43 protein-coding genes and 1 pseudogene are annotated in these 57,671 nt (G+C 65.3%); 22 read left to right on the top strand and 22 right to left on the bottom strand.

Going from position 1 to position 57,671, the window contains the following annotated elements; genetic code table 11:
• Positions 1-119: 119 nt before the first annotated feature.
• On the bottom strand, positions 120-1,160 hold the full coding sequence (locus HD883_RS06090; RefSeq protein WP_179587310.1) for a ChaN family lipoprotein: 1,041 nt from the start codon (positions 1,158-1,160) through the stop codon (positions 120-122).
• A 307-nt stretch (positions 1,161-1,467) separates the two neighbouring features.
• On the opposite strand from HD883_RS06090, the gene ilvD (HD883_RS06085) reads away from it, so the two are divergent.
• Positions 1,468-3,357 carry a dihydroxy-acid dehydratase gene (ilvD, locus tag HD883_RS06085; protein ID WP_179587312.1) on the top strand — a complete coding sequence of 630 codons (1,890 nt, stop codon included), beginning with the start codon at positions 1,468-1,470 and terminating at the stop codon, positions 3,355-3,357.
• Between the two features lie 87 nt (positions 3,358-3,444).
• On the opposite strand, the gene HD883_RS06080 is transcribed toward ilvD (HD883_RS06085), so the two are convergent.
• On the bottom strand, positions 3,445-3,915 hold the full coding sequence (locus HD883_RS06080) for a helix-turn-helix domain-containing protein (protein ID WP_179587314.1): 471 nt from the start codon (positions 3,913-3,915) through the stop codon (positions 3,445-3,447).
• A gap of 149 nt (positions 3,916-4,064) precedes the next feature.
• Here HD883_RS06080 and HD883_RS06075 point away from each other — a divergent pair, with 149 nt between their 5' ends.
• Positions 4,065-4,412, top strand: a complete 348-nt coding sequence (locus tag HD883_RS06075; protein WP_179587316.1) for a hypothetical protein — start codon at positions 4,065-4,067, stop codon at positions 4,410-4,412.
• Positions 4,413-4,476: 64 nt separating this feature from the next.
• On the opposite strand, the gene HD883_RS06070 is transcribed toward HD883_RS06075, so the two are convergent.
• The 4 genes and pseudogenes from HD883_RS06070 to HD883_RS06055 form a co-directional block, all read right to left on the bottom strand.
• Positions 4,477-6,549: a M3 family metallopeptidase gene (locus tag HD883_RS06070; protein WP_179587318.1), complete on the bottom strand. Its 2,073-nt coding sequence runs from the start codon at positions 6,547-6,549 to the stop codon at positions 4,477-4,479.
• A gap of 82 nt (positions 6,550-6,631) precedes the next feature.
• Positions 6,632-7,504: a bifunctional methylenetetrahydrofolate dehydrogenase/methenyltetrahydrofolate cyclohydrolase FolD gene (gene folD, locus HD883_RS06065; protein WP_179587320.1), complete on the bottom strand. Its 873-nt coding sequence runs from the start codon at positions 7,502-7,504 to the stop codon at positions 6,632-6,634.
• Between the two features lie 155 nt (positions 7,505-7,659).
• Entirely contained in the window at positions 7,660-8,283 is a 624-nt protein-coding gene (locus HD883_RS06060) for a response regulator transcription factor (protein ID WP_179587322.1), read from the bottom strand.
• A pseudogene (locus HD883_RS06055) lies at positions 8,280-9,866 on the bottom strand (PAS domain-containing sensor histidine kinase); the annotation flags it as partial. The gene HD883_RS06060 and the pseudogene HD883_RS06055, both read right to left, overlap by 4 nt.
• A gap of 1,069 nt (positions 9,867-10,935) precedes the next feature.
• On the opposite strand from HD883_RS06055, the gene aceE reads away from it, so the two are divergent.
• The 6 genes from aceE to HD883_RS06025 all read left to right on the top strand — a co-directional run bounded on the left by aceE (position 10,936) and on the right by HD883_RS06025 (position 20,663).
• A complete protein-coding gene (aceE, locus tag HD883_RS06050; protein WP_179587324.1) occupies positions 10,936-13,647 on the top strand; it encodes a pyruvate dehydrogenase (acetyl-transferring), homodimeric type in 2,712 nt (903 codons plus the stop codon).
• Positions 13,648-13,768: 121 nt separating this feature from the next.
• Positions 13,769-15,511, top strand: coding sequence for a dihydrolipoyllysine-residue acetyltransferase (gene aceF, locus HD883_RS06045; protein WP_179587326.1), 1,743 nt, complete (start codon positions 13,769-13,771; stop codon positions 15,509-15,511).
• A 9-nt stretch (positions 15,512-15,520) separates the two neighbouring features.
• The gene (gene lpdA, locus HD883_RS06040; RefSeq protein WP_179587328.1) at positions 15,521-17,461 is read left to right on the top strand and encodes a dihydrolipoyl dehydrogenase; all 1,941 of its coding nucleotides are present in this window, start codon (positions 15,521-15,523) and stop codon (positions 17,459-17,461) included.
• A 321-nt stretch (positions 17,462-17,782) separates the two neighbouring features.
• Positions 17,783-19,099, top strand: a complete 1,317-nt coding sequence (locus HD883_RS06035; RefSeq protein ID WP_179587330.1) for an Nramp family divalent metal transporter — start codon at positions 17,783-17,785, stop codon at positions 19,097-19,099.
• A 404-nt stretch (positions 19,100-19,503) separates the two neighbouring features.
• Positions 19,504-20,286 (top strand): metallophosphoesterase, encoded by a 783-nt coding sequence (locus HD883_RS06030; RefSeq protein WP_257022007.1) that lies wholly within the window; start codon positions 19,504-19,506, stop codon positions 20,284-20,286.
• 62 nt (positions 20,287-20,348) lie between these two features.
• Positions 20,349-20,663: a nucleotide pyrophosphohydrolase gene (locus tag HD883_RS06025; protein ID WP_257022426.1), complete on the top strand. Its 315-nt coding sequence runs from the start codon at positions 20,349-20,351 to the stop codon at positions 20,661-20,663.
• A gap of 245 nt (positions 20,664-20,908) precedes the next feature.
• On the opposite strand, the gene ilvD (HD883_RS06020) is transcribed toward HD883_RS06025, so the two are convergent.
• The 4 genes from ilvD (HD883_RS06020) to HD883_RS06005 all read right to left on the bottom strand — a co-directional run bounded on the left by ilvD (HD883_RS06020) (position 20,909) and on the right by HD883_RS06005 (position 26,177).
• Positions 20,909-22,606 carry a dihydroxy-acid dehydratase gene (gene ilvD / locus HD883_RS06020; RefSeq protein WP_179587332.1) on the bottom strand — a complete coding sequence of 566 codons (1,698 nt, stop codon included), beginning with the start codon at positions 22,604-22,606 and terminating at the stop codon, positions 20,909-20,911.
• Between the two features lie 20 nt (positions 22,607-22,626).
• A complete protein-coding gene (locus tag HD883_RS06015; RefSeq protein WP_179587334.1) occupies positions 22,627-24,156 on the bottom strand; it encodes an FAD-dependent oxidoreductase in 1,530 nt (509 codons plus the stop codon).
• 283 nt (positions 24,157-24,439) lie between these two features.
• The gene (locus HD883_RS06010) at positions 24,440-25,723 is read right to left on the bottom strand and encodes an extracellular catalytic domain type 1 short-chain-length polyhydroxyalkanoate depolymerase (RefSeq protein ID WP_179587336.1); all 1,284 of its coding nucleotides are present in this window, start codon (positions 25,721-25,723) and stop codon (positions 24,440-24,442) included.
• A 19-nt stretch (positions 25,724-25,742) separates the two neighbouring features.
• Positions 25,743-26,177 (bottom strand): CopG family transcriptional regulator, encoded by a 435-nt coding sequence (locus HD883_RS06005; RefSeq protein ID WP_179587338.1) that lies wholly within the window; start codon positions 26,175-26,177, stop codon positions 25,743-25,745.
• Between the two features lie 332 nt (positions 26,178-26,509).
• On the opposite strand from HD883_RS06005, the gene HD883_RS06000 reads away from it, so the two are divergent.
• Both HD883_RS06000 and HD883_RS05995 read left to right on the top strand, forming a co-directional pair.
• On the top strand, positions 26,510-28,075 hold the full coding sequence (locus HD883_RS06000) for a UbiD family decarboxylase (protein WP_257022006.1): 1,566 nt from the start codon (positions 26,510-26,512) through the stop codon (positions 28,073-28,075).
• Between the two features lie 101 nt (positions 28,076-28,176).
• Entirely contained in the window at positions 28,177-29,250 is a 1,074-nt protein-coding gene (locus HD883_RS05995; RefSeq protein ID WP_179587342.1) for a Bug family tripartite tricarboxylate transporter substrate binding protein, read from the top strand.
• A 21-nt stretch (positions 29,251-29,271) separates the two neighbouring features.
• On the opposite strand, the gene HD883_RS05990 is transcribed toward HD883_RS05995, so the two are convergent.
• Positions 29,272-31,560, bottom strand: a complete 2,289-nt coding sequence (locus tag HD883_RS05990) for an FdhF/YdeP family oxidoreductase (protein ID WP_179587344.1) — start codon at positions 31,558-31,560, stop codon at positions 29,272-29,274.
• A 254-nt stretch (positions 31,561-31,814) separates the two neighbouring features.
• Here HD883_RS05990 and HD883_RS05985 point away from each other — a divergent pair, with 254 nt between their 5' ends.
• On the top strand, positions 31,815-32,411 hold the full coding sequence (locus HD883_RS05985) for a DUF1294 domain-containing protein (RefSeq protein WP_179587346.1): 597 nt from the start codon (positions 31,815-31,817) through the stop codon (positions 32,409-32,411).
• Here the strand turns inward: HD883_RS05985 and HD883_RS05980 are convergent.
• Together HD883_RS05980 and HD883_RS05975 are read right to left on the bottom strand one after the other, a co-directional pair.
• Entirely contained in the window at positions 32,356-34,161 is a 1,806-nt protein-coding gene (locus HD883_RS05980) for a GGDEF and EAL domain-containing protein (protein ID WP_179587348.1), read from the bottom strand. The two genes, HD883_RS05985 and HD883_RS05980, sit on opposite strands and share 56 nt — an antisense overlap.
• Positions 34,158-34,937 (bottom strand): alpha/beta fold hydrolase, encoded by a 780-nt coding sequence (locus tag HD883_RS05975; protein WP_306455923.1) that lies wholly within the window; start codon positions 34,935-34,937, stop codon positions 34,158-34,160. Before HD883_RS05975 ends, HD883_RS05980 begins: the two co-directional genes overlap by 4 nt.
• A gap of 319 nt (positions 34,938-35,256) precedes the next feature.
• Between HD883_RS05975 and HD883_RS05970 the strand changes: the two genes are divergently transcribed.
• A complete protein-coding gene (locus tag HD883_RS05970) occupies positions 35,257-36,084 on the top strand; it encodes a cytochrome c oxidase assembly protein (RefSeq protein WP_179587352.1) in 828 nt (275 codons plus the stop codon).
• Positions 36,085-36,120: 36 nt separating this feature from the next.
• Here HD883_RS05970 and HD883_RS05965 read toward each other — a convergent pair whose 3' ends face one another.
• The 3 genes from HD883_RS05965 to coxB are packed head-to-tail and all read right to left on the bottom strand — an operon-like array spanning position 36,121 to position 39,718.
• Positions 36,121-36,492 (bottom strand): hypothetical protein, encoded by a 372-nt coding sequence (locus tag HD883_RS05965; RefSeq protein ID WP_179587354.1) that lies wholly within the window; start codon positions 36,490-36,492, stop codon positions 36,121-36,123.
• Between the two features lie 8 nt (positions 36,493-36,500).
• Positions 36,501-39,002: a cytochrome c oxidase subunit I gene (ctaD, locus tag HD883_RS05960; RefSeq protein WP_179587356.1), complete on the bottom strand. Its 2,502-nt coding sequence runs from the start codon at positions 39,000-39,002 to the stop codon at positions 36,501-36,503.
• Positions 38,999-39,718, bottom strand: coding sequence for a cytochrome c oxidase subunit II (gene coxB / locus HD883_RS05955; RefSeq protein WP_179587358.1), 720 nt, complete (start codon positions 39,716-39,718; stop codon positions 38,999-39,001). Before coxB ends, ctaD begins: the two co-directional genes overlap by 4 nt.
• A gap of 76 nt (positions 39,719-39,794) precedes the next feature.
• On the opposite strand from coxB, the gene HD883_RS05950 reads away from it, so the two are divergent.
• On the top strand, positions 39,795-40,277 hold the full coding sequence (locus HD883_RS05950; RefSeq protein ID WP_179587360.1) for a DUF2231 domain-containing protein: 483 nt from the start codon (positions 39,795-39,797) through the stop codon (positions 40,275-40,277).
• Between the two features lie 16 nt (positions 40,278-40,293).
• Here HD883_RS05950 and HD883_RS05945 read toward each other — a convergent pair whose 3' ends face one another.
• Positions 40,294-40,728 (bottom strand): CopD family protein, encoded by a 435-nt coding sequence (locus tag HD883_RS05945; RefSeq protein WP_179587362.1) that lies wholly within the window; start codon positions 40,726-40,728, stop codon positions 40,294-40,296.
• A gap of 205 nt (positions 40,729-40,933) precedes the next feature.
• Between HD883_RS05945 and gor the strand changes: the two genes are divergently transcribed.
• Positions 40,934-42,286 carry a glutathione-disulfide reductase gene (gene gor / locus HD883_RS05940; protein ID WP_179587365.1) on the top strand — a complete coding sequence of 451 codons (1,353 nt, stop codon included), beginning with the start codon at positions 40,934-40,936 and terminating at the stop codon, positions 42,284-42,286.
• Positions 42,287-42,355: 69 nt separating this feature from the next.
• Here the strand turns inward: gor and HD883_RS05935 are convergent, their stop codons facing one another.
• The 3 genes from HD883_RS05935 to mnmH all read right to left on the bottom strand — a co-directional run bounded on the left by HD883_RS05935 (position 42,356) and on the right by mnmH (position 44,948).
• Complete coding sequence (locus tag HD883_RS05935; RefSeq protein ID WP_179587367.1) at positions 42,356-43,486, bottom strand: FAD-dependent monooxygenase; 1,131 nt, start codon at positions 43,484-43,486, stop codon at positions 42,356-42,358.
• Positions 43,487-43,628: 142 nt separating this feature from the next.
• Positions 43,629-43,796 carry a hypothetical protein gene (locus HD883_RS05930; RefSeq protein WP_179587369.1) on the bottom strand — a complete coding sequence of 56 codons (168 nt, stop codon included), beginning with the start codon at positions 43,794-43,796 and terminating at the stop codon, positions 43,629-43,631.
• A 93-nt stretch (positions 43,797-43,889) separates the two neighbouring features.
• Complete coding sequence (gene mnmH, locus HD883_RS05925; RefSeq protein WP_179587371.1) at positions 43,890-44,948, bottom strand: tRNA 2-selenouridine(34) synthase MnmH; 1,059 nt, start codon at positions 44,946-44,948, stop codon at positions 43,890-43,892.
• Positions 44,949-45,032: 84 nt separating this feature from the next.
• On the opposite strand from mnmH, the gene selD reads away from it, so the two are divergent.
• From selD to HD883_RS05910, 3 genes are all read left to right on the top strand, one after another.
• Complete coding sequence (gene selD, locus HD883_RS05920; RefSeq protein WP_179587373.1) at positions 45,033-46,091, top strand: selenide, water dikinase SelD; 1,059 nt, start codon at positions 45,033-45,035, stop codon at positions 46,089-46,091.
• 244 nt (positions 46,092-46,335) lie between these two features.
• The gene (locus tag HD883_RS05915; protein WP_179587375.1) at positions 46,336-46,893 is read left to right on the top strand and encodes a LemA family protein; all 558 of its coding nucleotides are present in this window, start codon (positions 46,336-46,338) and stop codon (positions 46,891-46,893) included.
• A gap of 41 nt (positions 46,894-46,934) precedes the next feature.
• Entirely contained in the window at positions 46,935-48,944 is a 2,010-nt protein-coding gene (locus tag HD883_RS05910; protein ID WP_179587377.1) for a DUF2207 domain-containing protein, read from the top strand.
• A 2-nt stretch (positions 48,945-48,946) separates the two neighbouring features.
• Here HD883_RS05910 and HD883_RS05905 read toward each other — a convergent pair whose 3' ends face one another.
• Positions 48,947-50,167: an MFS transporter gene (locus tag HD883_RS05905; protein ID WP_179587379.1), complete on the bottom strand. Its 1,221-nt coding sequence runs from the start codon at positions 50,165-50,167 to the stop codon at positions 48,947-48,949.
• 204 nt (positions 50,168-50,371) lie between these two features.
• On the opposite strand from HD883_RS05905, the gene map reads away from it, so the two are divergent.
• Positions 50,372-51,142, top strand: a complete 771-nt coding sequence (gene map / locus HD883_RS05900) for a type I methionyl aminopeptidase (RefSeq protein WP_179587382.1) — start codon at positions 50,372-50,374, stop codon at positions 51,140-51,142.
• 100 nt (positions 51,143-51,242) lie between these two features.
• On the opposite strand, the gene HD883_RS05895 is transcribed toward map, so the two are convergent.
• Complete coding sequence (locus HD883_RS05895) at positions 51,243-53,057, bottom strand: tannase/feruloyl esterase family alpha/beta hydrolase (protein WP_179587384.1); 1,815 nt, start codon at positions 53,055-53,057, stop codon at positions 51,243-51,245.
• Between the two features lie 215 nt (positions 53,058-53,272).
• Between HD883_RS05895 and folC the strand changes: the two genes are divergently transcribed.
• From folC to purF, 4 genes are all read left to right on the top strand, one after another.
• Positions 53,273-54,595, top strand: a complete 1,323-nt coding sequence (folC, locus tag HD883_RS05890; protein ID WP_179587386.1) for a bifunctional tetrahydrofolate synthase/dihydrofolate synthase — start codon at positions 53,273-53,275, stop codon at positions 54,593-54,595.
• Between the two features lie 61 nt (positions 54,596-54,656).
• Positions 54,657-55,514, top strand: coding sequence for an SPOR domain-containing protein (locus HD883_RS05885; RefSeq protein WP_179587387.1), 858 nt, complete (start codon positions 54,657-54,659; stop codon positions 55,512-55,514).
• Entirely contained in the window at positions 55,511-55,999 is a 489-nt protein-coding gene (locus HD883_RS05880; RefSeq protein WP_179587389.1) for a CvpA family protein, read from the top strand. Before HD883_RS05885 ends, HD883_RS05880 begins: the two co-directional genes overlap by 4 nt.
• A gap of 26 nt (positions 56,000-56,025) precedes the next feature.
• Entirely contained in the window at positions 56,026-57,549 is a 1,524-nt protein-coding gene (gene purF, locus HD883_RS05875) for an amidophosphoribosyltransferase (RefSeq protein WP_179587390.1), read from the top strand.
• Positions 57,550-57,671 lie beyond the last annotated feature (122 nt).

The following is a 57,671-nucleotide window of genomic DNA, read 5'->3' as shown; positions in this document are numbered from 1 at the left end:
GCCGGATCCACGGTGCCCTGATTTGAAGGCTCTGGGTGCGGGCGCTTTTTTTTGCGCTGCCGGGTTGACCGGAGTTGCGCGCCATGAAAACGCGGACGGTGGTCCGCGTTTTTTTTTGTCTAGTGCATGGCGCGGTTGGCGCGGGTGAGGTCCAGGGGGAGGGTGGCGGGTGGGGGTGGGTCGTCGGCGTTGCGGACGATTTCGTTGCCTTGTTGGGCGGATGGCTGCAGCGTGCCGGGCGATGAGGTGCCGGGGGTGCTGGTGGCCAGGGATTTGACGGCTTCGCAGGGGTCGGGGCGGGCGATGGGCATCATGCCTTCGGCCTGGTCGTAGGCGCCGGTGGTGGCGCGGCCTTCGATGAAGCCGATGGACAGGGACGGGGCGCCCAGCCATTGCGGGACGCCGATGTCTTTGCGGACGTGGCCGTTGCCGGCAAGGAGCACCACGGGGCCGGCCGCGGTGCGCATGACGTCGGCCATGACGGCGTCGCGGGCAATCTGAGCGGTGGCCATGGGGCCGTGCATGGCGGCGGGCAGGACGCCGCAGTGGCCGTCGGCCACGGCCTGTTCCTGGGCCGCCATCAGTTCGGCGTGCGGCGGCACGGCCAGGCCCATGTCGCGCAGCTGGGCGCCTGAAAAGACGGCCGACAGGCCGCCGCGCACGACTTTCGATGCGTCGGCGCGGGACAGGTTGGCCGCCAGCAGCCGCAGCTTGTATTTCAGGGCCAGGTCGATGATCGGCTCGTAGTAGGTCCATTCCCACGCGCTTTTGCCGGGGACCGCGGCGGCGATCACGCAGGGCGCGTCGGTGCAGGTGGCCATGGCCAGGTCCAGCAGCGGCTGGAAGCGGGTGTCGAATTGCTCCATAGCGATGGCGGGACGCCAGCCGGCTTCGACCGCGCGCGTGAGCGCCTGCGTGCGCCACGCGTGGCCGAATGGGTTGTCGTGCACTTCGCCCATCAGCACGAAACGCTGCGTCATCATGGCGGCCGGCAGGGCGGCGCGGGTTTCGGCCGACAGGGGCACGATGGTGTCCATGTCACGCGGCGGCGCCGACGCGCAGGCGCTCAGGACCACTGCGAGCAGAGCGGTCAACGCAGCACGGCGGGCAGGACGGCCCGCGCATTGGTCAAGAAGGGAGGGCAGGGCAGGCAAAGGCATGGACAGACACCGCAAGGCGTGATGGGCAAGCAGACAGACCGTCAGGGCGCGCGCAAGCACCCACGCACGGGTCGAGCGCAAGCTTACCAAGTTACGAGCGGCGCTATATCGTGCGTCGGCGTTAGGGAAAGGTGAGTATTGGCAGGCACGGCAGGCCGGACAGGCAAGACAGGCCGGACCGGCCGCAAGGCGCGGCACGAAACCGCCATCGGGGAAACCCGCGAGGCGGGAGCGCCTGCCTGACAGCGCGTCTGGCCGAACAGGCCTATAATTATGGGTTCGCCAGACCCAAATTGTGAGAATTGCTATGCCGCAATACCGTTCACGCACATCGACCCACGGACGCAATATGGCCGGGGCTCGCGCACTATGGCGCGCGACCGGTATGAAGGACGGCGATTTTGGCAAGCCGATCGTGGCTGTCGTCAACTCGTTCACGCAGTTCGTGCCGGGTCACGTGCACCTGAAAGACCTCGGCCAGATGGTCGCCCGCGAAATCGAATCCGCAGGCGGCGTCGCCAAGGAATTCAATACGATCGCCGTGGATGACGGTATCGCCATGGGCCACGGCGGCATGCTGTATTCGCTGCCGTCGCGCGAACTGATCGCCGACTCGGTCGAATACATGGTGAATGCCCACTGCGCCGACGCCATGGTCTGCATCTCGAACTGCGACAAGATCACCCCCGGCATGCTGATGGCCGCGATGCGCCTGAACATCCCGGTCGTGTTCGTGTCGGGCGGTCCGATGGAAGCGGGCAAGGTGATCGAGGCCTACCATCCGTCGGCCGATACCACCATCAAGGGCCAGAAGATCATCAAGGTCGACCTGATCGACGCCATGATCAAGGCCGGCGACAGCTCGGTGTCCGACGAAGACGTCGAAAACTACGAACGCTCTGCCTGTCCCACGTGCGGATCGTGTTCGGGCATGTTCACTGCCAATTCCATGAACTGCCTGACCGAAGCGCTGGGCCTGGCCCTGCCGGGCAACGGTTCGTTGCTGGCCACGCACGCCGACCGCAAGCAGTTGTTCCTGCGCGCCGGCCGCCTGGTGGTCGATCTGTGCAAGCGCTACTACGAGCAAGACGACGAAACCGTCCTGCCGCGCAACATTGCGTCCAAGGCGGCGTTTGCCAACGCGATGGCGCTGGACGTGTCGATGGGCGGGTCCACCAACACCGTGCTGCATCTGCTGGCCGCGGCGCAGGAAGCCGGCGTCGACTTCACCATGAGCGACATCGACCGCATCTCGCGCAAGGTGCCGTGCCTGTGCAAGGTGGCGCCCGCGACCCAGGAATACCACATGGAAGACGTGCACCGCGCCGGCGGCATCATGTCCATCCTCGGTGAACTGTCGCGCGCCGATCTGCTGGACCTGACGACCTACACCGTCCATTCCAAGACATTGGGCGACGCGATCAAGAACTACGACGTCACGATCACGAAAGACGAGGCCGTGCATTCCATGTACAGCGCCGCGCCGGGCGGCGTGCCGACCCAGGTCGCGTTCAGCCAGGACAAGCGTTTTGCGAGCCTGGACGTGGACCGCTCGGGCGGCTGCATCCGCGACAAGGCGCACGCCTTTTCGCAAGACGGCGGCCTGGCTGTGCTGTACGGCAACCTGGCGCTGAACGGTTGCATCGTGAAGACCGCAGGCGTTGACGAAAGCATCCTGAAGTTCAGTGGCCGCGCCCGCGTGTTCCACAGCCAGGACGATGCCGTGGAAGCCATTCTGGGTGACCAGATCGTGGCCGGCGACGTGATCATCATCACCTACGAAGGTCCGAAGGGCGGCCCGGGCATGCAGGAAATGCTGTATCCCACGTCGTACATCAAGTCCAAGGGCCTGGGCAAGTCGTGCGCGCTGTTCACCGATGGCCGCTTTTCGGGCGGATCCTCGGGTCTCGTGATCGGGCATGCGTCGCCGGAAGCGGCCGAAGGCGGCAACATCGGCCTGGTGCAGGAAGGCGACATGATCGACATCGACATCCCGAACCGCACGATCCAGTTGCGCGTCAGCGATGCCGACCTGGCCCACCGCCGCGAAGCGATGGTGGCCCTGGGTGCCGATGCGTGGAAGCCGATAGGCCGCGAACGCGTCGTGTCGCAGGCCCTGCAGGCCTACGGCATGATGGCGACGTCCGCCGACCGTGGCGCCGTGCGCGACATCTCGCAACTGACGCGCAAAGCGTAAACCGCGACGCATCGGCGCTGCGCCGATGCAAAAAAATGGCCGCCCCGGCTTGATCAGCGGGGCGGCCATTTTTCATGGTCGGGGCGTCTAGGTGCGGGCTTTGGCGGGCCGGGCCGACCGGGCCTTTCGAGGTGACGGGGGCGTTGCGGCTGAAGCGGCCTTTTTCGCGCCCCGCCGGCCGGTGGCATTTTGCTGGGAGGCGGTCTTTTGCGCCTTCGTCAGCCCGCGGATCATTTGCACCGCGATACGGCGATGCTGTTTGTCCAGCCCGCTATAGGCACGGCGCAGGCTCTGCATTTCTTCGTCGTAACGATTGACCTCGCTGTCGCGCAGCTGGTTTTCGGCTTCGGTAGACGGCGCTTCGATCAACAGGAACAGGTCGGACACGCGCACCTGCAGGGCCCTGGCCACCTCGATCAGGCGGTCCACCGTGACCGCTTGCTGGCCACGCTCCATGCGCGACAGATTGCCGGCGTCAAAGCCAGCTTCCATCGCGACGGCTTCGAGAGTCAACCCGAGGCGCTCGCGGGTCGAACGAATCGCGTACCCGATATGCATGCCCGCATTGTCAAAGTCGCTTGCTCACCACGCAAAGCGCGTCACGCAATGTAATGCTTCATAATTTGCGCCGGATGCAAATCGGGCGCGGTGCATGCCAGAGGAACTGGCGATACGCATGACGCGGCCGCAGCTTGTGGGAGTTGCGCATGATGCAAATACGTACGACGGACACACCGGTGCTGGTGCTGACCGGACTGTCGCAGCGGGGATTGACGGAGTGGGTGTTCGTGCCCAAGGACTGGGACGTGGAGGCGGTGTTGCGGCAGTTCCGGTTTTCCGGGACGGCCCGGTCACGGACGCGCCAGTGCCTGGCGACGCCGTCGAGCGTGAAGGCGCTGATCGTTCAGTATGGCGAGGCAAGCATGGTGCCCGCCGCGCTGAACGCGACCCTGACCGAATTGCTGGACAAGGCGTTGATCGCCGTGGACCTGAAGATCATTGCGCCTGGACCCGCGGATGAAGCGGAGCGGGCTGCCGCAGGGGAGGAGCGCTGACCCGGTGGCAGCTTGACGGGCAGGAATGGCCGGACCGCTGCGGGCCCGCCCATCCCCGGCGCCGTCAGTTGGCCTCGGCCACCATGCCGCTGTGGCGCAGCAGGGCGTCGATGCTCGGCTCGCGGCCGCGGAATGCGCGGAACGAGTCGATGGCCGGGCGGCTGCCGCCGACCGCCAGGATCTCTTTCCGGAATCGTTCGCCCACCGCTGGCAGCAGCGTGTCGCCGCCAGCGCTTTCGATGGCCTTGGCCGCTTCTTCGAAGGCGGCATAGGCATCGGCGGACAACACCTCGGCCCACTTGTAGCTGTAGTACCCGGCGCCGTAGCCGCCCGCAAAGATGTGCGAGAAGGAATGCGACGAGCGGTGCCACGCCGGCGGGAAGAGCACGGCCACCTCATCCCGGACGGTCTGCTGCGCAGCCAGGACCTGCTCGATGCTGAGCCCGGTGGCCTGGTGATGCAGCGTCATGTCGAACAACGAGAATTCCAGCTGGCGCACCGTCTGCAGGCCGACCTGGAAGTTGCGGGCGGCCAGCATGCGGTCGAACAGTGCGCGGGGCAGCGGCTCGCCGGTGTCCACGTGCGCGCTCATGCGGGACACGACAGGCCATTCCCAGCAGAAGTTTTCCATGAACTGCGACGGCAATTCGATGGCATCCCATTCCACGCTCGAGAAGGGGGAGGCGCCAAGTTCGTCCACTTCGGACAGCACCAGATGCAGGGCATGACCCATTTCGTGGAACAGGGTGATGACGTCGTCGTGCGTGAGCAATGACGGACGGTTTTCCCCAGGTGCAGCAAAGTTGCAGGTCAGGAAGCCAACTGGCGTCTGCACCCGTTCGTTGCGCAGGCGGCGATTGCGGTCCAGATCGACCCACGCGCCACCTTGCTTGCCCGAGCGGGCATACAGGTCGAAGTACAGGTGGCCCACCAGCTTGCCGTCGCGCGAAATGCGCACGGGGCGTACCGTGGGATGCCACTTGGGTGCGTCCACGGTTTCGAGCTTGACCGAGAACAGCTTTTCCACCACTTCAAACAGGCCGGCGATCACGCGCGGCTCGGTAAAGTACTTCTTTACCTCTTGTTCGGAATAGTCGTAGCGGTCGGTCCGCAGCTTTTCGGACACGTAGGCCATGTCCCAGGGCTCCAGATCGTCCATGCCGAGCTTGGCCTTGGCGAATTCACGCAGTTCAGCCACGTCTTTGCGGGCGAACGGCTTGGCGCGGGCAGCCAGGTCGCGCAGGAAGGTGAACACGGCGTCGGGGTTGCCCGCCATGCGCGATTCCAGCTGCTTGTCGGCAAAGCTCTTGTAGCCCAGCAGGCCCGATTCTTCGGCGCGCAGTGCCAGCAATTCGGAAATCAGGGGCGAGTTGTCGAACGCCGGATCGCCGAGTTCGGACGCGCGGGTGCCGTAGGCGCGGTACAGCGCTTCGCGCAGGCTGCGGTCGTCGGCGTACTGCATGACAGGCATGTAGCTCGGGATCTGCAGGGTCAGCTTCCAGCCGGTTTTTTCGTCGGCCTTGGCCGCCGCCGCGGCGGCGTCAAGCACGTCGGACGGAATGCCTTTCAGGCGCGCTTCGTCATCGACATACAGGGCGAACGCATCCGTCGCGTCCAGCACGTTCTCGGAAAACTTGTTGGTGATCTCGGCTTCGCGCGACGAGATCTCGGCGTAGCGGGCGCGTTCCTGCTCGGGCAGTTCCACGCCGCTCAGGCGGAAGTCGCGCAGCGCCAGTTCGATGATGCGGCGGCGTGCCGGCGACAGCGACGCGAAATCCGGCGCGTCGTGCACGCGGCGGTACTGGCGGTACAGGCCTTCGTGCAGGCCCACCCAGGTCCAGAAGTCGGTCACGGACGGCAGCGAAGCGTTGTAGGCTTCGCGCAGTTCGGGCGTGTTGACCACCGAGTTGAGGTGGCCCGCGGCCGACCACGCGCGCGACAGCCGCTCGGCGGCATCGTCCAAGGGCTCGATCACGGCGTCCCAGGTGGGCGGCAACGCGGGGTCGGCAGCACGGTCGACGGCCTGGCGGGCCTGGTCGATCAGCTCGGTGATCGCCGGGCCGATGTGCTCGGGCTTGATGGCGTCGAACGCCTGCAGGTCTTGCGTGGCAAGAAGCGGATTGTCAGTGGCGGTCATAAACGTTTCCCGGCGTGGAGCGTGAACGGTGCGACCCGCGCGCGGCAAGGCCGCGGCAGGAACGGAAATCAGGACGGACGGCCTACCTGGCGGCGAGACCGGCGCTGCCGGCGCTGCGTTCGGCAGCTTCCATGGTGTTGACCAGCAGCATCGCGATCGTCATGGGGCCGACGCCCCCCGGTACCGGGGTGATCGCGCCGGCCACTTCCACGGCGGACGCAAAATCCACATCGCCAGCCAGCTTGCCGTTATCGAGGCGGTTCATGCCCACGTCGATCACGACCGCGCCCGGCTTGATCATGTCGCCGGTAATCATGTTGGCGCGGCCCACGGCCACCACCAGCACGTCGGCACGGCGGGTATGCGCCGCCAGGTCGACCGTCTTTGAATTGCAGATGGTGACGGTTGCCCCGGCTTGCAAGAGCAACATGGCCTGCGGCTTGCCGACAATATTGCTGGCGCCGACCACGACCGCTTCGGCGCCGCGCAGCGCCACGCCCTGGTTTTCCAGCATTTTCATGACACCGTAGGGCGTGCAGGGGCGGAACAGCGGCTGGCCGGTCATGAGCAGGCCGGCGTTCGAGATGTGGAAACCGTCCACGTCCTTCTCGGCGGCGATGGCTTCGATGACCTTGTGGCTGTCGATGTGCTTGGGCAGGGGCAGCTGCACCAGGATGCCGTGCACGTCGGGGTCGGTGTTCAGCGCGTCGATGCGCGCGAGCAGGTCCGCTTCGCCCAGGGTGGCGGGGTGGTGTTCCAGAATGGAGCGCAGGCCCGATTCTTCGCACGCCTTGACCTTGTTGCGCACGTAGACCTGCGACGCCGGATTTTCACCGACCAGGATCACGGCCAGGCACGGCTGCGTGCCCTGGGCGGTAAGGGCCGCGGCGCGGACGGCGACTTCCTGGCGGACGGATTTGGCAAGTTCAGTGCCGTTGATGATGCGAGCGGTCATGGGGGCTCCGGAGCGGATAGAAGCACGCGTGGCGTGGCGATGCGGGATTTTACCTGAGGGGTGCCCGGCACAAAAAGCATCGCCCCGCCGCGTGTCCAGGGACATGCTGCGGGGCGATGGACGCCGGAGACCGGCGCGGGCGGGCCGAAGCCGGCTTACGCGGAAGGGCGGTGGTGCAAGGCCACTTTCATGAGGTCGGCCACGGTGGTGACCTGCAGCTTTTCCATGATGTTGGCGCGATGCGCTTCGACCGTCTTGATGCTGATGCCAAGGTCGTCGGCGATCTGCTTGTTCAGGCGGCCGGCCACGATGCGTTCCAGCACCTGCTGCTCGCGAACGGTCAGGCGCGACAGCAGCGCTTCATGTCCGCGGCGCGTGGCTTCGTCCGCCGCCTTGGCGTGGGCCTGCTCCAGCATCGCGGCGATGCTCTGGCGCAGGTCGGCCTCGTTGAACGGCTTTTCAAGAAAGTCGACCGCGCCTTTCTTCATGGTCGCCACGGCCATCGGCACGTCGCCGTGGCCGGTGATGAACACGATCGGCAGGGTGGAATGGCGCGAGATCAACTGCTCCTGCAGTTCGAGCCCGGTCATGCCCGGCATGCGCACGTCGGCGATCAGCACGCCGACGGTAGCCGGATCGTAGTCGGCAAGAAAGCGCTCGGCGCTGTCGTACGCGCGGACCCGGTACCCGTTCGCCTCCAACAGCCAGCGTAGTGAATCACGCACTGCCTCGTCGTCATCGACGATGAAGACCGTGCTGGACTGGGGACTAATGCTCATTCGGTAAGCTCCTTGGGTGCGGATTCCTGTTCTTGGGCCGGTCCGGTGGCGACAAGCGGACGGACCCAGGGAAGCGTAAACCTGAAAATCGTGCCTCCGTCGGGATTGGGTTCAGCCCAGAGCCGTCCGTGATGGAACTCGATGATCGTCCGGCAGATGTTCAGGCCCATGCCCATGCCTTCCGGCTTGGTGCTGTAGAAGGGCTCAAACAGCCGTTCGGGATCGCCGAGGCCATGTCCGGTATCGGTCACTGCCACTTCAACCATATCTTCGCGCAGGTTCGCTTCCACCAGCAGTTCCCGCCCCGCCGTTTCCTGCATGGCTTCAAGGCCATTCTTGAGCAGGTTCAACAGCACCTGTTCGATCAGGATCGGGTCGGCAAGAACGTCTGGCAACTGTTCTGGTATTTTTTTGACGATATCAATCCGTTTCGGGCGGGAGTCGATCCCGGCAAAACCGACCGCATTATCCACGATCGTGAGCAGGTTGACGCGCTTGCGCTTCGGTTCGCTGCGTTTCACGAATTCGCGGATGCGCCGGATGATCATCCCGGCGCGTTCGGCCTGCGCCGTGGTCTTCTCCAGCGCCGGAAGCAGCTTGGTGGAGTCGGTCACCCCGGCACGCACCAGCGCCACGACGCCCATACTATAGTTGGCAATCGCCGTGAGCGGCTGATTCAGTTCGTGCGCCAATGACGACGCCATTTCGCCCATGGTGATCAGGCGGCTGGTGAGCTGGATCTTTTCCTGCTGGGCGCGCGACGCTTCTTCAGACGCGCGCCGTTCGGTAATGTCGCGGGCCACCTGCATGCGCACGCGGCGGCCATCCGACCACTGCAGCATGCGATGGCGCACTTCAAACCAGCGCTGGGTCGACGACGAATAGACCTCGATCGCCTCGTCGGTAAAACGGCCGCGGCGGCCTGCCGACAGCTCGTCATGGCCGGTCGCCTGCGAGCCCAGCACGCGGCGATACGTCTTGTTGGCGAACAGCAATTCCGAGCCCTTGGCCGATTCCGCCGTGACCGAGATCGCGTCGTCCAGGCCTTCCAGCACCGTCATGAAGCGTTCATGCGCGGCGGCCAGGGCCTCGCGAATGCGCTTGGGCTCGGTGATGTCGGTCATGGACGTCATCCAGCCGGTCTGCACGCCGCGCTGGTCCAGCAGCGGCGACACGTACATGCGGGTCCAGTAGATGGAGCCGTCCCGGCGCTGCGCTTCCATCTCGAAACCGCTGCTGGGCGCATTGCCGCTCAGAAGCATGTCGATGGCGCGCTGCTGCGCTTCGTGGTCGCCCTGGGGCCAGTAGGGGTAGGGCGGCGCACGGCCGATCAGGTCGGATTCGTTCCAGCCCATCATGCGGCAGAAGGCCGGGTTCACGTAGGTGATCCGTCCTTCCATGTCGATCACGCGCATGCCGGTCAGGATGGCGTTTTCCATCGCCCGCCGGAAACCTGTTTCGGCGATCAGGGCTTCTTCGGCCTGGGACCGGAAACGGGTATGGCGCCACAGGGCCAGCAGGCTCCAGATGATCACTGCCGACAGCGATACGACCACCCATACCAGCATGGTCTGCGACGTTTCGGTCGTGGTGCGGTAAGCGTGCGCGCGCAGCACCATCCCGTTGCCGGGCGGATCGAGGGGGACTTCGTAGGCGTTGACGGCCGCCTTGTCGGCGCGCGACGACGAGGACACCAGCGTGCGGTCCTCGCCATCCAATATCGACACTTTGTATTTGCGGCCCGTTTCCTGGGGAATCAACTGCTGCAGCATGCTGTCCACCGAATAGACAGCTGCCAGATTGCCCAGGAAGCGTTCGTTCTGGAAAACCGGAAGATAGAGGTCGACGTAGACCTCGTTGTATTGGCCCTGGTAGGGCCGCGAATAGGTGGGACGATGTTCGTTGCGCGCGATTTCGAAGGCCATGACGGCGCCCGGGTCCGATACGCCCGGGGTGCTCATGCGGAAGGACTGGCTGGCGCGCCGTTCGGGCGTGGAAATCCATTGCGCGCGGCGGTCGGCATCCAGCCAGGCCACGTGGATGATTTCGGGGTGTTCGGTCAGCAGTTCGCGGGCGTCGTCAAGAAACCGCCCTTCATTCATATTGGTGCGAACGAGGTCGCGGCCCAGGGCGCCGATGCGGTCCCGGGCGGCGAGCATGCGCAGCCGCATGGACTGTTGTGCCCAATCGACGTCACGCACCAGCGTGCCGTAACGTTGAGCGTCGTCGCGGGCATCGAGCCACCACAGGATCGAGCCCATGACGCAAACGAACAGGCCAAGCGCGATGGCAGGCGTGAGCCAATACCAGCTGCGGCGGCGCAGGCGAACATGCTCACGAAACGGAGCAGGAATATTGGGAGGCGTAGTGCTGGACATCCGCGTAGTTTACGCAGCCGCAGCGGGCTTGTTGGGCGATTCCGCCTATGTTTGGCACAAGGCCTTCACATTTTTTACGTGGGACATTTCACATTATGATATGACGCACCGCAGCATGAAATTTAGGTTGCCACGAGGTAAGGCCGCCTTCTAGAATCGCGGCCAAGTTGCTCCTTTTCGTGCGAAATACAGCTTGCGCGGACCAGGCATCGAGGGGCAAAAAGCCCGGCGGATTTACCCATTTGCCGGACGACCATAGACTCAGGAGACAGATATGTCCGCTCTTCCTCAGATCGGGGCCGGCGAAGGCGCCGCCAACGACGAAGATACGCTTGAAACCCAGGAATGGCTCGATGCACTCGAGGCGGTACTGGACCGCGAAGGGCCGGACCGTGCCCACTATCTGCTCGAACGTCTGATCGATCACGCTCGCCGCTCGGGCGCCTACATCCCGTTCTCTCCGAACACGGCGTATGTCAATACGATCCCGCCGCATATGGAGCCGCGCCATCCGGGCAAGCTGGACCTTGAAGAGCGCATCCGCTCGTACGTGCGCTGGAACGCCATGGCCATGGTCGTTCGCGCCAACCGCCTGCACCCGGCCGACGGCGGTGACCTGGGTGGTCACATCGCGTCGTTCGCGTCGCTCGCCACCATCATCGGCACGGGCCAGAACCATTTCTGGAACGCCGAGCATGAAGGCCACGGTGGCGACCTGGTGTACTTCCAGGGTCACTCGTCGCCCGGCATCTACGGCCGCGCCTTTCTTGAAGGCCGCCTGACCGAAGACCAACTGAACAATTTCCGCCAGGAAGTGGACGGCAAGGGTCTGTCGTCGTACCCGCATCCGAAGCTGATGCCCGAGTTCTGGCAGTTCCCGACCGTCTCGATGGGCCTTGGCCCCCTGATGGCGATCTACCAGGCCCGCTTCCTGAAGTACCTGCACGCCCGCGGCATTGCCGACACCAGCAACCGCAAGGTCTGGGTATTCTGCGGCGACGGCGAAATGGACGAACCCGAATCGCTGGGCGCCATCAGCCTGGCTTCGCGCGAAAACCTCGACAACCTGGTCTTCGTGATCAACTGCAACCTGCAGCGCCTGGACGGTCCGGTGCGCGGCAACGGCAAGATCATCCAGGAACTGGAAGGCGAATTCCGCGGCTCGGGCTGGAACGTCATCAAGCTGATCTGGGGCGGTTACTGGGATCCGCTGCTTGCGCGCGACAAGGAAGGCATCCTGCGCAAGGTCATGGAAGAAACCGTCGACGGCGAGTACCAGGCGTACAAGGCCAACGACGGCGCATTCGTGCGCGAAAAGTTCTTTGGCAAGCACCCGGCGCTGCTGGAAATGGTCAGCCGCATGAGCGACGAAGACGTCTGGCGCCTGAACCGTGGCGGCCATGACCCCCACAAGGTGTATGCCGCGTTCGACGCCGCCTCCAAGAGCGTGGGCCGTCCGTCGGTCATCCTGGCCAAGACCATCAAGGGCTATGGCATGGGCACCGCCGGCGAGTCGCGCAACCCGGCTCACCAGCAAAAGAAGCTGGACGCGGACATCATCCGTGCCTACCGCGACCGTTTCAACATCCCGATCGCCGACGACAAGCTGGAAGACGTTCCTTTCTACCAGCCGCCGGAAGATTCGCCAGAAATGCAGTACCTGCACGAGCGCCGCAAGGCCCTGGGCGGGTACCTGCCGAAACGCCGCCTGAACGCCGATGAGAAGCTGAACGTTCCTGCGCTCTCGACCTTCAAGGCCGTGCTCGATCCGACCGCCGAAGGCCGCGAGATCTCGACCACGCAAGCGTTCGTCCGGATCCTGACGCAGCTGCTGCGTGACAAGGAACTGGGTCCGCGCGTCGTGCCCATCGTGCCCGACGAGTCGCGCACCTTCGGCATGGAAGGCATGTTCCGCCAGATCGGCATCTACGCCCACGAAGGCCAGAAGTACATTCCGGTCGACAAGGCGCAGGTCATGTACTACCGCGAGTCGGAAGACGGCCAGATCCTGGAAGAAGGCATCAACGAAGCGGGCGCATTCAGCTCGTGGATCGCGGCTGCCACGTCGTACTCGACCAACAACCGCATCATGGTGCCGTTCTACATCTACTACTCGATGTTCGGCTTCCAGCGTATTGGCGACCTGGCCTGGGCCGCTGGCGACATGCAGGCTCGGGGCTTCCTGCTGGGCGGCACCGCCGGCCGCACGACGCTGAACGGCGAAGGCCTGCAGCACGAAGACGGTCACAGCCACCTGCTGGCCGCGACCATCCCGAACTGCGTAGCCTACGATCCGACGTTTGCGCATGAACTTGCTGTGATCATTCAGCACGGCATGAAGCGCATGATCGAAGACCAGGAAAACGTTTATTACTACATCACGGTAATGAACGAGAACTATGCGCAGCCGGGTCTGAAGGAAGGCGACGAGCAAGGCATCATCCGCGGCATGTACCCGCTGATCAAGAGCGAAGCCAAGGCCGACCTGAAGGTGCAGCTGCTGGGTTCGGGCACCATCCTGCGCGAAGTCATCGCCGCCAAGGACCTGCTGGAAGCCGACTGGGGCATTGCCGCCGACGTCTGGAGCGTGACCAGCTTTACCGAACTGCGCCGCAACGGCCTGGACGCGGAACGCGAAAACCTGCTGCACCCGACCGCCAAGCCGGTGGTGCCGTATGTCACGCAACTGCTGGAAGGCACCACGGGCCCGATCATCGCGTCGACCGACTACATGAAGGCCTTTGGCGACCAGATCCGTCAATTCGTGCCGCGTGGCCGCGAGTATCGCGTCCTGGGCACCGACGGTTTCGGCCGGTCGGACTTCCGCACGAAGCTGCGCGAGCACTTCGAAGTGGACCGTCATTTCGTCACGCTGTCGGCCCTGAAGGCGCTGGCGGACGAAGGCAAGATCCCGATGGCCAAGGTGGCCGAAGCGATCGCCAAGTACGGCATCAACCCCGAGAAAGCCAACCCCCACTACGCATGATGACGGCCGGGAGGGGCGGCGCGACCGGATCGCGCCGCCCACTTCCTGGCCGGCCCCAGCCCCGCGCACGTGTCGGCGGGGCTGTTGTACGGCCGGGGTCCGGCTTTCCTGGAGATAAGGTATGAGCAATGTGAACGAGCTGAAAGTCCCGGACATCGGTGACTTTGGCGAAGTGGAAGTCATCGAGATCCTGGTGGCGGTGGGCGACACGATCACCGCCGAGCAAAGCCTCGTGACGGTGGAATCCGACAAGTCGTCGATGGAAATCCCGGCCGAAGCCGCGGGTGTCATCAAGGCCATCAAGGTCAAGATCGGCGACAAGGTAAGCCAGGGCACGGTGCTGGTCGAAGTCGAAGCGGCGGGCGATGCGCCTGCGGCCAAGCCGGCGCCCGAACCTGCCAAGGCGGCGACGTCGGCCGGTGCGAAGCCGGAAGCCAAGGCGGAGTCCAAGCCTGCCGCCAAGCCCGAGAGCAAGGCCGACGACGCGCCTGCGGCCGATGCTGCGCCAGCGGGCGGAGCCGAAGAAATCGTGACCGTGCCGGATATTGGCGATTTCGATTCCGTCGAAGTCATCGAAGTGCTGGTTGCGGTGGGTGACAAGGTCAGCGCCGAGCAGAGCCTGGTGACGGTCGAATCCGACAAGTCGTCCATGGAAATCCCGACGGCGATCGCCGGGGAAGTCACCGAAGTGCTGGTCAAGATCGGCGACAAGGTGTCCAAGGGCAGCAACCTGGTCAAGCTGAAGTCGGGTGGCGCGTCCAAGGCTGCCGCGGCGCCCGCCGCCAAGCCTGCTGCCAGCGCACCTGCGCCTGCGGCCAAGGCGGATGCCCCGTCGGCCGCGTCGCAGCAGGCTGGCGCCCAGCCAAGCGAATCGCAAGCCGCCACGCCATCGCGTCCGGCGCCGGCTGCGGCCGTGGATACCCCGGTTGCCGGCGGTCCCAAGGCCCATGCATCGCCATCGGTGCGCAAGTTCGCCCGTGAGCTGGGCGTGGACCTGACCAAGGTGCCTGCGACCGGCCCCAAGAACCGTGTCACGCCCGACGACGTGCGCAATTACGTCAAGCAAGTCATGGCGCAGGGCGCAGTGGCGCCAGCGGCTGCGGCGGCTGCACCGGCCGGTGCCGGCGGTGGTCTGCAGGTGCTGGCATGGCCCAAGGTGGATTTCGCCAAGTTCGGCGAAGTCGAAGCCAAGCCGCTGTCGCGCATCAAGAAGATTTCGGGTGCGAACCTGCACCGCAACTGGGTCATGATCCCGCACGTCACGAACAACGACGAAGCGGATATCGGCGGCCTGGAAGCGTTCCGCGTATCGCTGAACAAGGAAAACGAGAAGTCGGGCGTCAAGGTCACGATGCTGGCCTTCCTGATCAAGGCCGTCGTGGCTGCGCTCAAGAAATTCCCCGAGTTCAACGCGTCGCTGGACGGCGACAACCTGGTGCTCAAGAAGTATTTCCACATCGGTTTTGCCGCTGACACGCCGAACGGGCTGGTCGTGCCGGTGATCCGCGATGCGGACAAGAAGGGCATCATGCAGATCGCCGTGGAAACGGGCGAACTGGCCAAGAAGGCACGCGACGGCAAGCTGGGCCCCGCCGAAATGCAGGGCGGCTGCTTCTCGATCTCGTCGCTGGGCGGCATTGGCGGCACGCACTTTACGCCGATCATCAATGCGCCCGAAGTCGCGATCCTGGGCGTGAGCAAGTCGGCGATGAAGCCGGTGTGGGACGGCAAGCAATTCGTGCCGCAACTCACGCTGCCGCTGTCGCTGTCGTATGACCATCGTGTCATCGACGGCGCGTCCGCCGCGCGTTTCAACGCCTATCTGGGCGCCGTGCTGGCGGACTTCCGCCGCGTGATCCTGTAAGGAGATGGCATGGCTATCCAACTGAAGGTACCTGATATCGGTGACTTCGACGCCGTCGAAGTGATCGAGATCCTGGTGGCCGTGGGTGACACGGTCAAGGCGGAACAGAGCCTGATCACGGTCGAATCCGACAAGTCGTCCATGGAAATCCCGGCCGACCAGGGCGGCGTGGTCAAGGCCATTTCGGTCAAGATCGGCGACAAGGTCAGCCAGGGTTCGGTGCTGGTCGAAATCGAGCCGGACGGCGCGGCGGGTTCGGCCGCGGGTTCCGGCAAGCCGGCGTCGGCGCCTCAGGCGTCGGCAACGGGCGGTACGGCCAAGGCCGAAACCGCGCCTGCCAAGACTGACGAACTGGGCGACCAGAGCAACGACAAGCCGGATCCCGATCCGGTGCCGGTACCTGCCGGTCCGGGGGCGGCGTCGAAGGCCGATGCGCCCCGGGCCGCGGCCGGATCGTCGTCCGGTGGCGCGCCTGCCGCGGCGTCGTCCAAGCCTGCTCGGGCCGACGACAGCAGTGTGCAGACCTACAAGGCCAAGGCCGACGGCGAGTACGACGTGGTCGTACTGGGCGCGGGCCCTGGCGGCTACTCGGCAGCGTTCCGCGCGGCCGACCTTGGCCTGAAGGTCGCCATGGTCGAACGCTACGCAACGCTGGGCGGTGTCTGCCTGAACGTGGGCTGCATTCCGTCGAAGGCATTGCTGCACACGGCAGCGATCATCGATGAAGCGGCTGCGCTGGCCGACCACGGCATCAGCTTCGGCAAGCCGACGATCGACCTCGACAAGCTGCGCGCGTTCAAGGACGGCGTGATCGGCAAGCTGACGGGCGGCCTGGCCGGGATGGCCAAGGCCCGCAAGGTCACGGTCATTCGCGGCGTGGGCACGTTTGTCGATGCCAACACGCTGTCGGTCAAGGCGGATGACGGTGAACAGACGGTCAAGTTCGCCAACGCGATCATTGCGGCGGGCAGCCAGTCCGTGAAGTTGCCGTTCGCCCCGGAAGACGATCGTATCGTCGACTCGACCGGCGCCTTGCTGCTGAAAGACGTGCCGAAGAAGATGCTGATCATCGGCGGCGGCATCATCGGCCTGGAAATGGGTACGGTGTACTCGACGCTGGGCGCGCGCCTGGACGTGGTCGAAATGATGGACGGCCTGATGCAGGGCGCCGACCGCGACCTGGTCAAGGTCTGGCAGAAGTTCAATGCCCATCGTTTCGACAACATCATGCTCAAGACCAAGACGGTCGGCATCGAAGCCAGGGAAGATGGCGTGTGGGTGAGCTTCGAGGGTGAAGGCGCCCCGAAGGAACCCCAGCGCTACGACCTGGTGCTGCAGGCCGTCGGCCGCAGCCCCAACGGCAAGAAGATTGGCGCCGACAAGGCGGGTGTCGAAGTGTCGGATCGCGGCTTCATTGCCGTGAACAGCCAGATGCGCACCAACGTGCCGAACATCTTCGCGATTGGCGACCTGGTTGGCCAGCCGATGCTGGCGCACAAGGCGGTGCATGAAGGCCACGTGGCGGCGGAAGCCGCTGCGGGCCAGAAGAGCCACTTTGACGCGTCGGTGATTCCGTCGGTGGCGTACACCGATCCGGAAGTGGCGTGGGTCGGCATGACCGAAGACGAAGCCAAGAAGCAAGGCCTGAAGATCACCAAGGGCATGTTCCCCTGGGCGGCATCGGGCCGGGCGATTGCGAATGGCCGCGACGAAGGCTTTACCAAGCTGATTTTCGATGAGGAAACCCATCGGATCATCGGCGGCGGCATCGTCGGCACGCACGCAGGCGACCTGATCAGCGAAGTGGCGCTGGCGATCGAAATGGGCGCGGACATGGTGGATATCGGCAAGACGATCCACCCGCACCCGACCCTGGGCGAATCCGTCGGCCTGGCCGCGGAAGTGGCCGAGGGCAGTTGCACGGACCTGCCCCCCGCGCGCAAGCGTTAAGGGCAGGCGGCAGAGGGCAGGGGAAGGAAGGCGGCGCGTGCCGCTTCCGGATGCGGGCCCGTGCTGCAGAACGGTCTGCGTCGTCATGGCGCAGGCCGTTTTTGTTTGGGCGGAAACCGCCGTCGCGCCGGGCCGACCGGGGCGCGGCCCGGTCATGTCATGGCACGGCGAGCCCGACCGGCTGTCGTCCCGCCCGCTGGCAGGCCTTGCGTTGTATATCTGCCAAGGCGGGGTCGGCCGCGATCGGATGCGTGCACGCGGGCAGCGCGCTTCGTTATCCTAGTTGGTTGGCGGCAAGGTGCCGCCAGTGACAGGATGTCCATGCGTTTTTTACCCGATACCGCCACTGCGCCGTTTTGCCCCTCGGAAGTCAAAGGCAGCGTCGTCGTTGTCGACGGCGCATCTCGTTTCAAGACCTGGTTGAAGTTTGCCGGCCCCGGCTTGCTGGTGTCGGTGGGCTATATGGACCCTGGCAACTGGGCCACCGACATCGAAGCCGGATCCAAGTACGGCTACAACCTGCTGTTCGTCGTGCTGCTGGCCAGCCTGGCGGCCATGCTGCTGCAGACCCTGTGCGTGCGGCTGGGCCTGGTCGCCCAGAAGGATTTGGCCGAGCTGTGCCGTGCCCGCTACCGGCCGGCGGTGAACCGTTTTTTGTGGATCGGCGCCGAACTGGCAATCATTGCGTGCGACCTGGCCGAAGTTCTGGGCGGCGCGCTGGCCCTGCACCTGCTGTTTGGCGTGTCGATCAGCACCGGCATTGCGATCACGGCTTTCGACACGATCCTGATACTTGGCCTGCAAGGCGCGGGGTTCCGGCGGGTAGAAGCCATCGTGCTGGGGATGGTCCTGACGATTGCCGGCTGCTTTGCGATCGAACTGTTCCTGGTCAAGCCGGATTGGTCGGCGGTGGCGATCGGGTTCGTGCCCACGCTGGAACGGCTGCGCAGCGCCGACGCGTTGTACCTGTCGATCGGCATTCTTGGCGCGACCGTCATGCCGCATAACCTGTATCTGCATTCGTCCATCGTGCAGACGCGATTGGCCGTCAAGACCGATGCCGGCCGGCGCGACGCGATCCGCTTCTGTACGTTCGACACGATCGTGTCGTTGTCGCTGGCCTTGCTGGTCAACGCCGCGATCCTGATCCTGGCGGCCAGCGCGTTCCACGGTACGGGCCACGATCAGGTGGCCGATATCGAAGATGCGTACCACTTGCTGGATCCGATTGTGGGGTCGACTGTGGCGGCGGTGCTGTTCGGAATCGCTTTGCTCGCCTCGGGTCAAAGCTCGACATTCACGGGCACCATCGCCGGTCAGATCGTGATGGAAGGCTTTCTGGACCTGAAGATCCCGTGCTGGCAGCGGCGCTTGATCACCCGGGGCCTGGCCCTGTTGCCGGCCTGGGCAGGCGTCTGGTACTTCGGCGATGGCGGCATTGGCAAGATGCTGGTGTTGAGTCAGGTGGTGCTGAGTTTCCAGTTGCCGTTTGCGATGTGGCCGCTGATCCGGATGTCGGGCGATCGGGCATTGATGGGTGGCTTTGCGAATGGCCCCGTGGTGCGCACGGTCGCTTGGGGCTTGTTCGGCGTGATCAGCGCGGCGAATGTCTGGCTGGTGGCAAGTGTCTTTTCGTGATGGCGCAGTGGCGTGATGGGGCGATCGGGCGACGGTGCGCTGGTGCATTGGTGCGATGGTGCGATGGTGCGATGGTGCGATGGTGCGATGGTGCGATGGCGCGATGGCGCGATAGCGCAGTGGGTACGGGTGCAATAGCGAACAGGCTGGCTGGCAAGCTGGCGTACTGACCCGGGGCACGACGCAGTGCTTCGACCTGAGCCTGGAGTCAGGCGGTGAGATGCCAGGCTGTCACAAGAGTGTGTTCCTGTGTCTGGGTGCTTGCAATATTCCGCTTTGAGCACAACCTGCTGCCTTGCACGATATTTGCTTGGGTAGCGGAGATCGTTGCTGCACGCGTGCGTCCGGCAGCGAGGTCCGTGGGTAGTGGAAGGCATGGAAAACGCAGAGTGAACGGATAAACGATGTCCCTGGTGCAACATTTTCAGCGTAATCAGCGGGGCCGCGACTTTGCGGTCGGGGATATTCACGGCCATTTTTCGAAGCTGCAGGCGGCGCTTGACACGATCGGATTCGACCCTGCCGTCGACCGCCTGTTCAGCGTGGGTGACCTGGTGGACCGCGGGCCGGAGTCGGAAGAGTCGCTGGCCTGGCTCGCGCGCCCGTGGTTCCACGCGGTTCGCGGCAACCATGAAGACATCGCGATCCGACACGTGGCCAACGGAAAAGTGGACGTCAATAACTACACCACCAACGGCGGCGCGTGGTTCCTGGCCATGGCAGAACCGCGGCAGGAAGAGTTTGCGGATGCCTTTTCGGCCATGCCCCTGGCCATGGACGTCGAGACGGAAGCCGGATTGGTCGGCCTGTTGCATGCCGATTGCCCGACCAGCAACTGGGCATCGCTGGAGTCCAAGCTGATCAAGCGGCGTTCGGCGCGCGACCGGGCGATGTGGTCGCGCGACCGTATTCATTCCGAGAACGCCGAAGGCGTGGCGGGCGTGTACGCGGTGATCGTCGGTCATACGCCGGTGCGCGAACCGCTGCGGTTGGGTAATGTTTTCCACATCGATACGCGCGGATGGAAGCCGAACGGCTATTTCACGTTGATGGAATTGGGCACGCTGGACGTGCCGTCGCCCGAGCGGATGCTGGAGCCGGCGCTGCCCATGGCGGATGATGCGTCGATCGAAACCGGCGTGGTCGGCTCGCTGCTGCGCTGGTGGCGCAGCCCGGACGGCTTGTGAGTACCCATTCGGGAAAAGGTCCGGGCACCGAGGGGGCCGACCCTGTTGCGCCCGGCGGGCCGTTGTTGGACGCGGGTGGATTGGAACGCCGGCTTGCGGCCTTTGCCGCCGCGCGCGACTGGGAACGTTTCCATTCGCCCAAGAATCTGGCCATGGCGCTGAGTGTGGAAGCAGCGGAACTGGTCGAGATCTTCCAGTGGTCGACCGAAGCCGAGTCGCGAGCGGTGATGCAGACGGATCAGGCTGAGCATGTCGGTCAGGAACTGGCCGATATTGCGATGTATCTGGTGCGGATCGCGTCGGTGCTGGGGGTGGATCTGAACGAGGCCATCGAGAAGAAGCTGGCCTTGAACGCGCAGAAGTATCCGGCGCCGTAATCGGATTGGACTGATGCTGGACCCGGCACCCGGACGCAGCACCCGGCACGCAGCACGCAGCCAGCACCCGGCACGCAGCACGCAGCACCCAGCACCCAGCACCCAGCACCCAGCACCCAGCACCCAGCACCTAGCACTCAGCAACCAGTACAGCACCCATCACCCGGTGCCCAACCCGCCGTGCGCCGATGCAGTCGCCTCAGTCACCGCGGTATGCCAATGCCTACCTGCGCCATCCGCCTGTGTCACGCCCCCGGTGCTTCGCCCGCATCCACCAGCACCGCACCCTGACTCAATGGCCGCACGTTTTCCCGATAGATCTGCAGCCAGCCGCCGTGCGCGCGCTGGGTCGGCTTTTGCCAGCGGGCCTGGCGCTGGGCCATCACTTCGGGCGAGACTTCCAGGTCCAGGCGGCGGGTGTCCAGGTCGATGGTGATGGCGTCCCCATCTTCTACCAAGGCCAGCGGGCCGCCCATTGCCGCTTCGGGCGATACCTCGGCCACCACCAATCCCTTGCAGACCAGTCCGGACAGGTGGCCGTCGGTCAAGATCGCCACCTTGTCGCCCAATCCCGCGCCATCGATTGCGAACACAACCCGGGACGCGCCTCCGCCCATGGCCGGTCCGCCGCATACGCCGGCGCCGCGCATCACCACCACACAGCCGGGCCGGATGCGGCCATCCTTGATGCCGGCGATGGCATCGTCGGTGGTCCAGAAGCAGATGGCCGGACCGGTGTAGCGGCGCTGTTTGCGTTCGACAATGCCGGTCTTGATCAGGCCGGATTCCGGCGCCAGGTTGCCGCGCAGCAGAATGATGGCGGGCAGGGGGGCCACCGGCCGGTCGATCGGGCGGATGACCTCGGGATCATGGACAACCGCGTCCGCCAGGTTGGCGGCCACCGTGCTTCCCGTGGCGGTCAGCACATCCGTCATCAGCAGGGGTTCCAGTTGCTTCATCAGCGCGCGGCAACCGCCGGCGGCTTCGAACGCTTCGATGGTCTGCTCGCCGATGGGCCGCACGCCGCTCAGCACCGGCGTACTGCCGCCCAGGCGTTCGAACAGGGCGTAGACATCGACACCGGTGCGGCCTTCGACGGCAACGGCCTGCATGTGCTTGACCGTGTTGAGCGACCCGCCGACCGACAGGATGACCCGCACCGCATTCAAAAAGGCCCCGTGGGTCAGGATGTCGCGTGGCTTGAGGTCGTCCAGCACCATCTGCACGATGCGGGCGCCGGCCGCGCGCACATCGGCCATCATCTTGTCGCTGTTGGCGGCCACCGGTGTGCTGCCCGGCAAGGCCATGCCCAGCGCTTCGCAGACCATGTGCATCGAATTGGCCGTGCCCAGACCGGAGCAGACGCCCGGACTGCGGATGGCCTGCCGGCTCATGCCGATCAGTTCTTCCACAGGCATCGATCCGGTCACGGCGTGCATGGCGCCGACGAACACGTCTTCAATGTCCACATGTTTGCCCCGGAACTCGCCGCTGGCCTGGTAGCCGCAGGGCACCATCAGGGTCGGAATGTTCAAGCGCGCGGCGGCCATGAGCTGGCCCGGCACGGTCTTGTCGCAGGAAGTCAGGCAGATCATGCCGTCCAGCTGCGCGCCTTCGACCGCGACTTCGATGTCATTGGTGATCAGGTCACGCGCGCCCAGCATGTAGGCGCCGCGCGCGCCGGCGCCCGTAATGAAGTCGCTGGGCGCGGCGGTGCGGATTTCGAACGGAATCGCGCCCGCCGCGCGGATGGCGGCCTTGAGCTGCACCGATACGGTGTCAAGGTGGCTGAAGCAAGACGCGAGTTCCGACGAGCTGTTGACCACGGCAATCTTGGGCTTTTCGCAGTCGGCTTCATCAAGGCCAAGCGCCTGCCATTGGGCATTGCGCACGGCCCACAGGTAAGAGCCGCGCGGAAAGTTGCTGCGCAGGGGGCGGGTCATGGGGTGTCTCCGGGGATGGCTCAGGCGGCCTGGCTCGCGCCAGTTCTGGCGGCGTGGGGGTGGGCATCGGACGGCGGCGCAGTGTCGTGCCCAGTGCCTTGGGCAGCGCCTTCATTGCCTTCACGACGCGGTCCGTTTGTCGTCGCACCGGGCCGTACCAGCACGTGCTGACGCAGCAAAGCGGCTTGCAGGCTGCCAATATCCACGGCGCGCGGCTCGACGTTCTGCGATACCGCCAGCGCGGCTGCCGTGCCCGCCGCCTGGCCGGTCACCCAGCATTGCGGGATCTCGCGCATGAAGCCATGGGAATTCGGGTCGCACGAAATGTGGCGGCCCGCGGCCAGCAGCCCATCCAGCTGCTTGGGCACCAGGGCGCCATAGGGAATGGAGATGTTGGGAAACTTGGGCGATACGGCAGGCGTGACACCGACTTCATCAGGCAGCGCGGTGCCCGATGACCACTGTTCGCGCACGATGCGGCCCGTGCCGACCAGGCGGCGCGTGTGGCGCACACCGATCTGCGGCGCGCTGATCATCAGGAAGGCGTTTTCGAAGCCCGGCGCGTGTTCCCGGAAGAAGTCGAGGTGGCCTGCCATCAGTCGGTGGGATCGCACCTCGACATCGGTCAGGTCTTCCACGACCAGTCCGGAAAAGCCCGACTGGCGCGGCCCCATGAACAGGGCGACGTCATTGCGCCAGGACACAAAAGGCCGTTCAAACAGGCCCACGGCCTTGCGGCCCTGCGCCATGAATTCCGTGTACTGGTCCGGCTGGCCCACGCGGAATTCGATCCAGCGCGCCATATCCACGCCGCCGAACATCCATGAGGTGTTCATGCAATGGTGGACGTCGTTGGCTTCGATATCGGTTTCAAATTCGGTGCCGGCACGCGCGAACATGTCGCCGTCGCCGGTGCAATCGATCACGACCTTGGCGCGGATGGCCATGCGGCCTTCCTTGCTTTCGAAGATCGCGCCGCGGGCCGCGCCGTCTTGCACGATGGGGGTCGCGCCCCAGGCGTGGAACACCAGGCGCACGCCATGTTCCAGCACCATTTCCTGCGACAACAGCTTCAGGCGTTCCGGGTCGATGGTGGGCGACCAGGTCACGACGCCGTGATAGGCCGCCGTACGCTGCGCCCAGTAGGCGGCGCGTTGCGGATCGCGCGATCCCCATTCGTCGGCGGCCGGACCGGCCACCGCGCCAGGGGGAAGCCGGTGCAGCAGTTCTTCGGCCAGGCCACGAATGGTGGGCTTGCCTTCCCAATCGGTCATCCGGTCGATCCAGATCACCAGCCCGCCCGTCGATAGCCCGCCCAGGTGGTTGTAGCGCTCGAGCAGGGTGACTTGCGCCCCTTCGCGCGCGGCCGCAATGGCGGCTGCGGTGCCGGCCGGCCCGCCTCCCACCACCAGGACGTCGCAGCGATGATGGATCGGAATGTCGCGGGCGGCTTCCTGGTAGAGGCCGGTGTCCCGCGGCCGATCCGTGCGTTGCCCCTCGAAAATGTCCGAGGACAAAATGCGTTCGTCACTGCGTTCGATGGTTTTCATGCGTCTCGCCCAGCCTGTTCTGCGCCCGGACGCGCAGGATGGCCCGCCCAGTTTTCATTATTATGGAACGTTGTTCCAAAAAAATAAAGGCGAAGCGAAAGCTGGGGTCAAACGGAGGGGGAGTGACGGGGCCGGGCGCGAGGTCCTGGATCGACCCGCGCCTCTACAGCAACGGTCGTCACAGCACCCTTGGGCAGCGGCAGAAGGCAGCCGTCACAGCGCCCTTGGGAAGCGGCAGAAGGCAGCCGTCACAGCGCCCTTGGGCAGCGCCATGAAGCAGCCGTCACGCTGCCTTCGGATGCGCCAGGAAGAACCGCAGCATTTCGCGGCTGGCGTCCGGGCCCATCGGGTCGGTGTAGCTGCCGGCGCGATCACCACCGGCCCAGGCGTGACCGGCGCCATGGATGGTCCAGTGCTCCACATCCGCTCGGCCGTCTTCTCCGGGAATCACCTTCTTGCTGTACGACCGGCCACCGGCCGCCTCGCCCCGGTCCGCTGCCGCCTTGGCCGATGCCGGACCGCTGATGCGCCGCACGATGTGTTCCGCGTGTTGCGGGTGGACGGTGGTGTCGGCATCACCCTGGAAGACGATGGTCGGCAGGGCAGGGCCTTTCGACTTTGCCGTGACGGTGTTTCGGCTGGGGGCCTGGCCGCTTTTCATGGCAGCCATGGCCGAAGGGATGTCACGCGCGGCGCCCACGTCCAGGCCCGAGTGCACGCCTACCGCGGCGTACAGATCGGGATAGGCGTGGCCCAGGATCGCGGCCATGGCGCCGCCGGCCGACAGGCCCGCAACGTACACCCGCCGGCGATCCACCTTGTAGTTGGCCAGGATGTCTTCGGTCAGACCCGCGAGCAGGGCGGCCTCGCCCCCGCCACGCACCTGGTCACCCGGGCGGAACCAGTTCCAGCACTTGGACATGTTGTCGCTCTGGCGCTGGATCGGGTAGGCGACCAGACAGACGCCGGGTTCGGCCAGGCGATTCATGCCGGTGCCGGCGGCAAAGTCGACGCCGTCTTGCGTGCAGCCGTGCAGCATGACGACCAGCGGCAGGGGCGTGTCGGCGTAGCCGCTGGGAATGTAGAGCAGGTAGTCGCGGGACCCGGCGGGGCCGGTGAAGGTGCGGCGCACGGTGTGGCCGGTGTCTTCAACGGTGGCGGCGTTCGCGGACGCCGGGCGTCCGGCCGCGCCGGCGAAGGGTGACGCCGCGGCACCGGCAAAGGGTGACGCCGCGGCACCGGCAAAGGGTGACGCCCCGGCCCCGGCAAAGGGTGACGTCCCTGCACCTGCCAGCGGAGATCCCCCGGCCGCTTGCGCAGCAAACCCGGCGGTGGCTGCCCGCGTGGCTTCCGCCACCTTGGCAGCGACTGCCGCGCCCAGCGCCGTGGCGCCAGCGCTTGCAGCCGACCCTTGCGCGAACGCGGCGGGGTCGAAACCGGCGCCAGTCTGGCCGGGCAGGGCGCCCAACGCGCGCTGGATGGCGGCGGTGGCTTCCTGCGGGCCGGCGGTCTGCAGCAGTCGGGCGGCGTCCTGCATGGACTTCAAGAAATCGTCATTCATATTCATGCGTGCTCCTGTGGCGGCCTCAGTGGGTCCGGGCGGCCAATGCGGTTTTGACGGCGGCGCTGGCGTGAAAGGCGCCCAGCACGGAAAGGGATTCGATGGTGGCCAGCGCCAGTTCGGGCGTGACGTCGTTCGCAATGCTTGCCAGGCCCAGCACCTGGATGCTCAGCGTTTCGCCTCGCGCCCGGACCGCTTCAAGGTCGGCCCGGGAAAAGTGCTGCATGCCCAGCACCAGCTCGCGCCGCACCACGGTGTCGTGGACGACTTTGGTATGCAGCGCCAGCTGATTGCGGATGGCCGTGCGGATCAGATCGGTGCGGTTGGCATAGAAGCCTTCCTGCACCAGCAGGTCGATCTGGCCCAGGTCTACCGGACCCAGGTTGATGGTGATCTTTTCGGTCTCGCCGCCTTTGGGGCGGCTGGCCGGCGGCAAGGCCGGAACAGGTGCGTCGTTCATGGACAACTCCAGGAAATGCGGCGGACGGTAGGGATCGGTGCCAGGGCAAGGTGCCCGGAGGACCGTCGCCGGGCCTCCGTTGCGCTTCTCAAGACATCCAAAGGACATCCGGAAAACATCCACTGACCATCCAATGGGATGGTTATAGCTCGCTTTGCTGCGCCGCGTCAAAGCGCAGTCGTGACACATTGTTCGTTTTCTGCGATCACCTCATCGAAAACTTTTGCTTATTTCCGGCGCGGGCTTGCTCTTTAATGGCTCACCACAAAAGAGACCGCGTCGGCGCCACCCCTAGCCCGCCAGACGCCGATCCGCCGATCCAGGAGACTCGTTTGACCGATGCCCACCACCCGGCTGCGCCTGCCGCTGCCTCCGCGCTCGACATGGAGCGTTTCCGCCTTAAAAATTTCCTGGAAAGCCTGGGCGACGACGAACTGGACCGCCGAACCGGCGCGACCCCATTGACCGAGATCGCGGCCATTCTGGAAGGCAATCCGCGTGCCGTCTGGTTCGACGCCCCCGGAGGCGAGTCGACCAGCCTGTGCGGCAGCGTGGTGGCCGGCCGCAATCGCATTGCGCAGGCCTTTGGCACGACACCTGACGGCCTGCTGCCGGAAATCATGGCAAGGCTGCGCCGCAAAGGGGAGGTCGTTGACGTTCCGCGCGACGCCGCGCCCGTGCAGCAGGTCGTGCTGACCGGCGACGACTGCGATCTGACTGCCTTGCCGGTCCACCTGCAGCACGGCATGGACGGCGCACCGTATATCTCGGCATCCATCGACTTTGTGCGGGATCCGGAAACCGGCTGGACCAACGTCGGCATCCGCCGCCTGATGCTGCGCGGCCGCCGCGTGGCTGGCGTGGACGTCGTGGCGCCGTCCGACCTGCGCGCCATTTACCTGGCCCATGCCGGGCGAGGCGAACGTCTGCCAATCGCTTTTGCAGTGGGGTCGCACCCGATCGACCACGTGGCCGCGACCATGCGTATTCCCACCGACGAACTGGCCCTGATCGCCAGCTTGCGGGACGCGCCGCTGCCCGTGGTCAAGTGCGTGACCAATGACCTGCGGGTGCCGGCCGACGCCGAATTCATCATCGAAGGCTATCTGCACGAACATGGCCATAGCGAGCCGGAAGGCCCGTACGGCGAATTCCTGGGCTACTACGGCGGGGTCAAGCGCAATCCGCTGTTCCATGTGACGGCGATCACGCACCGGCGCGACGCCGTCTTCCAGACCGCGACCATCAGCGGCCCGAGCATGGCGACCACCGACACGGCGCAACTGTCGGCCCTGCGCACCGAAGTCATGGTGTGGCGCGCCCTGGAAACCGCCGTCCGTCAGGTGGACAGTGTCTATGCCAACCCGGCCACCGGCGGCATGTTCAACGTGCGCGTCGCCATGCGCCAGCGCGTGCCGGGCGAGGCGCGCAATGCGATTACCGCCGTGTTCTCGTCGCTGGCCAATGTCAAACACGTGTTTGTCGTCGATCCGGACATCGACATCTTTTCGGACGCGCAAATGGACTGGGCGCTGGCCACGCGCTTCCAGGCCGATCGCGACCTGGTCGTGGTGACGGGCCTGCGCGCCATGCCGCTCGATCCGTCGCTGGCCGGCTCGCATCAGGGCGCCAAGGCCGGGTTCGATCTGACGCTGCCGATCCTGAAGCCGGGCGCCAAGCGGTCAATGGAGCATCGGGTGCCGGCGCCCCCGGTCTTCGACGGCGCGCGGTTCGACTCCTGGCTGGCGGCGCTGGAAGATGGTCCCAAAAGTTTTGGCGAGCTGATGTCGGCCACGGGCACCAAAGATGGCCGCGAAGTCGTACGTTGGCTGGAAGACATCGCGGCCACCCGGTCCATCACGCGCGACGACGAAGGCCGCTACCAGTTCGAGCAGTAAGCGTTTTCGTTCAGCAGACCGCAGTCACCACTACCCGCATTCGGACACAGAGCGCCGGACCACCGGCGCCGTCCATCGACACACTGGAGGAGACACCAGGCATGACCGCATTCGGCTATCGACAGAAGACGTTTTTCAAACGCACGACCCATGCGGCCGCCGCCGCGCCTGCGACGGCATCGGCCACGCGCCGCCACCTGATGCTGGGCACCGCGCTGGCCGTGGCCATCGCCTGTGCCGCCGCGCCGTTCCAGGCCAGCCGCGCGCAGGGCGCAGGCGACTATCCCAACCGGATGATGAAGATCATTTCGCCGCACACACCGGGCGGCCTGGGCGACACGTTCGCGCGCTATCTGGCGCTGGAACTGGGCAAACGGCTCAATCAGCCCGTCGTCGTGGAAAACCGGGCCGGCGCCAATCAGGCGATCGCCGCCGAAGCCGCCGCCCGCGCCGCACCCGACGGCTACACGCTGTTCATCGGCACGCAGACCGCGCTGGTCTTCAACCCGATCGCCAAAAAGAAGTTGCCGTATGACGCGGTCAAGGACTTTGCGCCTGTCACCATGCTGTTCAATACGCCGTTCTACCTGGTGGTAAACAGCAACGTCCCCGCCACGACCGTGCCCGAGCTGATCAGCCTGGCCAAGGCCAAGCCTGGCAAGCTGACGTTTGCATCGCTGGGGCAGGGCAGCTCGCAGCACCTGGTGGCCGAAATGTTCAAGGACCTGGCCAAGGTCGACATCCTGCACATTCCCTACAAGGGCAGCGCGCCGGCGTCGACCGACCTGATGGCCGGCCAGGTGGACATGATGTTCGAAGGCGGCAGCTCGTCGCTGCCCAATGTGGCGACCGGCAAGCTGCGGGCACTGGCATCGACCAGCCTGAAACGCACCGAAGCCATGCCCAATCTGCCGACGGTAGCCGAAACGCTGCCAGGCTTCGAATTGACCGTGTGGTTCGGCCTGGTGACCCCGGCAGGCGTGCCGCGCCCCATCATCGACAAGCTCAATCAGGAAGTCACCGCGATCCTGAAAGAGAAGGCCACGCACGACAAGTTCTACGCCGTGGGCGTGGAAGTGTCCCCCAGCACGCCTGAAGAACTGTCACAGCGCATCCAGGCTGAAATCCCCCAGTGGACGAAGGTCATGCGCGACGCGAATATCCAGCCGGAATAAGCCGGCCCGGTAACGGTCAGGTCACCGCTCCAGCCTGACCGGTATCGCCTTGGCAGCCGGCACGAAGCTTTCTTCGGCGTAGTGCCACAGCGGGATCAGCGGATTGCATTCCGGGTAGTAGCCGCCCACGCAACCTTGCGGGATGTCGTAAGCCACGATGCGCAAGCCGGCAACCTTGCGGGGCTTGTCGGGCTCGACTGCCGTCACGACGCTGACGGTCTCGCCGTCCGCATAGCCCAGCCGCGAGATGTCGGCCCGGTTCATGAACAGCACATGGCGGGTGCCGTCCACGCCGCGGAAACGGTCGTCGTACCCGTACACCGTGGTGTTGAACTGGTCGTTGCTGCGCAGGGTCATCAACTGCAAGACATCGGGCGCATGCACTTCCACATCGGCATCGGCCTTGAAGCTGGCGGGAACGGTAAAGTTGGCGCGGCCGGTCTTGGTGTTCCATTTGCGTTCGCGCGCGGTATTGGGCCGCGGAAAGCCGCCGGGCGTGCGCATGCGTGTTTCGTAGTCGTAGAACTGCTCGGGCAAGGTCTTTTCAATCGCGCCGCGCACCAGGCGGTAGTCGCCGGCCCAGTCGGCCCAGGGCACCGTGGTGTGGTCCAGGCTGGCAAGCGCAAGGCCGGCAATGATCGCCGGCTCGGACTTCAAGGTGGGGCTGGCCGGCGTGGCGCGCCCGTACGATGCATGAATGAAGGTGGTGCTGTCTTCGGTCGTGACGGCCTGGACGCCGCTCAATTGCACGTCCTCTTCGGTGCGGCCCAGGCAGGGCAGCACGTAGCTGATCCGGCCGTGCACCAGATGGCTGCGATTCAGTTTGGTGGCGACCTGCACCGTCAGACGCAGCTGGGTCCACGCTTCTTCCATGGCGACCGTTTCCGGCACGGCCCGGACAAAGTTGCCGCCCAGGCCCAGGAAGGCTTTGACGCTGCCATCCAGAACCCCTTCACAGGTCTCGATCGTATTCAGGCCTTTGTGGCGCGGGGGCTCGAAGTGATAGAGCTCGGCCAGCTTGTCCAAGGGGAATAATTCAGGCTTTTCGGTGATGCCGACAGTGCGTTGACCCTGCACGTTGGAATGGCCCCGCACCGGGCAGATGCCCGCGCCTTTTTTGCCGATATTGCCTCGCAACAGCAACAGGTTGACCAGCATCTTGACGTTGTCGACGCCGGCGCGGTGCTGGGTCAGTCCCATGCCGTAGATGCCCATGGCCGCCTTGGATTGGGCGTAGGTCGCGGCGACGGTTTCCAGGTCGGCGCGTTGGAGCCCGCTGTGGGCTTCAATGGTGTCCCACGACGCGGCGCGCGCGGAATCGGCAAATTCGTCGAATCCGTGGGTGTGGGTGGCGATGAAGTCGACGTCGATCAGGCGCGGCGAACCGGTGGCGACCGCGCCATCGTCGGCCTCGATCAATGCCTTGCACACGCCCATGATCGCGGCGATGTCGCCCCCGGTCTTGACCTGCAGGTATTGCGAGCTGATGCGGGTGGCGCTGTTCGTCAGCATCTCGGTCGGGGCCTGCGGATTGACGAAGCGTTCCAGGCCCCGTTCTTTCAAGGGATTGAAGGTGATGATCGGGACGCCGCGCTGGCTGCAGTGCTGCAGGTCATGCAGCATGCGCGGGCTGTTGCTGCCCACGTTCTGGCCAAAGAACAGGATGCAATCGGTGTGTTCGTAGTCTTCAAGCCAGACGGTGCCGACCGGCATGCCGATGGTTTCGGGCAGCGCGACCGACGTGCTTTCGTGGCACATGTTCGAGCTGTCGGGCAGGTTGTTGTTGCCAAACTGGCGGGCCAGCAATTGCCACATGTACGAGCTTTCGTTGGACGCGCGGCCCGACGCATAGAACACCACCGAGTCCACGTCGTCGGCCTTCAGGGCCTTGAGTTCCCGGCCGATTTCTTCAAACGCCGATTCCCAGCTCACTTCCTTGTAGGTGTCGGTGGCGGGATCCCAGCGCATGGGGGCCGTCAGGCGTCCGGTCTGTTCCAGGTCGTAGTCACGCCAGCCCAGCAATTCGGTCACCGTGTGCTTCGCAAAGAAGTCGGGCGTTGCGCGCAGCGACGTGTTTTCCCAAGCCGTGGCTTTGGCGCCGTTCTCGCAGAATTCGAACAGATGCGGTTCCGACGGCTTGGCCCACGCGCAGCTGACACAGGCGACGCCGCCCGGCTTGTTCTGCACGCGCAGCACGGCGGGCCCGGATGTCAGGGCGTGCTCCCGGGTCAGGATTTCTGTCACCGACCGGGCGGAGCCCCATCCGCCCGCCGGGCCGTCATAGGGTTCGATTTTGATGTCACGCGCCATGCTGATCTCCACTAACTCGACCTTTAGTCTCGCGCGTGCCCGAAGGGGGGCGCAAGTAAGCCTCTTGCTCGTTTTGTAAGCAAGGCTGGCGGGGCTGACGCAGCGCTGAACCGGGGTGGCCGATCGCTGCTCATCCTTGACCGATGCGGGTTGCGCGTGGATACCTTGTCGTGCGCCGCACCGCACGGCAACCGACCCGCAGCGGCTGCTACAGTACGGCCTGCGCGACACCGCCGCAGGAATCCAGGAAAGGTATGCAGCAGCAGAAAGGCAAGTTGAAAAGCTGGAAAGACGAACAGGGTTTTGGTTTCATCCAGCCCGAAGGCGGCGGCCCGCAGGTCTTCGTCCACATCTCGGCGTTCAAGAGCAAGCACCGCCGTCCGGACGTGGGCGAACCGCTGCTGTATCAGCTCGGGCAGGGCAAGGATGGCAAGCCGTGCGCCGTCAAGGCGCAATTCGTCAATAACGAGATCCGGACGCCGGCGCCGGGCCGGGGCTGGCCCGTGCCGGTCGCGGTCGCCCTGCTGTTTCTGGGGGGACTCGGGCTGCTGGTCTATCTGGACCGCATGTCGGTCGTGATGCTGGGCATCTACCTGGTGGCCAGCGCGCTGGCGCTCCTGGTCTACGAGATGGACAAGACGGCGGCGCGCAACGGCCGTTCGCGCATCAGCGAAAACGTGCTGCTGCTGATCGGTTTGCTGGGGGGCTGGCCCGGTGCCTGGGTGGCGCAGCGCCTGTTGCGCCACAAGTCGCGCAAGACATCGTTCCAGGTGGCGTTCTGGATCACCGTCGCCATCAACTGCGCGGCACTGGGCTATCTGCTGTACCGCGGCGTGCCCGGACTCGCCTGACCGGGGCGGCGCCCCAGCCCAGCGCCAGGGTTTCGAACTGGTCGCCGGGCAGGGGCCGGGCGATCAGGTAACCCTGGATCGCATCGCAACCGATATCGGCCAGAAAGGCGCGCTGCTCGGACGTCTCCACCCCTTCGGCCAGCACTTCCATGCCGACCGACTTGCCAAAGGCCACGATGGCTCGCACCAGATCGCGGGCGCCCGCATCTTCGGCCAGTCCCTGGATAAACGCCATATCCAGCTTGATGCCCCGGATCGGGTAGCGTTTCAGGTGCGCCAGGCCGGAGTGGCCGGTCCCGAAGTCGTCCAGCGAAATCGCAAAACCCAATGACGCCAGCTGATGCAGGATGTCAGTGGCGCGCGCTTCGTCCGCAATCAGCGCGCCCTCGGTAATCTCGACCTGGATCTTGTCGCTCTTGATGCCGTGCCGTTCGATGGCCTCCGTCAGGACCTGGGGCAGGGTGGCGTCGCTCAATTGCCAGGCCGACAGATTGACGGACACCGGCAGGTGCAGGCCCGACGCATTCGCCCAGGCGGCGATCTGCCGGCAGACCTCGTCAATCGTCCACGCAAACACCTGCTGCCGCACGGGTGACGCTTCGACCAGATGCAGGAAGCTGGCCGGGTAAAGCAGGTCGGCATGGTCCGGATGGTCCCAGCGGATCAGGGCCTCGGCGCCCACGATGGTATTGGTGCGCAGGTCCAGCTTGGGGTGGTAGTGCAACACGAAGCGCTGCTGCCGCACGGCCATCGGCAAGGCCTGGCGCAACAGGCTTTCGGCGGCATGGCGCGCGGCGGCCTCGGGCGTGTGCACCACCGTGCGGTAGCCGCCCGCCATCTTGGCCGTGTACATGGCGCGGTCCGCATTGCGCATCAGTTCCTGGCCCGACGCACCGCCTTCCGGGTACATGGCGATGCCGATGCTGGCGCCAACCGAAATCACCGCGTCCGAAATCTCGAACGGGCGCGACAGGTCGGGCAGCAGGCGGCTGGCATAGTGGCGGGCCTCGGCTTCATCCGCCCCTTCCAGCAGGAACACGAATTCTTCGCCGCCCATCCGGGCCACTGTGTGCTGCGGATCGCTGTCCGCCAGGAACCGTTCGGCCAGGCCCACCAGCACGCGATCGCCCACGTCGTGGCCCCAGCTGTCGTTCACGTCCTTGAAGCGGTCCAGGTCGACAAACAGCACGGCCAGCGTGGCCCGGCGCTGGCGCGCGCGGGACAGCGCTTCGTCAAGCCGGATGGCGAAGGAATGGCGGTTGGGCAGGTTGGTCAGATAATCATGGCCTGCCAGGTATTCCAGGCGCGCCTTGCCCTTTTGCGCCACCCGCCGCGCAATCAGCAGTTCCTTTTCATACAGACGGCGGTCGCCGGCATCAAAGACAATGGTGCGAATGCCGACGGCCTGTCCGTCGGTCCCGGTCTGCAGCCGCGAATTGCAGAAGAAGGACAGGCGCTTGCGGTTCTTGGCGACCAGGTCGAAAGCCACCCCGTTGACGAAACCCTGCATGGTGAGCAGCGGGCCGTAGTGCGTTTCGTAGAACACCTTGCCCGCCACGGTCAGCAGGTCCTGCAGCCGCAGCTTGCCGATCAACTCGTCTTCGCTGTACCCGCTCCAATGCACGAAGGTGTCGTTCACCTTGAGCAGCGTGCCGTCGGGCGCGGTCGACACATACCCACAGGGCGCCTGTCGATAGAGCGCCTCATAGGTTTCATCGGCAGGCAGGGCGGACAGCGGCAGCGATGTCATCGTGTCGGTGCAAGAGAGGCAATGAACCGGCCCAGATGGCCGGCGGTTTCGTCAGGGGCGCTCAGGTGCGGGCAATGGCCGATGGCGTCCATCCGTACCAGTTCGCTGGCGGGCACCGTCGCATGCAGGTAGTCGCCCACCGAGGGCGGGGCCACGATGTCCTGCTGCGTCTGCAGCAACAGCGTCGGCACCGTCAGGTGGGGCAGGGCGTCGCGATGATCGGACAGGAAGGTGACGCGCGCAAAGTGCCGCGCGATATCCGGGTCGGTACGGCAGAAGCTGTTCGTCAGTTCGGCTTCGACATCGTTGCGGTCGGCATGCTGCATCAACACCTTCGCCATGGTGCTTGTCCAGCCCAGGTAGTTGCTGTCCAGAAGATCAAGCAATTCGTCCACGTCTTCGCGCTCGAACCCGCCTACGTAGTCGCCGTCGTTGATGTAGCAAGGGTTGGGCGCGATCATGCCCAGCCCTTTGAAACGGCCCGGTTCCAGGTTGGCGGCGAGCATGGCGATCGTGGCGCCGACCGAATGTCCGACCACCACCGGCTTCTGGATATCGAATGCGTCGCACAGTTGCAGCAGGTCTTCGGCATAGGCGTCCAGCGTGCGGTAGCGGGATTCGTCATAGGCCGCCAGGTCGGACCGGCCCGCACCCACGTGGTCAAACACGACGATGCGATGGTCATCGGCAAAGTGGGGCGCCATGCGCGTCCAGACATTCTGGTCGCAGCCGAACCCGTGCACGAAGACGATTGGCTCTACGCCGCTGCCAAACATCCGAACATTGTTCTTATATCCAATAGACAACGCAGACCTCTTGGTGTTGTTGACCTTATTTTAGGGCAACGGCGGCCGAAAGACGTGACGAGTCTCTTCCGATTCTTACCGGTTGCGGTAATTCTTACCGGCGCCGCAGCCCGATGAGTGCACCACGCAACGGACCTGTACCAGCAAGGGATTCTCCTGGCTTGCTGGCCGGGTTCTTGCTATGGAGCCCATGCCGAACCTGGCGTCACGATGTCAGCCGGTGGTATCGAATGCAACCGGCGCCCATTCCTTATTTTTCGTCCTGTTTTTTTGTTGTGGATCACCCGTCATGGCCACCGATTTTTCCAGCTACCTGCCGTACTGCGGCGCGCCCGCCATCCCGGTGACGCTGTGGTCCAGCTGGAACCTGGACCCCTGGCTGATTGCCGGCTTTGCCATCGCGGCCGCGGCGTACTGGCGTGGCGGCGCAGCCGGGCGCGGGGCCGTATCCAGCCGCGAGCAGGCCTATTTCTACGCAGGCTGGGCAGTCGCCTTGCTGACCTTGATCTCACCGTTATGCGCGCTGTCGGTGGCGCTGTTCTCGGCCCGCGTCGCGCAGCACATGTTGCTGGTGCTGGTGGCGGCGCCGTTGATGGTCCTGGGACGCGGGCAGGTCATGCTGCAGCTGCCGCGCTGGGCGCACCCGCCCGTCGCCGCCAAACGGGTGGTCGGCAGCGGTCGCCTGGCCTGTGCCGTCTTTGCGATGGCGCTGTGGTTCTGGCACGCGCCGGGGCCTTACTCCCAGACCTTCGACAGCACGCTGACGTATTGGGCGATGCACGCCAGCCTGTTCGCCGCCGCCGTCATGCTGTGGCGGGCCATGCTGCCGCGCCACGCCAGGTCGGTGGGCGCCGCGCTGATGGTAGCCCTGGTGACCGCGGTGCAGATGGGTCTGCTGGGCGCCTTGCTGACCTTCGCCCGCCGTCCGCTGTATGTGGAGCATTGGAACACCGCCATGGCCTGGGGCCTGTCGTCGCTGGACGACCAGCAACTGGGCGGGCTGATCATGTGGGTGCCGGGCGGCACCGTGTTCATCGGCGTGGCCGTGATCGCGATCGCCGCAGTGTGGCGCACCCTGGGCGCATCGGAAGCCACCGGCTTTCGCGCGGTGCGCTGAGCGTGCCGGCCAGGCAGCCCGGCTAAGCGGCCAGGCTCAAAGGCAGGGCGGCAGCAGCACCACCGCAAAGCCGGTCCATACCGTGGCCAGCAGCGCCACCCAGGACAGCACCTGGCCTACCCCGGTAAAGAATGCGGCGTCTTCGGGCGCCGTTTCCAATTCCCCGTCAGGCATGGGCGCCTTGCCCTGATGTTCGCGCAGCAGCCGGCCGCCCAGCCAGGCCAGGTGCGCTGTCCAGATGACGATCAGCATTGCCGTCACCCCGTTGATCCCCAGCACGCGGCTGGCGTCCAGACCGGCACTGCAGCCGCCGGCCTGCGCGCCATAGAGCATGGCGAAACAACTTGCCCAGACGATCAGGCCGCCGCACAGGCGCCACAGGCCGCGCGACTTCAGGCGGGACGACATGGCGCTGCTCATGCCAGTGCCCCGGGCAACAGATACAGGGCGGCCAGAATGACGCCGCCGGTACTGGCCGTATAAGTCCACCACAGATTGACCAGGTCCACGTCCAGCCGTCTGAGCGCCGAGACATAGCCACGCAGGCAGCGCAGGGCGGCAAAGAGGGCCCACACGGTGCCCATGCCCGCATGCAGCAGCCCATAGGCGGCAAGCGCCGAGGTGGTCGATGCGTAGGCGTGACTGGTCGCCGGCGGCAAGGCATTCAACAGGATGTCGGCAAACGCCAGGGTGGCGGCTACACCGGCAATCGCCGCGCACCCCAGCCAGGTCGCCACGCGCGACGCGGGCAACCGCTGGTTGGCGTGCCGCGCATGCCGGGTCGCCAGGGTGGCGACCAGCAAGCCGGCCACGGCAACCGCCGGGGTAAAGGCGTCCCCCGCGATCAGGCTGGGCGGCGGCCAGTTCGGAGCGATGGTCCACAGATACACATAGCCGAACACCAGCGACGCAAAACAGGCGCCATTGGCGATCAGGGCATAGACCAGCCCGTACCAGCCTGGCGCGTTGTCGGTCGCGGCATGGGGCATCAGCATCAGGCCGTGGCCCGCATCCACCGGCTGCGGGTCGGACCGCAAGCCGTTATGCCAGCCCCAGCCCAGGAAGATAGCCAGCAACAGCACGCCCGCAAACGGCAACGCCAGGTACACCTTGAAGAGGATCGCCAGGAACACGCCGCCCGTGGCGATGGCCGCCGCCAGGGGCCATTTGCTCGGGCCCGGCAGGAAGACGATGCTCTGCGGCCGCCCGGTCAGGGGTTCGATGCCTATCGTTTCGCGTCGGCCGTCGGTGGGCTGCGGCAGGTAGCCTTCGCCTGCGGCCAGGCGCGCGCCCAGGGTGGGGTCCTGCCAAAGGGGATCCGGACCGTCCACTTTCGGGATCGATGCGATGTTGTAGGTGGGGGAGGGCGTGGGCATCGCCCATTCCAACGTGCCCGCGCCCCAGGGATTGCGGGTGGCCGCCCGGCCGATCCGTGCATGCAGCAGCACGTCCAGCACGAAGATGCCGAAGCCGATCGCCTGCAGGAATCCGCCGATCGACGACAGCAGATTGAGCCAGTCCCATCCGGCGTCGGCCTGGTAGGTGTACACACGGCGCGGCATGCCGAGCAGCCCCGTCAGGTGCATGAAAAAGAAGGTCAGGTTGAAGCCGATGAAGATCAGCCAGAACGCCCACTTGCCCAGGTGTTCCGACGGCATGCGCCCGGTCACGTGCGGCATCCAGTAGTAGGTGGCCGCCAGCAGGGGAAAGACCATGCCACCCACCAGCACATAGTGCAGATGCGCCACCACGAAGTGGGTGTCGTGGGCCTGCCAGTTGAAGGGCACCAGCGCCAGCATGACCCCGGTCAGGCCACCCGCAACAAAGACCGCCAGAAAGCCGAACAGGTACAGCATGGGCAGCCGCATGACCGGCTTGCCTGCCCACAAGGTCGCGATCCAGGCAAAGAACTGCACGGCGGTCGGCAACGCGACCAGCATGCTGGCCGCCGAAAAGAACACTGCCGCCAGGTGCGCAATGCCCACCGTGAACATGTGATGGACCCAGAGCCCGAAGCTGATGAACCCCATGGCGACAATGCTGGCCACGATCCACGGATAGGCAACAGCGCGGCGCTGCGCAAAGGTCGGGATCATGGTCGACACCATGCCGGCCGCGGGCAGGAAAATGATATAGACCTCTGGATGACCAAACATCCAGAAGAGGTGCTGCCACAGCAGCGGGTCACCGCCGCGCGCCACGTCAAAGAACGGCCAGTTCAATGCGCGTTCCAGTTCAAGCAGGATGCTGCCAAGGATCAATGGCGGAAAGCCCACCAGGATCATCCCGCCCGTCACCAGCATGTACCAGGCAAACAGCGGCATCTGCCGCAGGCTCATGCCAGGCGCCCTCAGCCGCAGAATGGTCGCCACCAGTTCCACCGCGCCGCACACCGCGGAAATTTCTGAAAAGGTCACGCCGATCAGCCACAGATCCGCATTGATGCCGGGGCTGTAGGGCTGGCTGGACAAAGGCGTGTACATGAACCAGCCCGTGTTCGGCGCCACGCCGGACACCAGGCCCGCGATCAGGATCAGGCCGCCAAACAGGTAGCACCAATAGGCAAAGGCGCCCAGCCGCGGATAGGCCAGATCGCGCGATCCCAGCATTTTGGGCAGCAGGTAGATCGCGAATCCTTCCAGCATCGGAATCGCAAACAGGAACATCATCACCGTGCCGTGCATGGTGAAAATCTGGTTGTAGGTCTCGCTGTCCAGGAAGTCGTTCCCAGGCGTGGCCAGCTGCGCGCGGATCAACATGGCCAGCACGCCGCCGATCAGGAAAAAGACCAGCGCCGTGCCAATGAAGCGCAGGCCCACCGTGGTGTGGTTGACCGAAAAAATGCTGCGCCAGCCGCGCGGGGCGCGCCAGACGGCATCGAAGGCATGGTGCCGGGCGACGGGGCTCAGGTCAGTCATCGCGCGGCTCCGCCGGACCGGGTGAATTCGGAAGCATCATGGGCGTGGACTTCGAAAGGCATGAGGGCGTGGCCAACGCCGCAGAACTCGGCGCAGACGCCGCGATAGATGCCAGGGGCGTCGGCCTGCAGACGCATGACGTTGGACCGCCCGGGAATGGCGTCCATCTTCCCACCCAGCCGCGGGATCCAGAAACTATGGATCACATCGCGCGACGTAATGTGGAAATCGACGGGCTCGCCGGCCGGAATGTGGATGATGGTCTGGGTCATATCGGCGCCGCGCGACCCGGTCCACTGGCGTTCCGGATACCGCGCTTCCCATGCCCATTGCCGCGCCTCGATCTCCACCCGCATGGCGGCGGTGGACGGCACGGGCAGCATGCGCGGGCCTGCCGTCAATCCATAGATCAATAACGATGCGATCACGACGCCGGGCACGGCCAGGCCGCCGATGATCAACCACTGGCGGGTGGATACGCGTGCACGGGTGCGGGGCGACGCCACCATCGCCAGCACGCCGATCAGCAGCATCGCGACCAGCACCAGCATGGCGCCGCTGAACATCACCCACCACACTCGGGCCACCGACGTGCTTACCGGGCCGCCCGGATCGAGGGCCGACAGGGGGCCTGATGTACAGCCTGACAGGGCGGCAAGCCATGCCGCAACGATCGGCGCCCGGGTCAGCAGCCGCGCCGGACGGCGTACAGTCATGGCTGGGGTATCGCCTTTCGCGGCCCGCTTGCGGCATGGATCTTGCAATCGGGCGGAATCACTTTCAGGACTTGGCATGGAAAAATTCGGACTCCCGCTCCCCATCGACACGCCCACGCGCGTTGCCGTCGCCGAACATCCTATCCACCCGATGCTGGTGCCGTTCCCGATCGCGTTCTTCATGGGCGGTCTGGCGGCCGACGGCGCGTTCATTTTTTTCGGCGACCCGTTCTGGGCGCGCGGCGCGTTGTGGCTAATCGGCGGGGGCGCGGTCATGGGCATCCTGGCGGGCATCGCCGGCACGATCGAATTGCTGTCAGTGCCGGGCATCCGCCATCGCGCGGCCAGCTGGAACCACTTCGTGGTGGCCGTGCTGCTGCTCGCGGTCGGGTCGATCAACTGGTATCTGCGGATCGGCGATGCCGAAGCCGCCGTGGTTCCGTACGGCGTGTTCCTGTCCTGCATGAGCGCGCTGCTGGTGGCGGTGGCAGGCTGGATGGGCGGCAAGCTGGTGTTCGAACACCAGATCGGCGTCGGCAACGACGATACCGACGATTGATGGCGGGCGGCGGCCATCAGGGGGCCGCCGCAAAAAACAGCGTGGGCTTGCCCAACACCATCCACAACACCAACGGCACCAATATCGACGGCACGGCCAGCAAGGCGGCCGACCCGCTGCGGGAATGGGCAGTGCGCTCGCGTCCCAACTTGGCCACCAGGCCACCGCAGTACAGGTGGAAGAAAACCATCAGGCACACGAACAGCAGCTTCCACATCAGCCATTCGCCGCTGGCCTGTCGATAATGCACCAGCGCCGTGCCGGAAATGATGGCGATCACGGCGGCAGGCGACACGACGAACGCGAACGTAAACCGGGTCAGCATGCGAAGGCGGTGGAAGCTCGCCCGGTCGGACGCACGCGGATGAAGCATGAACAGGCCAGGCAGATAGAACAATCCGCCGCACCATATGATGAGCGCCGCAATGTGCAGCGCCTTGATTCCGACCATAAGCATCCCATATGACAGCGGTCGCCCCGCGCGACGCTGTCTTTGTCTGTGTGGGTTCAAAGGGGCGGCTCAGCAAGATGCATTCCTGCCGGGGCCGTGTGGATGCCCGGTGCGGCACCTGTGGCGATAAGGCGGTGCCGCATGGCTTAAAATGCCCGCATCTGCTTCCGGGCACCTTCCAAAAATTCTACCGAGGACGTCGTACATGCCCGATTTTGATTTCGACCTGATCACCATTGGTGCAGGTTCGGGTGGCGTGGCCAGCTCGCGCCGCGCCGCGTCCTACGGCGCGCGGGTGGCCATCTGCGAAGACAGCCGCATTGGCGGCACCTGCGTGATCCGCGGCTGCGTACCCAAGAAGCTGTTGATGTACGGCTCGCAATTTTCCGAAGCCTTTGACGATGCCGAAGGGTTTGGCTGGACGATCGAGCCGCCCAGCTTCGACTGGCCCACGCTGATCGCCGCCAAGGATCGCGAGATCGATCGCCTGGAAGGCATCTATCGCAAGCTGCTGGCCAATTCGGGCGTGACGCTGTTCGAAGGCCGCGGCACCGTAATCGACCCGCACACGGTCGAGATCGCCGGCAAGCGCTACACCACGGAACGCATCCTGATCGCCACCGGGGCGCGTCCCGCCTTGCCGGCGATCCCGGGCGTCGAACTGGCCATCACGTCCAATGAAGCGCTGGATCTGCCCCGTCTGCCCGGCACCATCCTGATCGTGGGCGGCGGCTACATCGGCCTGGAATTCGCAGGCATCTTCAATGGTCTCGGTTCCCAGGTCACCCTCGGCATCCGGCGTGACCTGGTGCTGGCCGGTTTCGACCAGGACATCCGCCTGTCGATCACCAAGGTGCTGCAGGAACGTGGCATTACCATCCAGAGCGGCCACGTGATTTCGGCGCTGCGCAAAGACGGTGATCGTGTCGTGGCGGTGTCCGACACCGGCGTGGAAACGTCGTACGACCTGGTCATGTACGCCACCGGACGCCTGCCCAATTCGCGGAACATGGGCCTCGAAGACGTGGGTGTAGAACTGGATGAATACGGCGCAATCGCCGTGAACAGCTGGTCGCAGACGGCCGTGCCGAGCATTTATGCGGTGGGTGACGTCACCAATCATCTGAACCTGACGCCCTGGGCCATTGCACAGGGCCGCGCGCTGGCCGAAACGCTGTACAACCGCAACCCGATCGAAGCCAGTTCCCACAACGTGCCGGCCGCGGTGTTCAGCCAGCCGCCGGTCGCCACGGTGGGCCTCTCGGAAGAGGATGCGCGCGCGCTGTACGACGTGGTCACGATCTATCGCGCCACCTTCCGCCCCATGAAGAACACGCTGTCGGGCCGCAACGAGCAGACCATGATGAAGCTGGTGGTCGACACGGCCACCGACAAGGTCGTGGGCTGCCACATGGTCGGACCGGATGGTCCGGAGATCATCCAGGGCATTGCGATTGCAATGAAGTGCGGCGCCACCAAACGCCAGTTTGACCAGACACTGGGGCTGCATCCCACCGCGGCCGAAGAGTTCGTGACGATGCGGGACCCGGTGGCCTGATCGCCTGTACCGCTGGTCCCGGGTCGACGGTGGTGGGCAGGGCCGCGAGCCCCGCCCGCCGCGGCGCGGTCAGCCCAGTGCCACGTTCCACGCGTCGTATTCGTAGACCCAGTCGGCATTGCTGCCGGCCTTCAGCCAGTTGTTCCCGCGTGACCCGATCTGGATCTGCGCCGTGCGGTCCAGGCGGGCGGCCTGATAGCGGGCCAGGGCCGCGGGCACGTCTTCGTCTTTCGCGTCAGCCAGGCAGCGCGCCAGCACGATGCCATCTTCGATCGCCATGCCGGCGCCCTGTGCCATGAAAGGCATCATCGGGTGGCAGGCGTCGCCCATCAGGGTCATGTTGCCCTTGGACCAGGTCGGCAGCGGGTCGCGCACATACAGCGCCGACTTGAGCACTTCATCGCAGGCATCCAGCAAGGCGCGCGCTTCCGGATGGAAGTCCGCATACGATGCGCGCAGCTCCGCGACGTCGCCCGGCGTGGTCCACGACTCATGGCGCCAGCTGTCCTGGGGGGTGGTGGCAAAAATGAAAATGTCGCGGCCGCGATTCAGCGGGAAGGTCACGATCTGCGTTTCGGGGTTCGGCCCCCACCACTTGGTGAACGCATTCAGGTTGTTGACGCCCTGCAGGCGTTCGGCGGGCACCACGGCGCGATAGGCGACCACGCCCGTGAACACCGGATGTTCCTGGCCGACAATCGCCGTGCGCACCATCGAATGGATGCCATCGGCGCCCACCAGCACGTCGACGCGTTGCGTGCTGCCATCGGCAAAGGTCATGTCGATGCCATCGGGCGTCTCGACAATGCTTTGCGTGCGTTTGCCCAGGCGCACCTGGTCAGACGGCATGGCTTGTTCCAGCGCGGTCATCAGGTCGGCGCGGTGCATGGTCAGCTGCGGCGCGCCGTAGCGCGTCTGCGCGGCTTCGGCCATTTCGATGCGCGACGTTTCTTCGCCGGTGTCCCACGTGCGGCTGATGCGGTGCGTCGGCCGTGCGGCCGTTTCGCGCAGGGCATCGCCAATGCCCAGCCCATCCAGCGCCAGCACGGCGTTGGGCGTCAGGTTGATGTCCGCGCCGACACGCGCAAATTGCGCGGCCTGCTCGAACACGATGACGTCCTTGCCGAGTTTGCGCAGCGCGATTGCCGCCGCCAAACCGCCGATGCCTGCGCCGCTGATGCCGATGAGAGGGTGTGCCATGGATGCCGTCCTGAAGATTTTTGACCGTTGTTCATAAATGAACGCTGTGTGCAAAAAGTGTAGGAGGGCGCCATGGCCAGGGTCAACGACGTGGGACGATCAGTACCCCGATCAGGCGTCTTCGCGGCGCGGCTGCCGGCGATCAGCGGCGGTAGCCACCCCGGTCATAGCCCCGGTCGTAGGACCCTTGCGAATAATATCCGCCATGGTAGTGCGGGCCGCCTCCGCCGCCACGCGGCACGACGATACACCCCGACAGCGCGACGGCGAGGACGCTGCCACACACGAGACTGGTCAACAGGCGTTTCATGATGCTTTCCTTGGTCAAGGGACTTGGTGTCCCGTGACTGAAAGATAGCGCGCCGCCTGCCTGCAAATATGGAGAAATGCGGCGGCGGTTGTATCAATCGGCGCGGGGTGGCAAGGCGGCGATCTGCCGCGCAACGGCCTCGATGCCCGCATCGCTCAGATCATCGGCCACGACGGTCTGGCGCGTTGCCCACGCGTGGAAGTGCCGCGCCTGCGACCGCTCGTAATGCGGGTCATAGTGCAGCGACATCAACTCCGAAAACAGCGGCGACAGCGCACTGTCGCGCGCCCAGTCCTGCCAGCGCTGCACGGTCTGCCTGCCCTGCAGTTCTTTCAGAAAGCCGATCTTTTGCGCCAAGGCCTCGGCGTCATCACCCAGGTAGGCGTAGTCGCGCAGCAGATAGTCCAGCCGCGCGGCCGGCGTGGCCTGCACTTCGATGCAGGGCGCGGCGCGCATGCGTTCCACCAGGGGCAGGGGCAGCGCCACCTTGCCGATGCGCGGGCTTTCGCCTTCCACATACACGATCCGCGCCAGGTCCAGCCCTTCCAGGACATGGGCCACCTGCGTCTCGAAGGCCTTTTGCGACGGCTGGGGAATGCCGGGCAACGCGCCCAGCAAGGATCCCTTGTGGCGCGCCACATGTTCCAGGTCCAGCACCTGTTCGCCCATCGCGCCCAGGGCCTGCAGCACCCGCGTCTTGGCGCTGCCGGTGGCGCCGCAGATCACCCGCAGCTGCAGCTTCGGGCTGGCCACTTCCAGCTGCTCGATCACATGATGACGAAAACTTTTGTAGCCGCCGGCCAGCTGCTGTGCGTCCCACCCGACCAGCCGCAGCCAGTTCACCATGGACCCGCTGCGCAGACCGCCGCGCCAGCAGTACACCAGCGGCTTCCAGCTGGCCGGCTGGTCGGCCCAGTGTTCGTTCAAGTGCCGCGCCAGATTGGCCGCCACCATCGCGCCGCCCACCCGGCGGGCCTCGAACGCGCCTGTCTGCTTGTAGATCGTGCCGACAATCCGCCGTTCGTCGTCGTCCAGAGACGGGCAGTTGATGGCGCCCGGGATGTGATCCAGCGCGAATTCGGCGGGCGACCTTGCATCGATGACGGTGTCGAAAGCATGGCGCTCGTCCGCCCGGACTGGGCCGCGCTTCATGCCGCGGCTCCGGCGTTCGGCGGGGCCAGGCGCGGACTGGCACAATGGAAGACGGCTGAACGCATCGAAGGATTTCCTGAATTCATGACTACTACGGCTCTTACCCAGTTTTCCCATGGCGGCGGCTGCGGCTGCAAGATCGCCCCCGGGTTGTTGTCCGAGATTTTGGCACAGGCGCCGCAAGGGCTTGTTCCGCCCGAGCTGCTGGTCGGTACCGAGACCAGCGACGACGCGGCCGTCTACCGGCTCAATGCCGAGCAGGCCCTGGTCGCGACCACCGACTTCTTCACGCCGATCGTTGACGATGCCTACGACTTTGGCCGCATCGCGGCGGCCAATGCGCTGTCCGACATTTACGCCATGGGCGGCACGCCCATCATGGCGCTAGCGCTGGTCGGCATGCCCATCGCCAAGCTGCCTCCCGACGTGATCGGTCGCGTGCTCGAAGGCGGCGCCAGCATCTGCCGCGAAGCCGGCATCCCCATCGCGGGCGGCCACAGCATCGACGTGCTCGAACCCATCTATGGCCTGGTTGCCATGGGCCTGGTGCATCCCGACAAGGTCCGGCGGAACAAGGACGCGCGCCCCGGCGATGTGCTCGTGCTGGGCAAGCCATTGGGCGTGGGCATCCTCTCGGCCGCGCTGAAAAAGGGCGTGCTGGGCGATGCCGGCTATGCCGAAATGATTCGCCACACCACGCAGCTCAACAAGGTCGGCATTGCGCTGGCCAGCCTGGAAGGCGTGCATGCCATGACCGACGTCACCGGCTTCGGACTGGCCGGACACACCCTGGAACTGTGCCGCGGCGCCGGCCTGACCGCCACGTTGTGCCTGGCCGATCTGCCGCTGATCGACACCGCCGTCGGCTTCGCCCGGCAGGGCATCGTGACGGGCGCTTCTAGCCGCAACTGGAGCAGCTATGGGGGCGACATTGCCTGGCCTTCCCAGGCGGATGCATGGCAGCAGGCGCTGGTGTCCGACCCGCAGACCAGCGGCGGCCTGCTGGTCAGCTGCCGCGCCGATGCGGTCGACAGTGTGCTGACGACTTTCCGCGACGCCGGGTTTGCGCAGGCGGCGGTGGTCGGCACGGTCGGCACCGCGGCCGACGATCAGGTGGCAGGCACGCTCAGATTCGTGGCCTGATCCACAACCCTGGGTTATCGGGGTCGATAACCCAGGGCGGACGCCGAGTCCGCCCCGTCGCATTTTTCGCGACTCTCACCGTTTCTCACACTCCGCGCATCCCCGGGCCGCGCCAAGCGTTGCCCGGGCAGGTATGCTGCTCAGCAGTTAGCTGCGGGCGGGGGGTTTTTGCGTCATCGACTTTCCGGCTCCGGTCCATAACCCCTTCGGGCGCAAGCCCACAACCGGCACTAGGAATTCGTCGATGCCCACCGCTGCCTGGATCGCTCTTGCGATCGTCGTCGTGATCGTTGTGTATGGCGTCACGCTCTACAACAAGCTGGTCCGGCATCGCAATCTGGTGCAGGAAGGCTACAGCGGTATCGACGTTCAACTGACCCGCCGGTCCGACCTCATCCCCAATCTGCTCGAAACCGTGAAGGGTTACGCGGCGCATGAAAAAGCGCTGTTTGCCGACATTGCCGAGCGCCGCGCATCCAGCATCAACGCGGGCAGCATTGCCGACAAGGCTGTCGCCGACAAGGCGCTGACCGGCGCCTTGGGCCGGCTCTTTGCGGTGGCCGAAGCCTATCCCGACCTCAAGGCCGACGCCAACTTCCGCGCGCTGCAGGCCGACCTGTCCGGGATCGAAGACCAGCTGCAGATGGCCCGCCGCTACTACAACGGCACCGCGCGCGACTACAACATCGTGGTCGAATCGTTTCCGAACGTGCTGGTCGCCGGCAGCTTCGGCTTCAGGAAAGAACCGTTCTTTGAACTGGCCGATCCCGCCAGCGCTGCCGTCCCGAAAGTCGCGTTTTGACCGCGATGACCGCCTCCCTGCCTGGCGCCAGGACTGGTGCCATGACGCGCGCCGCGCCGACGTTCGCGTGGCGCCTTCTGCAAGGGACGACCCTGCGGGCGGTTGCCATCGGCATCACGGCCTGCGCCGCGGCGTTGCTGTCCGCTTCCGCCCTGGCCGAAGAACGCATCCTCGACTTCTTCAGCGACGTGCGCATCGAACGCAGCGGCGATCTGCTTGTGACCGAGCACATCACGCTCAACGCCGAAGGCAACGCAATCAAGCGCGGCATTCTGCGCGACTTTCCGACCACCTACACGGCCGCCAACGGCACCCGCGTCAAGATCGGGCTGACCGTCGAAGGCATCGCACGCGACGGCGCCCCCGAACCGTACGCGCTCGAAACCCTGACCAATGGCGTGCGCATGCGGATCGGCAATGCCGACACGCTGCTCGATGAAGGCAGACACGTTTACGCCATCACCTATCGCACCACGCGTCAGCTGGGCTTCTTTCCTGAATTTGACGAGCTGTACTGGAACGTGACGGGCAACGGCTGGACCTTTCCGATCGACCGCGCGCGGGCGCGCATCACGTTGCCCGAGCCCGCCAGCTTCATGCAGCATGCCGTCTATACCGGTCCGCAGTTTTCCAAGGACCAGAACGCCCAGATGACCCGGCAGGCGCCGGGCGTCATCGAATTCCAGACCACGCAGCCCTTGGGCGTCGAGGAAGGGCTGACGGTCGCCGCGGCCTTTCCAAAGGGCATCGTCGCGCCCCCGCCTGCATGGCGGCAGTGGCTGTATCGACTGCAAGACAATCTGCCGCTGTTCGTGTCGGTGATCGGGTTTCTGCTCATGGCCGCCTATTACGTCGGGGCGTGGCGGCGCACGCAGCGGCGCGACCGCGCCACCCTGGTGCCGCGCTACGACCCCCCTGACGCCTTGTCCGCACCTGCTGTCCGCTACATCGCCAAGCAGCGTTTCGACGACACGACCTATGTGGTCGGCATGCTGCAACTGATCGGCATGCGCGCCATGCGTCTGACGCGCAAGGAACTTGGCACCGAATTCGAGCGCCTTGACACCGCCCCCGGCGCCGTCAAAGTCAGCGACAAATGGCTGTCCCTGATCCTGCGCCGCCTGTTCGGCAAGGATCGCAGCTTCATCCGCGAAACTGTGTTGCGCAATCCGTTTGAAAGCGCGCAGTCCGGCCTGGAAGACGGCCTGGCGAAAGCCTATGACGACACCATGTTCAAGTCGAACCGTCCCATGGCGACACGGGGCGCGCAGCTCTGGGTGCTCTATCTGGCGGCCTGCCTGGCAGCGGCCTGGTGGCAGTTCCCGCCCGCGGCGTTTGCCTTGATGGCCAGCTTGCCGTTCCTGTTGATCTCGATCGCGGTGTGGACGGTCCTGGTCCGCAGCTGGATACGCGGCGGCCGCCCGTCGCTGTTTGCATGGATCGGGTGCACGGTGCTGTTTCTTCCGATGCTGCTCGGCGGCCTGGCAACCCAGCTAACGCTGGCTCAGCCGCAAGGGATCGGCGCGTTGCCCGGCCTGCTGCCGACTCTTTTGTTCCCCGTCGTGATCTGCGCCTACCAGTTCCTGCGCCGCTACACGCCTGAAGGCGATGCCCTCATGGATCAGATCCGCGGCTTCAAGCGCTATCTGACCGTGGCCGAAGGGCCGCGGCTGCAAGCCCTGGTCACGCCGCAGGAAAAGCTGGACGTGTACGAACGCTTCCTGCCGTATGCGGTGGCGCTGGACGTCGGCAAGGCGTGGGCGCGCGGCTTTGAAGGCCTGTTCGCGGGCGTGGCGGGCATGGCCATGCTGCAGTCCATGGAACAGCGGTATGGCGGGCACGACATGATGCGCGACCCGGGCCGCAGCAGCGATTCCTTCGGCGGCACCGTCACCGCCGCGCCGCCGTCGTCGGTGTCGTCATCGTCCAGTTCGCCGGGTAGCAGCGGCAATTGGAGCAGCGGGTCATCGTCCTCGTCGTCCAGCAGCGGATCGTCGGGCGGCGGGTCATCGGGCGGCGGTGGGGGCGGGGGAGGCGGCTCGGGCTGGTAGGATCACGCCGACGACAGGCTGCCCTGCGCCGACCGCGCCCTGAGCGCCAGCACCACCGCAATCCCGGTGGCGGCCACCGCACTGATCACCGCGAACAGATAGATCTGCTGATACCCCCAGCGGCTGGCGACCAGGCCCGCCACCGGGCCGGTCACTCCCAGCGCCAGGTCCAGGAACAACGAATACGCGCCCAGCGCCGATCCGCGGTGATTGGCCGGCACCAGCTTGACGGCTTCAACCGCCAGCGCCGGAAACACCAGCGCAAAACCGAATCCGCTCAAGGCCGCGCCGGCCAGCGCCACCCCGGGCGTCGGCGCCAGCCACAACACCACCAGCCCCACGCATTCGGTCGCCAGCGACGCAATGGCCACCCGGAAGCCGCCATACGTGCCGATGGTGTTGGCCATCAACAGGCGCGCTGCCACGAACGCACCGCCAAACGCCGTCAGCGCATAGGCAGGATTCAGCCAGCCGCGGCTCACGTAATACAGCGCAATGAAACTGGCGATGGCGCCAAAGCCCACCGCACCCAGCGCCAGGCTGGTGGCGTGCGGCGCGACACGGCCCAGCACGGCGCCGAATGACAGCGGCTTGCCGCCCATGACGGGCGTGGCGGGTTTGCGGCGCGCCATCAGGCTGCCTGCCGCGGCCAGGCCCACGGTACAGGCGCCGATCGCGGCCAGTCCGCCCGCATCATTCAGCACGACGCCCAGCGGTGCGCCCAGGGCCAGGCCGCTGAAGGTGGCGATCCCGTTCCAGGAGATGACCCGGCCCGTTTCCGCGCCGCCCACCTGGCCAATGCCCCAGGTAATCGACCCGGTCGCCACCCAGCTTTCCGCAAACCCGATCCCCAGGCGGCCGATCAGCAGCACGATCAGGCTCAGCACCGGCACCATGTCCAGCCAGCCGGCCAACAGGGTCAACGCACCCCCTGCACCCATCACGATCAGCCCCGTCGACACCGTCTGTTTCGGCCCGACCCGATCGGCCATGCGGCCCGCCAGCGGCCGGCTCACCACCGTGGCCACGTACTGCATGCTGATCGCCAGCCCGGCCAGGATCGAGCTGAAGCCCAGGTCGATATGGACGAACCCGGGCAGCACCGCCAGCGGCAGGCCGATCGACAGGTAGCACAGGAAAGAGAAGAAAACGGTCGTCAGGATATGCCGGGTGGCCGCACGGTGGGACAGCGGCGCATCGGTACGGGAAGCAGAGGAAGACATGAAGAAAGGATGAAAGCAGGGGGAGGGCGCACGGCGCAGACGTTGGCGTATCAGCGTCTGCCGCCCGGAGCACAAAGGACTAAGGCTTAGGAATGCGGGTTATCCCCTGAGGCTACGCCACTCATCCGACTGCTGCAATGCCCCCCGGAAAAGACGTATGACCCGTATCGCCGTAAAATCAGGGAAATATTGGAGCGTTCACCCATGGCAATTACGATCAAGACGCCGTTGCAGGTTCAGGCAATGCGCGAGGCCGGCAAGCTTGCCGCCGAGGTATTGGAAATGATCGGGGAGTACGTGCAGCCAGGGGTATCTACCGAAGAGCTCGACCGCCGCTGTTTCGAGCACATCACCAAGGTACAGAAAGCGATTCCGGCCAATGTCGGCTATCACGGCTTTCCCAAGACCCTCTGCACGTCGATCAACGGCGTGGTGTGCCACGGCATTCCCAGCCCGAAAGAAATCCTGAAGGATGGCGACATCGTCAACATCGACGTCACGGTCATCAAAGGCGGCTGGCACGGCGATACCAGCCGCATGTACTTTGCAGGCACCCCGTCCGACGACGCGCGCCGGCTGGTCGACGTCACGCTGGAATCCATGATGCTGGGCATCCAGGCCGTCAAGCCGGGCGCGCAATTGGGCGATGTGGGCGCGGCGATCCAGGTGCATGCCGAAGCCGCCGGCTTTTCGGTGGTCCGCGACTTCTGCGGCCACGGCATCGGCAAGAAGTATCACGAAGACCCGCAGGTCCTGCATTACGGCCGCCCCGGCACGGGCGTGCGCCTTAAAGAAGGCATGGTCTTCACGATCGAACCCATGCTCAACATCGGCAAGCCTGACGTCAAGGTGCTGGGTGACGAATGGACCGTGGTCACGGTGGATGGCTCATTGTCCGCACAATGGGAGCACACGGTGGCGGTCACGTCCACGGGCTTCGACATCCTTACCCCGTGGCCAGGCAAAGTGAATTGATCGCGCGATAACGGCGACTCACGAAACAAGGCCGGCAAGTTGCCGGCCTTGTCGTTTGCGCACCTGAACGTCAGGCGGCGGTCACGCGGACGTCACCGCATCATGACGCCGAACACACATAGTTCGACGCCAGGTTGCCGCCCGCCGGCGACGTGCCGACATACTTCGGATACAGCGGATAGCGGCACAGCGGCTTGGATGCCGTGACCGTGAACGGCGGCACCCGCTGTTCGATCGTCTGCACCAGCTGGTCGGCCGGGGCCTGGCCACCTTCCACCCACTTCTCCAAAATCGCCACCCAGTCGATCGCGGCTGGAATGCCATAGGCAGGCGCTTCGGTCGTGCCGGCCGGGACTTCCGATCCGGTGTGGCCGATGCCCGGCGTCACATACGTACGCATGAAGCTCGCCACGTTCGCCTCACCCATTTTGGCGTTGACCGAGTCGAAGTAGCGCAGACCGGCGAACGGGCTTTGCGCCGTGTCGGACACGTTCTCGCGCAGGATCAGTTTGCCGCCGCGAGCGCGAAAGGCCGTCAGGTCGGGATTGGTGGCGTCCATCAGGGCCGACACCTGTTCCACCCGCGCGCGGAAGTTGGTCGGGTTGTAGGCCAGCGGGTTGAAGTTCGGGTCCTTGGCAATGAAGTACCGCACATAGCCGTTGCCGAAGTTGAACAGATTGCCGATGCCGGCGGGATTGGGCGCCGCGGTAAAGTTCGGCGCCACGGTGCCTGTCATCCAGGTTGGCCAGTTGGCGGGATTCGCCTCATTGCCGTAGCCGAACCCGGGGTAGGCCGTCACGCCATTGGCCAGCGGGAAGCTGAAGGTGTAGCCCGCGTGCGCGGCATTCACGGCGGCCAGTTGCGCCGTCGACAGGCAGCTCGCGCCCTCGTCATTGCCCGACGGGCACCGCAACGCCGCCAGGGCCGCATCGGCAGGCGCCTTGCAGCCCAGGTAGTTGCTGACGACCCGATCGGTAATGCCGTCGAGCGCATCGCATGCCGCCAGCACCGTATCGTTGATCAGCTTGACCTTGGTTCCCAGCCACGCGCCCGGATCCTTCTGCAGGATGCCGCCCACGTTGTTACCGAAGGTTTGCAAGCCCGACCAGTTCAGCACCGGGTACAAGGACAGGATGCCGTCGAAGTCCTGCGGATAGCGCTGGGCCATCATCATCCCTTCACGCCCGCCTTCCGACGATCCCATGTAATAGCTTTTGGTGGCCGGCTTGCCGTAATACGCCGTCATCAGCCGCACCCCGACGTCCCGCGTTTTCTTGTACGACGCATACGCAAAGTTCGTCAGGGACTCGTCGTTCAGCGCAAAGGCAAAGGCCTCGACACCGGTTGCGTTCTGGTGACCGGAATCGGTACCCAGCGTGGCGTATCCCCGTGTGAGCGGCAACGGCGCGCTGGGCGGCTGATTGGCTTCGCCCCCCAGTCCTGTCACCAGCGACCCGTTGTACCCGCCACCGCCCAACTGCATGGACTTGCCGTTCCACGTGGTTGGCAGGTTCACCTGCGCCTTGATCAGCGGCGCGCTCGAATCGACGGGCTTGATGTCGATCAGGACGCGGCAGTATTCGGGCAGGGCGGCCGTGACGGCCGTACCCGCCGCGTTCAACGTCTGCGGCACCGCACTGACCAGGCTGGCCGCCGTCACGACCGCACCGGTCGTCGGCTCGCCAATGGCGGTCGCCGGAATGGCCGTCCCGCTCAGCGCCGCGCAGGTCTGCGCGTTCTGGACCAGCGCGGGTGGGGCAGGGGTGTCGGGGGTGCCGTTATTGTCGTCATCACTGCCGCCGCAGGCTGCAAGCAGCACGGCGGTGATCGGCAGCAGCGCAAAGGCGCGCGGAAGGGAAAAACGCAGCGGGTCGGATGGTGCGGTACGCCGGGTGGCGCAGGGGGTGCGGGTCATTGTTGTCTCCGGAATGGTCTTTGCCATGGACATGGTCTTCGCCATGTGCGCACCGCAAGCGTAGGCACCCACTCCGGATTTGCCAATAGCGCGTTCCGGATAATCGAAATCACTGGCGCGAATAACTGCGGAGCCCCCGGCAAGCACCCGCCCGCACCCGGCCCCGGATCGCAAGACGTTCTATAGTTACGCCTTTACGTCGATTGTCCCCCGCCATGTCCACGAGTTCTTCTTCCCGCCCCGACGCCAGCAGCCCGCTTTCCACGTGGCTGAGCTATCTGGAGTCCATCCACAGCCGTCCCATCGACATGGGCCTGGACCGGGTGCGGCAGGTCGCGGACCGGCTGGCCCTGAAGCTCGACTGCGTTCGTTTTGTGGTCGGTGGCACCAATGGCAAGGGCTCAACCTGCGCCACCCTGGAATCCATTCTGCTGTGCGCGGGCTACAAGGTGGGGCTGTACACGTCGCCGCATCTGCTCGACTTCAATGAACGCGCCCGGGTCAATGGCGAGATCGCTACCGATGCCCAGCTGACCGAGCAGTTCGCCGCGGTCGACGCCGCGCGGGGCGACGTGTCGCTGACCTATTTCGAGTTGACGACCCTGGCGATCCTGCGGCTGTTCGATCAGCAGGACCTGGACGTGGTCGTGCTGGAAGTCGGCCTGGGTGGCCGCCTGGATGCCGTCAACATTGTCGATGCGGACTGCGCGATCGTGACCAGTGTCGACCTGGATCATATGGACTACCTGGGCGATACGCGCGAGCAGATCGGCTTTGAAAAAGCCCACATCTTCCGGCCTGGCAAGCCCGCGATCTGCGCCGACCCCGTGCCGCCAGAGACCCTGGTCGATTACGCCGAATCGATCGGCGCCGACCTGTGGCGCTTTGGCCGCGACTACAACTATTCGGGCGACAAGCAGCAGTGGAGCTACGGCGGCCGCAACCAGCGCCGCAACGCGATGGCCTATCCGGCCCTGCGCGGCGCGAACCAGTTGCTGAACGCGTCGGCCGCCCTGGCCGCGCTGGAAGCCCTGCGCGACCGCCTGCCGGTGCCGCAACAGGCGGTGCGCCTGGGCCTGCTGCAGGTGCAATTGCCCGGCCGATTCCAGATCCTGCCCGGCCAGCCGACCGTGATCCTGGACGTGGCGCACAATCCGCACGCCGCCGCGGTGCTGGCCGACAACCTGGGCAACATGGGCTTTCACCCGTACACCTACGCCGTGTTCGGCATGCTGAGCGACAAGGATATCGACGGCGTGGTGGAAAAGCTGAAAGGCCGTGTCGACCACTGGTTGTGCGCCGGCCTGCCAGGCCCGCGCGGACTGAGCGGCGAGGCGCTGGCCGAGCGTCTGCGCGCCCTGGGGGTGCCCGAGGGCAAGGACAACTCGATCACTGCTTACAACAACCCGGGCGACGCGTACGCTGCTGTCGAGGCAAGGGCAGGCGAGGGTGATAGAATCCTGGTCTTCGGATCATTTCTTACCGTGGCCGGCGTGTTGTCGTATCAGCGTGAGGCCAAGGCCGCGCGCCATGCTTGACTGACAGCGGGTTGAAGTCCCAACCCCCACCACGCCGCCAGCCTCATCGCCGGACGTACAAATGGGATTGCTCGAACGCAAACAGAAGGCCGGATCCACCTCGGCCAGGCCCACTCGTGCCAGTTATGGTGCAGGTAACGACGAACCTCAAGACCCCGCGCAGGAAGCGCGCCGCCGTGCGCGCCGCCGCCTGGTCGGGGCGATTGCCCTTGTGCTGGCTGCCGTCATCGTCTTGCCGATGGTGCTCGATTCCGAGCCCACGCCGCTGCGCGACGACATCCCCATCCTGATTCCCGACAAGAACGGTCAGGTCGAAGCGCCCAAGCCCCCGGTTGCCGCAGTCACGCCAGCGCCGTCCACCGACGCGCCGCCAGCCACGCCTGCGCCATCCACGCCGGTTGCCCCCACGCCCGATCCGCGCCCGGCTGAAACCGCCCGGCCGGAACCGACGCGCCCGGAGCCGACCCGGCCCGAGCCGCGTCCGGAGCCCACGCGCCCTGAACGCACGGAACGCGCCGAAGCGCCCAAGCCCGAACCTAAGCCGGAAGCCAAACCCGACCCCAAACCGGCCGCCAACGCTGCCCGCGCGGAAGCCGAACGGGCCCGCGCGCTGCTGGAAGGGCAGACCGTGGCCCGCGCCACGCCGCCTGCGGCCGCTGAATCCAAGGCTGACAGCAAAGCGGACAGCAAGAACAGTTTTGCGGTGCAGATCGCGGCGTTCTCGACCGAAGAACGCGCCCAGGACATGCGCGATCGGCTCAGCGCAGCCGGCATCAAGGCCTTTACCGAGCGGGTCAAGACCGGCAAGGGCGACGTGTTCCGCGTCCGGGTCGGCCCGTTCTCGTCGCGTGAAGCGGCCGATGTCGCCCGCAACCGCGTCAATTCCGCAGGATTCAGCAGTTCCATCGTGCCGCTGTGACGAACTTTGACTACGCGGTCATCGCGATACTGGCCGCGTCGGTACTGATCGGCCTGTTTCGCGGGCTCATCAAGGAATTGCTGTCCCTGATCGCTTACGTCGCGGCCTTCACCGCCGCGACACGTTACGGCCCTCTTGTGTATGAGTGGCTGACCCCGCATATAGACACGCCCGCCTTGCGCCTGGGCGTGTCCTACGTAGGCGTGTTCATCGCGGTGCTGCTGGCGGTGGGCATCGTGAACCTGGCGCTCGGCATGCTCATCAAGGCAACCGGGTTGTCACCCGCCGATCGCGGCCTGGGCGGAATTTTTGGCCTGGCACGTGGTCTGCTCATCGTGCTGGTGCTGGTCATTGCTGCAGGGTTCACTCCTTTACCCAAGGAGCCCTGGTGGACCGAGGCGACATTCTCGCCTCTCGCCGAAGAAGGCGCACGGGCAGTCAAGCCGTGGGTACCGGAACAGTTTGCGGATTGGATCCGTTATTGAAGTTGTGCTCTTGAAACGAGGCTCTCATGTGTGGAATCGTCGGTGTCGTCTCCAACGCGCCGGTTAATCAGTTGCTCTACGACAGTCTGTTGCTCCTGCAGCATCGTGGGCAGGACGCGGCCGGTATCGCCACGTCGCAGGGCAACATGTTCAATATGTACAAGGCCCATGGGCTCGTGCGCGACGTTTTCCGCACCCGCAACATGCGTTCGCTGCCCGGCAGCGTGGGTATCGGCCAGGTGCGATATCCCACCGCGGGGTCGAGTTCCAGCGCCGAGGAAGCCCAGCCTTTCTACGTCAACGCCCCGTTCGGCATCACGTTCGCCACCAACGGCAACCTGACGAATTGGGAAAGCCTGCGCGAAGAGCTCTTCCGTATCGACCGCCGCCACATCAATACGAACTCCGATTCCGAAGTGTTGCTGAACGTGCTCGCGCACGAACTGCAGCAGTCGTCGAATGGCGTCTCGCTTGATGAAGACGCGATCTTTCGCGCCGTGTCCGCCGTGCACCGCCGCGCCAAGGGCGCGTATGCGGTGGTCGCGCAGATCTCCGGCTACGGCCTGCTCGCCTTCCGCGACCCGTTCGGCATCCGCCCGCTCTGTATCGGCAAGCTCGAGACCGACACCGGCACCGAATGGATGGTGGCGTCGGAATCGGTCACGCTCGAAGGCATGGGCTTTCAGCTCGTGCGCGACGTCGAACCCGGCGAAGCCATCTTCATCGACATCAACGGCCGCTTCTCGGCCCGCCAGTGCGCGATCAACCCCCAGCTCAATCCCTGCATTTTCGAGTACGTGTACTTTGCGCGCCCGGACTCGCTGATGGACGGGGTGTCGGTGTACGGTTCGCGCCTGCGCATGGGTGAATACTTGGCCGACAAGGTCGCCACCAACCTGCGCCTGGGCGATATCGACGTGGTCATGCCGATTCCCGATTCGGCCCGTCCGGCTGCCATGCAGCTGGCCGCCCGCCTGAACCTGGACTACCGCGAAGGGTTCATCAAGAACCGCTACGTGGGCCGGACCTTCATCATGCCGGGCCAGGCCGTCCGCAAAAAGTCGGTGCGCCAGAAGCTAAACGCCATGGGCGTCGAATTCAAGGGCAAGAACGTGCTGATCGTCGATGATTCGATCGTGCGCGGCACCACCAGCGGCGAAATCGTCGACATGGCCCGTGCGGCCGGCGCCAACAAGGTGTTCTTTGCCTCGGCAGCGCCTCCGGTGCGGTTCCCGAACGTCTATGGCATCGACATGCCGACCCGCCGCGAGCTGATCGCCTACGGCCGGACCGACGAGGAAATCGCCAAGGTCATCGGCGCCGACGCGCTGGTCTACCAGGACATCGGGGCCATGCAGCAGGCCGTGCGCGACATGAACCCGCGCCTGGAACGCTTCGACGTCTCGTGCTTCGACGGCAACTACGTCACGGGCGATGTCACCACCGAGTATCTCGACCATGTCGAGCGCTCGCGCGGTGCCCGCACCGACAAGGATGCCGAAGGCGGTCTGCGTATCAACATGGGTCACGCGGCAACGGAAGAAGCCTGATCCAACCACGGGAGGCTGCGGCCGCCCGCTATCCATAAGCGCTTTTTTCATAAGGAAGGGGGCGCTTAGATCGAAATTCGCATATATAAATGACAAATCGATGGTTCCGTTGATCGTCCGGC

Origin of the sequence: Pigmentiphaga litoralis (assembly GCF_013408655.1) — a bacterium.
In the GTDB taxonomy this organism is placed as follows: domain Bacteria; phylum Pseudomonadota; class Gammaproteobacteria; order Burkholderiales; family Burkholderiaceae_B; genus Pigmentiphaga; species Pigmentiphaga litoralis_A.
This window is presented reverse-complemented; position numbering and strand designations above follow the sequence as displayed.

Bases quoted from the DNA above. Each gene is read 5' to 3' on its own strand.
- HD883_RS06090 (WP_179587310.1), bottom strand. From the start codon at position 1,160: ATGCCTTTGCCTGCCCTGCCCTCCCTTCTTGACCAATGCGCGGGCCGT.
- ilvD (WP_179587312.1), top strand. From the start codon at position 1,468: ATGCCGCAATACCGTTCACGCACATCGACCCACGGACGCAATATGGCC.
- HD883_RS06080 (WP_179587314.1), bottom strand. From the start codon at position 3,915: ATGCATATCGGGTACGCGATTCGTTCGACCCGCGAGCGCCTCGGGTTG.
- HD883_RS06075 (WP_179587316.1), top strand. From the start codon at position 4,065: ATGATGCAAATACGTACGACGGACACACCGGTGCTGGTGCTGACCGGA.
- HD883_RS06070 (WP_179587318.1), bottom strand. From the start codon at position 6,549: ATGACCGCCACTGACAATCCGCTTCTTGCCACGCAAGACCTGCAGGCG.
- folD (WP_179587320.1), bottom strand. From the start codon at position 7,504: ATGACCGCTCGCATCATCAACGGCACTGAACTTGCCAAATCCGTCCGC.
- HD883_RS06060 (WP_179587322.1), bottom strand. From the start codon at position 8,283: ATGAGCATTAGTCCCCAGTCCAGCACGGTCTTCATCGTCGATGACGAC.
- aceE (WP_179587324.1), top strand. From the start codon at position 10,936: ATGTCCGCTCTTCCTCAGATCGGGGCCGGCGAAGGCGCCGCCAACGAC.
- aceF (WP_179587326.1), top strand. From the start codon at position 13,769: ATGAGCAATGTGAACGAGCTGAAAGTCCCGGACATCGGTGACTTTGGC.
- lpdA (WP_179587328.1), top strand. From the start codon at position 15,521: ATGGCTATCCAACTGAAGGTACCTGATATCGGTGACTTCGACGCCGTC.
- HD883_RS06035 (WP_179587330.1), top strand. From the start codon at position 17,783: ATGCGTTTTTTACCCGATACCGCCACTGCGCCGTTTTGCCCCTCGGAA.
- HD883_RS06030 (WP_257022007.1), top strand. From the start codon at position 19,504: ATGTCCCTGGTGCAACATTTTCAGCGTAATCAGCGGGGCCGCGACTTT.
- ilvD (WP_179587332.1), bottom strand. From the start codon at position 22,606: ATGACCCGCCCCCTGCGCAGCAACTTTCCGCGCGGCTCTTACCTGTGG.
- HD883_RS06015 (WP_179587334.1), bottom strand. From the start codon at position 24,156: ATGAAAACCATCGAACGCAGTGACGAACGCATTTTGTCCTCGGACATT.
- HD883_RS06010 (WP_179587336.1), bottom strand. From the start codon at position 25,723: ATGAATATGAATGACGATTTCTTGAAGTCCATGCAGGACGCCGCCCGA.
- HD883_RS06005 (WP_179587338.1), bottom strand. From the start codon at position 26,177: ATGAACGACGCACCTGTTCCGGCCTTGCCGCCGGCCAGCCGCCCCAAA.
- HD883_RS05995 (WP_179587342.1), top strand. From the start codon at position 28,177: ATGACCGCATTCGGCTATCGACAGAAGACGTTTTTCAAACGCACGACC.
- HD883_RS05990 (WP_179587344.1), bottom strand. From the start codon at position 31,560: ATGGCGCGTGACATCAAAATCGAACCCTATGACGGCCCGGCGGGCGGA.
- HD883_RS05985 (WP_179587346.1), top strand. From the start codon at position 31,815: ATGCAGCAGCAGAAAGGCAAGTTGAAAAGCTGGAAAGACGAACAGGGT.
- HD883_RS05980 (WP_179587348.1), bottom strand. From the start codon at position 34,161: ATGACATCGCTGCCGCTGTCCGCCCTGCCTGCCGATGAAACCTATGAG.
- HD883_RS05975 (WP_306455923.1), bottom strand. From the start codon at position 34,937: ATGTTTGGCAGCGGCGTAGAGCCAATCGTCTTCGTGCACGGGTTCGGC.
- HD883_RS05970 (WP_179587352.1), top strand. From the start codon at position 35,257: ATGGCCACCGATTTTTCCAGCTACCTGCCGTACTGCGGCGCGCCCGCC.
- HD883_RS05965 (WP_179587354.1), bottom strand. From the start codon at position 36,492: ATGTCGTCCCGCCTGAAGTCGCGCGGCCTGTGGCGCCTGTGCGGCGGC.
- ctaD (WP_179587356.1), bottom strand. From the start codon at position 39,002: ATGACTGACCTGAGCCCCGTCGCCCGGCACCATGCCTTCGATGCCGTC.
- coxB (WP_179587358.1), bottom strand. From the start codon at position 39,718: ATGACTGTACGCCGTCCGGCGCGGCTGCTGACCCGGGCGCCGATCGTT.
- HD883_RS05950 (WP_179587360.1), top strand. From the start codon at position 39,795: ATGGAAAAATTCGGACTCCCGCTCCCCATCGACACGCCCACGCGCGTT.
- HD883_RS05945 (WP_179587362.1), bottom strand. From the start codon at position 40,728: ATGGTCGGAATCAAGGCGCTGCACATTGCGGCGCTCATCATATGGTGC.
- gor (WP_179587365.1), top strand. From the start codon at position 40,934: ATGCCCGATTTTGATTTCGACCTGATCACCATTGGTGCAGGTTCGGGT.
- HD883_RS05935 (WP_179587367.1), bottom strand. From the start codon at position 43,486: ATGGCACACCCTCTCATCGGCATCAGCGGCGCAGGCATCGGCGGTTTG.
- HD883_RS05930 (WP_179587369.1), bottom strand. From the start codon at position 43,796: ATGAAACGCCTGTTGACCAGTCTCGTGTGTGGCAGCGTCCTCGCCGTC.
- mnmH (WP_179587371.1), bottom strand. From the start codon at position 44,948: ATGAAGCGCGGCCCAGTCCGGGCGGACGAGCGCCATGCTTTCGACACC.
- selD (WP_179587373.1), top strand. From the start codon at position 45,033: ATGACTACTACGGCTCTTACCCAGTTTTCCCATGGCGGCGGCTGCGGC.
- HD883_RS05915 (WP_179587375.1), top strand. From the start codon at position 46,336: ATGCCCACCGCTGCCTGGATCGCTCTTGCGATCGTCGTCGTGATCGTT.
- HD883_RS05910 (WP_179587377.1), top strand. From the start codon at position 46,935: ATGACGCGCGCCGCGCCGACGTTCGCGTGGCGCCTTCTGCAAGGGACG.
- HD883_RS05905 (WP_179587379.1), bottom strand. From the start codon at position 50,167: ATGTCTTCCTCTGCTTCCCGTACCGATGCGCCGCTGTCCCACCGTGCG.
- map (WP_179587382.1), top strand. From the start codon at position 50,372: ATGGCAATTACGATCAAGACGCCGTTGCAGGTTCAGGCAATGCGCGAG.
- HD883_RS05895 (WP_179587384.1), bottom strand. From the start codon at position 53,057: ATGACCCGCACCCCCTGCGCCACCCGGCGTACCGCACCATCCGACCCG.
- folC (WP_179587386.1), top strand. From the start codon at position 53,273: ATGTCCACGAGTTCTTCTTCCCGCCCCGACGCCAGCAGCCCGCTTTCC.
- HD883_RS05885 (WP_179587387.1), top strand. From the start codon at position 54,657: ATGGGATTGCTCGAACGCAAACAGAAGGCCGGATCCACCTCGGCCAGG.
- purF (WP_179587390.1), top strand. From the start codon at position 56,026: ATGTGTGGAATCGTCGGTGTCGTCTCCAACGCGCCGGTTAATCAGTTG.